This is a genomic window from Labrys methylaminiphilus subsp. lupini, from assembly GCF_051161885.1.
Classification (GTDB): domain Bacteria; phylum Pseudomonadota; class Alphaproteobacteria; order Rhizobiales; family Labraceae; genus Labrys.
On the sequence record NZ_JBMDIH010000001.1, the window covers coordinates 5027226 to 5082466 of the forward strand.

The following is a 55241-nucleotide window of genomic DNA, read 5'->3' on the forward strand; positions in this document are numbered from 1 at the left end:
ATAGCGTTGCGGGATCGATGCAAATCGGCTTGGACGCGGGTGGGTAGCTTCGTGCCGTCGGTGTCATCCAGCGCCGTAAATTCACGGGACAAGCACTGTCTTTCGTGCTGAATTGCCATAGGGGAAGGCCTCCGTGGCAAGAGTTCGGTCCCCTTGGGGGCCGGGAGGGGTTAACAAAGACAAGACGAACTGGGTTAACCCAGATTCGGCCTTCGGTGTTTTCCGGGAGAAATGAAATGACGGGACTTGGTAGAATCATTGCGGGCGCCGCGCTGGCCATCGGCCTGGGCACTGGTGCTGCCTTCGCGGGCGATGCGGAAGCCTGCAAGACGGTGAAGTTCGCGGATGTGGGCTGGACCGACATCACCTCGACGACGGCTATCGCCTCCCGCATCCTCGAAGGCCTCGGCTATACCCCGACGACCACGGTCCTCAGCGTCCCCGTCACCTATGCTTCGATGAAGAGCAAGGATATCGACGTTTTCCTCGGCAATTGGCAGCCGAGCATGGAGAATGACCGCAAGGCCTATATCGCCGACAAATCGGTGGTCGAAACCGGTGCCAATCTGCCGGAAGGTGCCAAATACACGCTGGCGGTGCCGCAGGCGACCTATGACAAGGGCCTGAAGGATTTCGGCGACATCGCCAAGTTCAAGGAGCAGTTGCAGGGCAAGATCTACGGCATCGAGCCCGGCAATGATGGCAACCGGTTGGTGCAGAGCCTGATCGACGGCAACAAGAGTGGCCTGAAGGAGTTCCAACTCGTCGAGTCCTCCGAACAGGGCATGCTCGCCCAAGTCCAGGGCTCCATCGCTCGCGGCGAGGACATCGTCTTCCTCGGCTGGGCGCCGCATCCGATGAACGTCAATTTCAAGATCCAGTATCTGACCGGCGGCGACGAGACCTTCGGCCCGAATTTCGGGGCAGCCAAGGTCTATACCAATGAGCGGGCGGGTTGGGCCGAGGAATGTCCCAACGCCGGCAAGTTCGTCTCCAACCTCAAATTCAACGTCGATCTCGAGAACAAGGTGATGCAGATGATCACCGGTGACGGCATGGAAGGTAAGGCTGCTGCCGAGAAATACCTCAAGGCCAATCCGGGTGTGCTCGATGCCTGGCTTGCCGGCGTGACCACCCTCGACGGCCAGCCCGGCATCGATGCCGTAAAGAAGAGCCTCGGCCTCTGAGGCCGGCCATCCCTTCCGAGTTAAATCTGAGTGAAAGCCCGGCGGGGAATGCCCCGCCGGATCGCCGAGCCGAGCCGACGCAAGATCGGCCTTCGACAAAACCATGCTTTCTATGGGGCAATGGCGTTTTGCGATTTGGCGGCCTGGCCGGGAACCGCAAAGACGCGCCCGAACAGGGGGGTGGAGCAAAAGTGCGGTTCTGTTTGAACGCGCTTTGGCCTGGAGCGTTTTGCGTTTTGGCGGTTATGCCAAGAATCGCAAAGACGCGTCGAACCAAAGAGTTAGAGCAGACAAGCGTTTCCGTCTAAACGCGCTTTGCTCTAGCAATGATGACGCAGGGGGCGGCCGGAACCTGTCGTGGTCGGGCCACGGCGGAGCCCGATGTCCCAGGGCATAGCGCGGGGGAAAGAATGTTCGATTGGGTGACTGATACGAAGCTGCCATTCGGGAAGTTCATGCAGCTCGTCATCGAGTTTCTGCAGAAATACTGCACGACCTGGCTGTTCGATCCGCTTCGTATCGGGATTGAAAAGACGGTCAGCGGCACGTCCGTGCTCCTGACATATCCGCCGCCAATCGTCATTATCCTCCTCGTCCTCGCCTTCGCTTGGTGGCGGCACCGTTCCTGGGGCCTGTGCCTGTTCGTCTTCCTGGGCTGCCTGTTCATCTGGAACCAGGGCTATTGGGCCAACACGATGAAGACGGTCTCGCTGGTGCTGTGGTCGGCCGCCATCGCCATGGCCATCGGCATTCCCCTCGGCGTAATGGCGGCGCACCGGCCCAGGCTCTACGCCGTGCTGCATCCCATCCTCGACATGATGCAGACCCTGCCTACCCTGGTCTACCTCATCCCGATGGTCGCCCTGTTCCGCCTCGGCTTTGCTCCGGGCCTTATCGCGACGCTGATCTTCGCCCTGCCGGCGCCGGTGCGCCTGACCTATCTCGGCATCACCTCCACGCCGACAGCGCTCAAGGAGGCCGGCGAATCCTTCGGTTCCACCAAGAGCCAGCTCTTGTGGAAGGTGGAGCTACCGCATGCCATGCCCACCATCATGGCCGGCGTCACCCAATGCATCATGCTCAGCCTGTCGATGGTCGTCATTGCCGGCCTGGTCGGCGCCGAAGGCCTCGGGGTGGACGTCGTGCGCGCCATGGGCCAGTTCAACATTCCGCGCGGCTTCGAAGCGGGGGCCTGCATCGTTATCCTGGCGATCGTGCTGGATCGCCTGTGCCGTACGAAGGGAGCGCACTGATGAGCGTCGCCGTCGATTTCAAGAATGTCGATATCATCTTCGGATCGCGCCAGGCCGAAGCGATCAAGCTGCTCGATGCCGGCTCGACCCGGGCGGAGATCCTGGAGAAGACTGGTTCGGTGCTGGGCTGTGCCGATGGCAACCTCACCGTACAGGAAGGCGAGATCAGCGTGCTGATGGGCCTGTCGGGCTCCGGCAAATCGACCCTGATGCGTGCGGTCAACGGCCTCAACAAGGTCACGCGCGGCAAGGTCCTGGTAAAATCCGACGACAAGATGGTCGACGTGGTCAGCTGCAACGAGCAGACCCTGCGCCATGTCCGCCAGCATTCCGTCGCCATGGTGTTCCAGCAGTTCGGCCTCCTGCCCTGGCGCACCGTGGCGGAGAATGTCGGCTTCGGCCTGGAGCTTGCCGGCGTGCCCGAGGCCGAGCGCAAGGCCAAGGTCGACAAGCAGTTGGAACTGGTCCATCTCAAGCAATGGGAGAAGAAGTTCGCCCATGAGCTGTCCGGCGGCATGCAGCAGCGCGTGGGCCTTGCCCGCGCCTTCGCCACCGAGGCGCCGATCCTTTTGATGGACGAGCCCTTCTCCGCGCTCGACCCCCTGATCCGCACCAAGCTGCAGGATGAATTGCTGCAGCTGCAGAAGGAGCTGAAGAAGACCATCATCTTCGTCAGTCACGATCTCGAGGAGGCGCTCAAGATCGGCAACACCATCACCATTCTGGAAAGCGGGCGCATCGTGCAGTCGGGCCCGCCCGAGGATATCGTGCTGCGTCCGGCCAACGAGTATGTCCAGGAATTCATCGCCAATGTGAATCCGCTCAGCGTGCTCACCGCCTGGCACGTGATGCAGGACGCCCGCGATCTTCATCGCGGTGAAGATGGCTGGATCTGGCTCGACACCCGTCAGACCACGCGTTTCCGTCTCGATGACGGCGGCCACGTCGTGGAAGCCGAGCGTGACGGTGTGCATGGCGCCTGGGTGCATTGCTCCGAATGCGAAAAGCCGGTGCCCGAAGAAGAGCGTCCCTGCTATTGGGCCAGCCCCGGCACCTCGCTCAAGACAGTGATGCTGGCGATGCACAAGGCGAACACGGCCCCTGTCGCTCTGTTCGACGACGAGAACCGCTTCGTCGGTGCCATCGGCGTCAAGGACGTGCTGCAGGCCGTGCTCCGGCGCCAGGACGCCTGAAACAAGAAGGTACCCCCGGAGCGCGGGTGTCACGGCGGCATGCTTGCATGTGAAGGCGCCTAGCGTACTCATTTGTCTGATTTATAAAGATAAAGGCACTGGCTTTTGTCATGCCCGGGCCTGACCCGGGCATCCAGTTCTCGACCGGGTCCGGATTGCAGGGTCAAGCCCGGCAATCATAAAGCTCGCGCTTAATCGAGTGGAACGACACCAAATACGTCCTCGCATGCTGCGATGTCCGCGCCTGCGTATTACCGGTTCGAATTGGGTGTTTTGCAATCCTCTCCCGCCCACATTGATCCATTAAGGCTTTGCCGCGATACTGGGCGCTCTGCCAATGCAGGCGCGCGAATGCTCCAGGTGGTCATTAAAATGCCCCCTTGAGGTGGATGTGTCGCCGCCGCTGAAGCCGAAAGAGGAACTGATGGGTATTACGAATCGCGCAATCGCCACCACGCTCGTGGTCGGCCTGGCCCTCGGACTCGCGGCAGGCGTTGCGCGTGCCAATCCCATGGCGAACCCCACCATCGTCGTCGATGCCGCCAGCGGCAGGGTGCTGCAGCAGCAGGATGCGACCAGGCCCTGGTATCCGGCCTCCCTCACCAAGCTGATGACGGCCTACACCGTATTCAGGGCCATCAAGGCAGGACGCGTCGACTTGGGCACGCCGATCGCGATCTCGCCACTCGCCGCCAGGCAGGCGCCCTCCAAGATGGGCTATCCGGTCGGCACGATGGTTACCATCGACGATGCCCTCAAGATGCTGGTTGTGCATTCGGCCAATGACATCGCCGTGGCCCTGGCCGAGGGCGTGTCCGGTTCGGTGGATGCCTTCGCCGCCGAGATGAACGCCAATTCGCGGGCGCTGGGTATGGCCCAGAGCCAGTGGGTCAATCCCAACGGCCTGCCCGATCCGCGCCAGATTACCTCGGCACGCGACATGGCGGTGATGGCGGATGCCATCATCACGCAATTCCCGCAATATGCCTCGCTGTTCCAGATCCAGACCATCCAGTCCGGCAACCGGGTCATGCGCACCCACAATGCCTTGGTCTACCGCTATCCCGGTACCGATGGCATGAAGACGGGCTTCATCTGCGCGGCCGGCTTCAATGTGGTGGCGACGGCCACCCGCAACGGTCGCAAGCTGATCACGGTCGTCATGGGGGCGCCTACACCGAAGGTACGTACCAACCAGGCCGTGGCGCTGTTCGAGGCCAATTACACCAATTCGGGTGGCGGCTTCTTCAGCAAGGCGCCGCTCGCCACCCAGCTTCCGGCCTCGGCCTATCCAGGTCCGGCCGATATTCGTGAGATCGCCTGCTCGCCCAGGAAGGGCGGTCCGGGTGCGGCGGAGAGCGCCGATACGGCCGAGGTACTGCCCGGCAGCCCCGGAGCGCCTGCACCCGCGCCTGAGCCCAGTCCGTTGCTGGCGAGCTGGGTGACGGCGCCGCCGATTGCGGTCGGTCCCTATCTCGGGCCCCGGCGCCCGGTCTACAGCCTGCCCAACACGCCCATTCTCGCCGATCTGCCGCCCAAGCCTGCGAAAGAACTGCCGGCGAAAGGCAAGCCGGCAACCAAGCTCGCCGGCAAGAAGGGCGTGACGGCTGCCGGTTACGCCGATCCCGGCAAGCCCTTGGCGGTGCCCGATCAGCTCACCGACCCCAAGCTCAACAAGGGGCGCAAGAACCTGAAGAAGGCGGCCGAGAGCAAGCCGAAGACGCCGCCCAAACCGCCCAAGCGCAAGGTGCATCACGAGGGGTAGGGGCAGCTTCTGGATAGCCGGTCAAGATCGGCTATGACAAACCGGAGCGTTTTCTGCCTGGGCAGGCCGCATTGGGGTGAGACCGCTCTTGCTTTCGGTCCGGTCCACCCTAGAGGTTGACCGCGACCCGCATTGACGGGAGCCTCCGCTGGATCGCCTCGCAATGTCGAACAATACCATCCTGACCGGATTGAGCCTCGGGCTGCTGGCGGCCCTGTGCTATGGCGCCAACGTGCCCTATGCCAAGCTCGCTGCGGAAGCCGGCGCCAGTGGGCCGACGGTGGTGTTCTACCGGGCTTTTCTGCTTGTGGCGCTGCTCGGCGGTCTGGGCCTTGCCCAGGGTGGCACGCTGGCCGTTGCCCGGCCGTGGCGCCTGCCGGTCTTCGGCTTAGGCATCGCCACCAGTTTCGTCGGCCTTTGTTACATTTCCTCGGTCGCCTTCATCCCGGTGGGGATTGCCACCATCCTCTATTACACCTACCCGCTGCTCATCCTGGTCATCAGCCCGCTGGTGGACGGCGAGCGATTGACGCTGGCGCGCCTCGCCATCTTCGCCTTTGCCTTCGTTGGTCTCGTGATCGCGCTCGGCGCCGATTTCGGCGCGCTGGATTGGCGGGGCGTGGCGCTGGCCCTGATTGCGGCGGCAGCCGCCGCCCTGCAGTTCTTCTGCGCCGCGCGGGCAACGCGCGGCGTCAATCCCGCAGTTGCCGGATTCTGGACGCAGCTGATCCTGATTCCGGTCGCGTTGGCGGCCTGTCTCGCCAGCGGCAGGCTCGCCTCGCCGGCCGTGCTATTGGAAGCGGGAGTACCGGTCGGCCTGCATATCGGCCTGTTCGTCCTGGCCTTCCTGTGCCATTTGACGGCGGCCCGGTTGACGCCGCCGGCCGCGCTGGGCCTGGTGTTCTGCGCGGAGCCCGTCGCCTCGATCCTGCTGGCGACACAGGTGCTCGACGAGCATCTGACGGCCCGGCAGGTCAGCGGCGGCACGCTGGTGCTCATCGCCGTGGTGGCGTCGGTACTGATGGAAAGCCGCAGAAAGGTCGTATCGGCATGACGCCGCCCCGCATCCCCGCCTTCGTGCTCACGGGTTTTCTCGGCGCCGGCAAGACGACGCTGCTCAATCGCCTTTTGAAGGATCCTGCCTTGGCCGACACGGCCGTGGTGATCAACGAATATGGCGAGGCCGGCCTCGACCACCTGCTGGTCGAGAAATCGGGCGATGGCGTGGTGCTGCTATCCTCGGGCTGCCTGTGCTGCAGCCTGCGCGGCGATCTCCTCGACACGCTGGCAGATCTCGCGGCGCGGCGCGCATCGGGCGAGTTGCCGCCTTTCGCCCGCGTGGTGATCGAGACGACCGGCCTCGCCCACCCCACTCCCGTGCTGCAGACCTTGATGGCGCCGCAACTGGCGGCGGCGGGCTATGTCCTCGCCGGCGTCATCGCGGTCGCCGATGCCTTGAGGGGAGAAGCGCTGCTCGACGAGCATGCCGAGGCCGTCGCCCAACTCGCCGTGGCGGACCGCATCCTGGTCAGCAAGACCGACCTTGCCGGCGACGTCGCGACCTTCACGGGAAGGCTGCAGGCTCTCAATCCGCGTGCTGCCATCAGCCTCATGCCGGATGCCGAAGCTGCTGCTGCACTGCTCGAGGTGCCCTTTCCAAGCGTGGGATCTGCCGTCGTCACGCGCCCCTTCTTTTCAGCCCACGACGCTTCAATCGCTTCCTTCACGCTGGAGACCGACAAGACCCTGACGCCTGGCCGCTTCATTGCCTTCATCGATGAATTGCGTGAACGTTTCGGCGAAGGCCTGTTGCGCTTCAAGGCACTGGTGAGGCTTGCCGACGATCCCGAGCGGCCGGTGGTCCTGCATGGCGTCCAGCATTGGTTCGCGCCGCCGGAACGTCTCGATGCCTGGCCGAGCCCTGACTGGCGCACCCGTATCGTGGTGATCGGCCGTGATCTCGACCGGCGCGGCATCGAGGATCTGTTCGCGGCCTTTTGCGACGAGCCACGCCTGGATGCTCCCGACCGCGCAGCCCTGACCGATAATCCCCTGGCTTTCTGAACGCGGGAAAAGAGGCGGGGACCCTAGAGCAAAGCGCGTTTAGCCGGAAACGCTTGTTGCTCTCACTCTTTGGTTCCAAGCCAATCCTACGGATTGGCTGGAGCGTCTTTGCGATTCTTGGCGATTCCGCCAAATCGTAAAACGCTTCAGCCTTCTTGCCGCGACAGGTCGGGCATGCGTACCGTGCCGCGCCAGATCAAGGGCACGTCGAGGCAGGTTCGCGTGCCCCGGCCGATCGTGCCGTCGGAGCGGCTGATCATGCCGCCGTCGCGCACCAGTTCGGCGACCTTGTCGGCGATATGGTCGATGGGTTGGGCGAAGGTGGTGAGGTCATAGGCCCGCCAGCCGGCCTGCTCGATGTCGTCGAAGCCGATGACGCACAGATCCTCCGGCACGCGCAGGCCGAACTCCTTGCGGGCGGCATCGACGAAGCCGCAGGCCATGAGATCGTTGATGCAGAAGGCCGCGTCGGGCGTGACCTGCCGGGTGAACAAGGCGCGCGCAGCCTCGGCGCCGGCCTCATAGCTGGTGCGGCCCTGGTGCCAATGGATCGGTTCGAAACCGGCTTCGCGGGCTGCATCGAGAAAGGCCTTCTCGCGTTCGGTAAGGCTGGGCGTGCCGGCTTGCGAGGTGACGCAGGCCAGCCGCCGGCAGCCTGCGCGCTGGAAGGCCAGCACGGCTTGATGGGCTGCATCCTTGTTGGCGACCGTGATGGTGTGCGCCTCGTCGAAATCCTGGTCCCGGTTGATCAGGATCAGCTCCTGGCCGTGGTCGAGGCAGGTGCGGGCGATGGCCCTGTCCGGCGTACCCGAAAGCACCACCGTGGCGTCGGCCCGGTAGTTCAGGGTCTGGCGCACCGCGCCGGCCACGGCCTCGGGCGAGCCGGAGGAATTGATCACCATGGCGACCTTGCCCGTCTGTTGCAGCCGGCCGATCAGGTTCCGGGCGAGGCGCGACTGGAAGGGCGTGTCGACGTCGGAGACGATCAGGCAGACGATGCCGCTCTGCTGGCGCATCAGGCCGCGGGCGAGATGATTGACGTGGTAGCCCAGATTCTGGGCCGCCTCCATCACGCGTTTACGCGTCTCCTCGGAAACGCTGGCCCCCGGCGTGAAGGCGCGGGACACGGCGGAACGGGAGACGCCGGCCAGCCTGGCGACTTCCTCGGCGCTGACGAAGGAGCGGGCTGGTTTCATGACGGGAGCCAGTCGAACATTGACAGGGAGGTTGCACGCCCTTGCAGTCATGTGCAAGCGCTGCTGTTGGTTTTACCCAGTTCGGGTGGATCACTCAGTGAATTCTCGCATGGAATTCTTGATTGACAGCATGATCTCGCTGATGCAGCTTTTGCACACGTGTGCAATACAAGCAAAACAGCATGCCGCCCGGAGGAAACCCATGAAGAAAACACTCGCTGCCGCCGTGGTCATGGCGGCCATGCTGCCCGCCGCCGCCCAGGCCGAAGGATCGCTCAACCTGATCTGTGCGGCGGATGTCGCCGTCTGCGAACTGTTGAAGAACAAGTTCGAGAAGGATAGCGGCGTCGGCGTCAACATGGTGCGCCTGTCCTCGGGCGAGACCTATGCCAAGATCCGGGCCGAGGCCGCCAATCCCAAGACGGATATCTGGTGGGCCGGCACCGGCGACCCGCATCTTCAGGCCGCCCAGGAAGGCCTGACTCTCGAATACAAGTCGCCGGCGCTCGATCAGTTGCAGGACTGGGCCAAGCGCCAGGCCGAGCAGTCGGGCTACCGCACCGTGGGCGTCTATGCCGGGGCGCTCGGCTGGGGCTATAACACCGATCTCCTCGTCCAGAAGAAGCTGAAGGCGCCGGGCTGCTGGGCCGATCTCGCCGATGCCTCCTACAAGGGCGAGATCCAGATGGCCAACCCCAACTCCTCGGGCACGGCCTATACGGCGCTGGCCTCGCTGGTGCAGATCATGGGCGAGGACAAGGCCTTCGACTATCTCGCCAAGCTCAATGCCAATGTCTCGCAATATACCAAGTCGGGCTCGGCCCCAGTGAAGGCGGCGGCGCGCGGCGAGACCACAGTCGGCATCGTCTTCATGCATGACGCGGTGACGATGACGGCCGAAGGCTTCCCGGTCAAGGCGGTGGCGCCTTGCGAGGGCACCGGCTACGAGATCGGCTCGATGAGCATCATCAAGGGCGCGCGTAATCTCGACAATGCCAAGAAATTCTATGACTGGGCCCTGAAGCCGGAGATCCAGTCGCTGATGAAGGATGCCAAGTCCTTCCAGATTCCCTCCAACAAGAACGCCGAGCTGCCACCCCAGGCCCCGCGTTTCGAGGACATCAAGCTGATCGACTACGATTTCAAGAAATTCGGCGATCCCGCGACTCGAAAGGCCTTGCTGGAGCGCTGGGACCACGAGATCGGCGCCAACGCCAACTGAATTCGGCTCGCTCCTTAAGCGGAGCAATCGCTCCGTCGTCCCGGCGCCAGCGGCGGTGGCGCTGCCGCCGCGACCTGCATCGCAAGTCGTGGCCGGGGGATGACGACCACCTTCCACCATTTCCAAGAGGCCTGCCATGAACAGGCGCAATCGCCGCCTCGACTGGGTGCTCGCCTTGGCCGTTCTCGGCCTGGCGATCCTGCCCTGGTACAGGCTCGAATCAGGCCTGCTTTCGACCGGCTGGCTCAGTGATTATCCGCTGGGCGCCAAGGCGGGTCCAGGTCTGGTCCAGCTCGCCCTGCAGGGGCGCTGGTGGCTGTGCCTGCCCCTGCTGGCGCTGCTGCCGGCGGTGTGGGCACGCTTTGCCGCGAACCCGGTGCCCCGCGCTCGGCTGCTGGTCGCCTCGGGTCTCGCCGGCGCGGCCATCATGGTCCTCCAGGGCTTCGCTATCGTCTATTCGGGCTGGCGCTGGCCGGTGTTCGAGGTCTGGTTCGGTGCGCTCGGAACGGGGCAGGAGGCTTTCGGCGCTGGTGCGGCCGCGCTGCTGACCGCGTTCCTCCTGCTGTTCAGCTTCGGCCTCGCCGAGCGCGGCGTGCTGCGCGGCGACGCCTTCGTGGTATCGGCGATTACCATCCTGATCGCCATGGTCGCCACCTTCGTGTTCTATCCGGTCGGCATGGTGCTGGTCGGTGCCTTTCAAGGCATCGACGGCGGCTTCGATCCCGCCGGCTTCCTCAAGACGCTGACCGATACCTCGATCTGGACCCTGCGCTGCCTGTCCGGCAGCGGGCGCTGCGGCGTCGCCTGGTCCACCTTGACGCTGGCCATCGCCACCGGCATCGGCTCGACCTTGCTGGGCCTCGCTTTCGCCCTGGTGGCGACCCGCACCCGCTTTCCCTTCAAGCGGGCCCTGCGGCTGCTCACCATTCTCCCGATCATCACACCGCCCTTCGTGGTAGGCCTCGCCTTGATCCTGCTGTTCGGGCGCTCCGGCGTGGTCACCCAGGGCCTCGCTTTTCTCTTCGACATTCCGCCCGGCCGCTGGCTCTACGGCCTCACCGGCATCTGGATCGCGCAGGTGCTCTCCTTCACGCCGATCGCCTTCCTGGTGCTGATCGGCGTGGTGCAGGGCGTCAGCCCCGCCATGGAGGAGGCCGCCCAGACGCTCAAGGCCGATCGCTGGCGCACTTTCGTCACGGTGTCACTGCCGCTGATGCGGCCGGGTCTCGCCAATGCCTTCCTGGTCGGCTTCATCGAGAGCCTGGCCGATTTCGGCAATCCGATGGTGCTGGGCGGCAGCCATGGCGTGCTCTCCACCGAGATCTTCTTCGCCGTGGTTGGCGCGCAGACCGATCCGGCGCGCGCGGCCGTGCTGGCCCTGATTCTGCTTTCCTTCACCCTCACCGCCTTCGTCGCCCAGCGGCTCTGGCTCGGCGGCAAGAATTTCACCACTGTTACCGGCAAGGGCGATTCCGGCCAGCATGTCGGGCTCAGCCGGGGTGTCGCCGCGCTTTCCATCGGCGTGGTCTCCGTGTGGTCGGCCTTCACGCTGGTGGTCTATGCCATGATCCTGTTCGGTGGCTTCGTGAAGACCTGGGGGCTCGACCACAGCCTCACGCTGGAGCACTACACCCGCGCCTTTGCCGTGACCTTTGATCACGGCACACTCTTGTGGAACGGTGTCGCCTGGGGCTCGTTCTGGACGACGATAGAGATCGCCCTGATCTCGGCGCCGCTGACGGCGGTGGTCGGCCTCATCACCGCCTATCTGATCGTGCGCCAGAATTTTGCCGGGCGCTCGGTGTTCGAATTCGCCCTGATGATGAGCTTCGCCATCCCCGGCACCATCATAGGCGTTTCCTATGTCTTCGCCTTCAACCTGCCGCCGGTGGAGATGACGGGAACGGCACTGATCCTGATCGTCTGCTTCGTCTTCCGCAACATGCCGGTGGGCGTGCGCGGCGGCGTCGCGGCGATGAGCCAGATCGACCGCAGCCTGGACGAGGCCTCACTGACGCTGGGGGCGAACTCCTTCACCACGGCACGGCGCGTGATCCTGCCGCTGCTCCGGCCGGCGATCGTCGCCGCTCTGGTCTACAGCCTCGTGCGCTCGATCACCTCGATCAGCGCGGTGATCTTCCTGGTGAGTGCCCAGTACAACATGGCGACCGCCTATATCGTCGGCCTGGTCGAGAATGGCTCCTATGGCGTGGCCATCGCCTATTCCAGCGTGCTGATCGTGGTGATGATTGCCGTGATCGGCGGCTTCCAGGCCTTGGTCGGCGAGCGAAGGCTCCGCCGCGAGGACCGCGTCGCTGGCCTGTCGGCCAAATCCGCAACCAGACCCCAAGACAATATCCAGCCTCAGGAGAAGGCGGCATGAGTATCGATATCAGGCCGGGCTCGGTCACCTTCCAGAATGTCCGCAAGGATTTCGGCGCGGTGACCGCCATCGCCGATCTGTCGCTCACGATCGAACCGGGAACGCTGGTGACCCTGCTCGGCCCTTCGGGTTGCGGCAAGACCACGACCCTGCGCATGATCGCCGGGCTGGAGCATCCCAGCGCCGGCCGCATCAGCATTGGCGGCAAGGATGTTACAGCCCTGCCGGCCAATGAGCGCGACGTCTCGATGGTGTTCCAGTCCTACGCCTTGTTCCCGCATATGAGCGTAGCCGATAATGTCGCGTACGGCCTGATATCATCAGGCCTGCGCAAGGCGCAGGCGCGCGAGAAGGCGGCCGATGGCCTCGCTCTGGTGGGACTGGCCGGCTATGGCGAGCGCCTGCCGAGCGAATTGTCGGGCGGCCAGCAGCAGCGCGTCGCCGTGGCGCGCGCCCTGGTGGTCGAGCCGCAGGTGTTGCTGCTCGACGAGCCACTCTCCAATCTCGATGCACGGCTGCGTCGGCGAGTCCGCACCGAGATCCGCGAATTGCAGCAGCGCCTGGGCTTCACGGCTGTCTATGTCACCCATGACCAGGAGGAGGCGCTGGCCGTCTCCGATACGGTGATCGTCATGCATCAGGGCCGGATCGCCCAAGCCGGTACGCCGCGCGAGCTTTATGAAGCGCCTGCCTCCGCCTTCATCGCCGATTTCATCGGCGAGGCCAATGTGGTGCCCTGCGAGGTGACACGCGTGGCCGACGGCCGGGCCGAGATCCGGGTCGGCGAGGGCGGGCATGCGCTGGCGGCGCGGGGCTTGGCCGTAGGCCCCGCGAAACTCGCCATCCGCCCCAACGCCATGACTCTGCGCGAGGCCGCGGGGGCAATGCTGTCGGGCAAGGTATTGCACGCCGCCTATCTCGGCGACCATGTCGAATATGAGATCGAGACCAAGGCCGGCCCCATCTTCCTGATCGATTCCGGCACCGACCGCATGCTGGAGCCGGGCAGCCCGATCGGTGTCGACCTGCATGACCGGGGCCTCGCCTTGGTGCCGGAATGAGCCGCCGTTCCGCTCCCCTCCCTATTTTCGAATGTTGATACCGGATTGCCCATGACATCGCCTGCCACCGCCGACATCGCCGCCCGCCTCGACCTTGCCCGGGACGTCATCCGGGAGGCAGGTCTCCTGGCGCTGTCCTTCTTCAACGATCGCGATACGCTGGCGGTCGAGACCAAGGCCAATGCGCAGGATGTCGTCTCCGCTGCGGACAAGGCCAGCGAAAGGCTGCTGCGCGAGCGCATCCATGCGGTTTTCCCGGACGACAGCCTGCTTGGGGAGGAATATGGCTTGAGCGAAGGCACCTCAGGTTATTGCTGGGTGATGGACCCGGTCGACGGCACCAGCCCCTTCGTCTTCGGCCTGCCGTCCTGGTGCGTCTCGGTCGCGGTCATCCACGGCAGCGAAACGGTTGTCGGGGTGATCTATGCGCCCGTACGCGACGAGCTCTATGCCGCCGCCCTCGGCCAGGGTGCCAGCCTGAACGGCACCACCCTGCGGCTTTCCGACAAGAGAAGCCTGGTCGACGGCGTGCTCGGGGTGGGTGCCAATCACCGCGTGGCGCCCGAGATCATCACCGGCTTCCTCAATGCCCTCCTGCACGAGGGCGGCATGTTCATCCGCAACGGTTCGGGCGCGCTGATGCTGGCCTATGTCGCCGCGGGTCGTCTGGTGGGCTATTACGAGCCGCATATGAACGCCTGGGACTGCCTGGCGGGCCTGTGCCTGATCAGCGAGGCGGGCGGCAAGGTCGAGAATTTCCTTGCCCATAGTGACCTCGCCCGCGGCGGCCGGGTGATCGGCGCGGCTCCGGGGGCCTGGGAAGGCCTGATGCGACTGGTGGGGCAGGCCGAGGCTGTGGCGGCGTGACGGGAAGAGGCGGACGTCCCGTCCGCTTTTTCTATGCTCCTGACAAAAACTGGCAGGGCGAGGCGCTAGTCTTTCCTCATCGCAACCGAGGAACATGACGATGCCCGATCCCGCCTTCAAAGCCAGTTTTGCCCTGCTGATGGTCGACAGCCCGCGGCGCAGCGCTGCCTTCTATCGTGAATTGCTGGGCCTCGAGCCCGTCGAGGAGCAGGTCACCTTCGCCATGTTCGCGCTGCCGACCGGCCTGATGCTGGGTCTGTGGTCCAAGCATACGGCCGAACCCGCGCCCAGCGCCCCGGCCGGCGGTGTCGAGATCGGTTTCGAGGCCGTGGATGCTGCCGCCGTCGATGCGACCTATGACAAATGGATCGAAACGCGCGATGTGCGCGTATTGCAAAAGCCCGTCGATCTCGATTTCGGCCGTACCTTCGTGGTGCTCGATCCAGACGGCCACCGGCTGCGGGTGTTCGCGGCGGCGGGGTAACAGCGTCTCCCGGGTGCACGGGCATCCTGCCCGTTCTTCCTTTCTGCAAGCGCTGAGCTTCCAGGAACGGGCATCGTGACATGCCAGCATGTCACGGGATGCCCGTACAATCTGAAATGGTGCTACTGCGCCCCCACCATCTCCTCATGCGGCATCGGGCTCGGGGCCATGTCGCGGCGCCAGGGCGTGCGGCCGGCCAGCACGCCGGATTCATGCACGATCTCGGCGACATATTCTTCCTGCCGATAGGCCATCACATGCACGCCGGCGACGCCCTTGATCTCGCGGACCTGCTGGATGATGTCGATGCACAGCCGCTTGCCTTCCTCCTTCTGATCCTGCGCGCCTTCCAGGCGCTTGATCACCTCGTCGGGCACATGCACGCCGGGCACGTTGGAGCGCATCCATTTGGCGGTGCGGGCGGAGGCGAGCGGGCCGACGCCGACCATGATGAAGCATTTTTCGTGCAGGCCCATGTCGCGGATGCGGGCCATGAAACGCTCGAGCAGCGGCACGTCGAAGCAATATTGGGTCTGGATGAATTGCGCCCCGGCCTGGATCTTTTTGGCCAGGTTGATCGGGCGGAAATCATAGGGTGGCACGAAGGGATTGGCGGCGGCGCCCAGGAACATGGCGGGTGGCGTGGTGATCTTGCGCCCCGACAGGAAGCGCTGCTCGTCGCGCATGGTGCGGATGGTGGAAAGCAGGGCTGTCGAATCGAGGTCGAAGACCGGCTTGGCCTCGGGATGGTCGCCGCTCTGCACGCCGTCGCCGGACAGGCACAGCACATTGCATACGCCGAGCGCGGCGGCGCCCAGTACATTGCCCTGGATGGCGATGCGGTTGTAGTCGCGGCAGGAGATCTGGAACACCGGCGAATAGCCGACACGGGTGAGCAGGGCGCAGATCGCCACCGAGGACATGTGGCAATTGGCGCCGGAGCCGTCGGTGGCGTTGACGGCGTCGACCCAGCCCTCGAACGGCTTCACCCGTTCGAGCACGTCGTCGGGATTGGCCGAATCGGGCGGGTTGAGCTCGGCCGTGACGGCAAACTCTCCGCGGCGCAGCACGCGTTCGAGACGCCCGCGCGAGGTGTGGCCCGGCAATTCGGGCAGGGGGGCTGCCGGGTGAGGCCCGAAATCGTCGGGATGCGGCAGCCTGTTATCGATGCTCATGGCTTGCCTCCGCTGGCCGCGGTTGCATTGGATTTGGCTGCTGCTGCCTTGGCCTTGGCGGCGGCCGCCGCTGCTGCCTTCTCGGCCGCGATCCTGGCATTGTAGCCCGACTTCTCGCGAGCGACGGAAAGCCAAGAGGACTGCCCTTTCAGGCGGTGATCGACCGGCCCCTGCGGCGCCTCGATCGCACTGCCAGCAGCCATGTTGCGCGAGCCCTCATAGGCCTTGACCCAGACGCAGGGCATGTCGGCATAAACCTCGCAATTGCCATTGGCCCGCACGCCGCCGCAGGGGCCATTGCGCAGGCCCTTGGGGCAATTCATCGGGCAGGACATGCCGGTGGAGGACAGCGCGCATTGGCCGCACATCTTGCAGTCGAACAGGGTCGACTTGACCAGCTTCTCGACCTTGGCCACCGGCTTTTCCAGCCTCTCCCAGCCGATCGCCGTGAACAGAGGCGAGAGCTTGACCAGCGTCCACTCGACACCGTCATAGACCCGCTCCATCGCGGCGGAATGGCGGATGGCCCAGAAGCGCAGGGCGAATTTCTTCGCGTCGCGCGGTGGCTTTCCGGTGGCTTCGAAGGCAGCGGGCGTGCGCATGGCTCGTGAGCTCGCATTGAACGGATCAGGAAATTTCCCTGCCGCCATTCTTGGCAAGAGCCGCCAACCGTTCCTTGTCGTATTCCGCCTCGATCTTGGCCGCCGCCGCCGAAACTTCCGCTTCGAGGTCGTCGCCGCACTCGATCGGGGGGCTGCGATGGAATTCGGAGAGATAATCGTCGGTGCCGGCGGCGCCGCCACGCATCGCCGCCATGTCGACGGCCTCGCCGAAGCGAGAGCCCAGTTCGCGCTTGGCGCTGGTGCGGCCCTGCTTGGCCACCACCATGGTGGGAATGTCGCGCCAATAGGTGATGATGAGCTGGGGCATGGTGGCTCCTTGGAGCGCGGACATTCTGTCCGCTCTTGGAAACATTGCATTTCTGGTAAGAAAAGAGCGGACACCGCGGCATGCAAGCATGTCGCTGAGATGTCCGCGCTCCTACCTCAAAACGGCGTCCGGCTGCGGATCGCGGCGGCCAAGGTGCCCTCGTCGAGATAGTCAAGCTCGCCTCCAACCGGCACGCCATGCGCCAGTTTCGTCACCTTGACGCCCGTGGGTGCCAGAAGATCGGTGACGTAATGGGCGGTGGTCTGGCCGTCGACCGTGGCGTTGAGGGCGAGAATTACCTCGGAAACCCCATCCTCAGTGACGCGCGCGACCAGCCTGTCGATAGTGAGGTCCTCAGGACCTATGCCGTCGAGCGGCGAAAGCGTGCCGCCGAGCACATGGTATCGGGCATTGACGACACCGGCCCGCTCCAGGGCCCAGAGATCGGCGACATCCTCGACCACCACCAGCAGCGTGTTCTCCCGCCGGGGATCGCTGCACAAAGTACAGGGGTCGGAGGTGTCGATATTGCCACAGTTCGAGCAGACCACCACGCGCTCGCAGGCGATTTGCAGAGCCGATGCCAGCGGTACCATCAACTGCTCGCGCTTCTTGATCAGCGTCAGCGCGGCCCGGCGTGCCGAACGCGGCCCGAGCCCGGGCAGGCGGGCGAGCAACTGGATCAGGCGTTCGATTTCAGGGCCGGTAACGGATGCCATGAAGCTCAGATAGGTGATTTGCGGCTGAGGCGCGAGGGGAGAGTGCGGGAGTGGTCGTTTTGTACATGGCTTCCTGGGAGCGCGGACATCCTGCCCGCCTCTTATCATCCTGCAAGCACCATGTTTCCAAGATGCGGGCAGGATGTCCGCGCTCCCAGGGGCACTGCGTCCTTTCGTACCTTGAATGCCGACTGCCTAAGCTTTAAGCACCTATCGCTTCGCGATATATCGCGGTGGGCGGAATCGCCCTCTTTGTCTGCCGGGTGGGCCCATGGCGCTTCTTCCCTTCAAACTGTTCTCGCCGGTCCTGGCCGGGGCTACCTTGCGCGACCGGCTGTTCGCCAGCCTGGGCGCCATCGTGGGCATCGGCTTGACCGGCCTGGTCTGCACACTCGTCTTTGGCCGCGATCCACATCTTCCTTTCATCGTGGCACCTGTCGGCGCTTCGGCCGTGCTGCTTTTTGCCGTGCCGGCCAGTCCGCTGGCCCAGCCCTGGTCGATCATCGGCGGCAATACGCTCTCGGCACTGTGCGGAATCACAGTCACCCAGTTCGTACATGAGCCGATGCTGGCCATCGGTCTGGCGGTTGGTCTTGCCATCGCGGTGATGTCGCTGACGCGCTGCCTGCATCCGCCCGGCGGGGCCGCTGCCCTGACGGCAGTGATCGGGGGCCCCGCAGTGGCCGCCGCCGGCTTCGGCTTTGCCCTGGTGCCTGTTTGCCTCAACTCGGCGTTGCTGGTGGCGCTGGGCTGGCTGTTCCACCGCTTCTCCCGCCACCCTTATCCGCACGTGCCGGCTTCCGTCCCGGTCAGCACGCATGGTACCAGCGACCCCGTACCCTCTCTGCGCGTCGGCTTTCGCGACGAGGATATCGAGGGGGCGCTGACCGATCTCGGCGAGACTTTCGACATCGACCGGCAGGATATCGACCGCCTGCTGCGGCGGGTCGAACAGCGGGCGCTGTCGCGCTCCCATGCCGATCTCACCTGCGCCGACATCATGTCGCGCGACATCGTCACCATCGAGCCCGAAGCCAGCGCCGTGACGGCGATCAAGCTCCTGCTGGAGCATAATGTCCGCACCCTGCCGGTGATCGACTTCCACGACCGCGTGGTCGGAACGGTGGGCCTGCGCGACCTTGCCGGCCCGGTGAAGCAGGTAGGGGACGTCATGACCCTGCCCACTCTCTCCACGCCGGGAGCCCCCGCGCTCGGACTCGTTCCCGCCCTCACCGACGGCACTGCCCATGCCGTGGTCATCGTCGACGACGACAAGCACATTGCCGGGCTCGTCACCCAGACCGATCTGCTGGCCGCTCTGTCGAGCCTGTCGGCCCGCGAGGGATGGGGACAGTAGAGGCCCTATGAAAAAAGGGGGCGGCTTGTGGCCGCCCCTGATGTTCCATCACTTATCGTGACAGTACGATACCGTCTCAGGACAGATGATGCCGTTCCTGGATCTTGTAGACCGGTGTCGGGATCGCCTCCTTGCGAGCCTTGAGCTGCAGGGACAGGTAGAGCGAGTAATGGCGGGACTGGTGCAAATTGCCGCCGTGGAACCATAGAGCTTCCTGCTGCGTGGGCTTCCACATATTGCGCTGCTCACCTTCCCAGGGTCCGGGGTCCTTGGTGGTGGCAGAGCCCAGTCCCCAGCACTTGCCGACCTTGTCGGCCACTTCCTTCGAAATCAGATCGGCAGCCCAGCCATTCATCGAGCCATAGCCGGTGGCATAGACGATGAGATCGGCCGGCAGTTCGCGGCCATCCTCCAACACCACGCCGCCTTCGCTCAATTCGCGGATGCCGACGCCGCTGACCAATTTGATCCGGCCGTCCGCCACCAGGTCGCAGGCGCCGACATCGATGTAGTAGCCTGAGCCCCGGCGCAGATATTTCATGAACAGGCCGGAATCGTCGTCGCCGAAATCGAGCATGAAGCCGGCCTTATCGAGCCGCTGGTAGAACTCGGCATCCTTCTGGCGGATCTTGTCGTACACCGGCACCTGGAACTCGTGCAGGATGCGATAGGGCAGCGAGGCGAAGATCAGATCGGCCTTGCGGGTGGTCATGCCGGCGGCCACTGCGCGCTCCGAATAGAGGTCGCCGAGCCCGATCTCCATCAGCGAGTCCGATTTCACGATATGGGTGGAGGAGCGCTGCAGCATGGTGACGTCGGCGCCGCCCTCCCACAGGGCCGCGCAGATGTCGTGGGCCGAGTTGTTGGAGCCGACCACCACCACTTTCTTGCCGCGATAGGCGTCCGGGCCGGGGTGGCGGGAGGAATGCTGCTGCTCGCCCTTGAAGACGTCCTGGCCCTTGATCTTCGGTATGTTGGCCTTGCCCGACATGCCGGTGGCCAGCACCAGTTGCTTGGGCTTCAGCGTGATCTCGCGGCCGTCCCGCTCGACGATCACGGTCCATTCCTTGGCCGTCTCGTCGAAGCTTGCGGATTTGCAGGTGGTGGAGCTCCAATAGTTCAGCTCCATCACCTTGGTGTACATCTCCAGCCAGTCGCCGATCTTGTCCTTGGGCGCGAAAACCGGCCAATTGTCGGGGAAGGGGATGTAGGGCAAGTGGTCGTACCAAACCGGGTCGTGCAGGCAGAGCGACTTGTAGCGCTTGCGCCAGCTGTCGCCGGGACGCTCGTTCTTCTCGATGATGATGGTCGGCACGCCTAGCTGCCGCAGCCGGGCACCGAGTGCGATGCCGCCCTGGCCGCCGCCGATGATGACGACATAGGGCTGTTCGCTGAAACCGAGTTCCGTGGCCTCGGATTCACGCTTCTCCTTCCAGGTCTTGCGCGTGGGATCGCTCCCGTGTTCGGCTCCCATCGGCCGGCGGAAACCTTTGGGTTCCTCATGGCCCTTCAACTCGCTCATGGTGGTGAGCAGGGTCCAGATCAGGCCATTTTTCAGGCGGATATGGCCATAGCCGCGCGCTGCCTCCGTTTCGAACTCGAACCAGCCCTCGGTCACGCCATTGCCGTCACTGGCGGCTTCTTTGGCGTCCTGGCGGAAATGGCCCGGCTTGATGGCGGCCAACTGCGCCTCCAGCATCTCGCCGATGGCCTCGCGCCCTTCCAGGGTGCGCAGGTTCCAGGTGAAGGTCACCAGGTCGCGCCAATAGCAATCTTCCTGGAACAGGTTGACTGCAGCCTCGATGTCGCCGCTGGCGAGCGCCTGTTCGAGCTTGGCCAGGACCATATCCACCCTGGCCTGCGGACTTTGATCGAGCATGGAATTTCCTCCGTTTTATCTTGTTGTTCGAGACTATTGCTTCGGACAGAGAACGAACGCTTGCTTGCTCCAACTCCTTATTTTCGAATCGGGCTTGGTTTTCGAACCGGACTTGTCGCGATCCGGCGTTATCGAGCCAGGTCGATCAGGATCTTGAGCTGTTCGCCGGCCGGATCGAGCAGGGCGTCGAAGCCATCGGCGACGGCCTTGTCGAGCGTAATCTTGCGGGTCACGACCTTGTTCGCCGGCAGCAGGCCGGAACTGATCAGGCGGATGACGCGCGGCCAGTAATGGGTGGGATAGGCCCAGGAACCGCGAATATCGACATCCTTGAAGGTGACCTGGAACCAGTCGAGCGGATTCTCGTGCGGATGCAGGCCGGTCTGGACCACCACGCCCTGTTTGCGCACGGCGTCGAGGCAGGCCTTGAGGGCGTGCTCGTTGCCCACGCATTCGATCGCCACGTCGCAGCCGACCTGTCCCTCGCTGAGCTCGCGCACGACCTCGCCGGGATTGTCGTGCTTGGGGTTGATGGTGATGAGATCGGGCAGGGCCGCCTTGGCGAAGGCGAGGCGCTTGTCGTTGATGTCGGAGACGAAGAGCTGGGCTGCACCGGCAGCGCGGGCCGCCAGCAGCGTGAGCAGGCCGATCGGGCCGGCGCCCGTCACCAGCACGCTCGAACCGGCGGTGACGCCACCGCGGTCGCAGGCATAGACGGCCACCGCGCTCGGCTCGACCAGGGCCGCTTCCTCGTCGCTGAGCGTATCGGGGATCTTCTGCACATTGTAGTCGTTGAGCAGGGCATAATCGGCCATGCCGCCCGAAACCCAGCTCAATCCGGCCAGCGCGAGCTGGGGGCTGAGGTGGAAGAGGCCGCGATCGGCGAAATAATCGCCCGAACGCGGCATGATCAACGGCTGCACCGAGACCCGATCGCCCGGCTTCACCGCTTCGACCCCCTCGCCGACCGCCTCGACCACCCCGCCGAATTCATGGCCGAGGATCTGCGGGCCGCTGGTTCCGCTGAAGGGATGCGGTTCGACCGGGATGAAGATGGGGCCATAGGCGTATTCGTGCAGATCCGTGCCGCAGATGCCGACGAAGCGATTGCGGATCAGAACCTGTCCCGGTGCCGGTTGGTCCGGCTTGGGCAGTTCTTCGAGCCGCAGATCCTTGGCGGCGTGAAATCGCAGGGCCTTCATCCTTGTCTTCCTCCCGTGTTGCATGTTGTTGGGCAGGAAGAGCAATCGCCGTGCCAATCGGCGGGACGCCGTGGCCTGGGGCGGTTTCAGCCCTCTTGGGCGTAGGCAACCGTTGCATGGCGCGCAACAGATGCCACACCTGTGGCGGGGGTGCTGCAACAGGTCAGTTGCGTTGACTCAGGCCGTGGCGTTTCATCTGGCGATGCACTGTGGAACGATCGACGCCCAGGTTGCGTGCTGCCTGCGACACGTTCCAGTTGCAGCTGGCGAGCACGGCTTCGAGAGCCGACCTTTGCGTGTGCGGCTCCTCGGTTCTCGGCGGCAGCGCCCGCCTCAGCAGGGCTTCGGGCAGGTCGCACAATTCGATGACGCCGTTCTGGCACAAGACGGCAGCGACCGAGACGATATTGTCGAGCTCGCGGATGTTGCCGGGCCAATGATGGGCCTTGAGCGCGAGCAGAGCTGCCGGCGCGACCGCCAGCGCCTCGCCGTTCACGCGATGCTTGGCAAGGATCTTGTCGAGCAGCCAGACGAAGTCGGATCGCTCGCGCAAGGCCGGCACCACGAGCGTCGCGGCATTGAGCCGGTAGAGCAGATCCTCGCGAAAGCCGCCATCCCTGGCGAGCGCCTCGAGTGGCCGGTTGGAGGCGGAGACCACCCGGATGTCCAGCGGCTTGGACCGCGAAGCGCCCACTGGCGTCAGCTCCCGCTCCGACAAGACCCGCAGGAACCGGCTCTGGAGCGCCAGCGGCATGTCGCCGATCTCGTCGAGGAAGAGCGTGCCGCCATTGGCCTCCTCGATCAGCCCGATCCGCCCCCTTGGCGCCGCGCCGGTGAAGGCCCCCGGCAGATGGCCGAACAATTCGCTTTCGATCAGCGGTTCGGGGATAGCCGCGCAGTTTACGGCTACGAACTTGCCGGTCCGGCCGCTTGCCTCATGGATGGCGCGGGCCAGGTATTCCTTGCCGGTGCCGGTTTCGCCCTGGATGAGGATCGAGACCGGCCTGGGGGCGAGCTTGGCGACCTTGGCCTGCAAGGCGGCGAGCTGGCCGTCGCCGCCGCTGAGATTGCGCAGCGAGGCGGGAATGTCGTGGCGCGTCCCTGCCGGCGAACGCACGGCGATATCGGGTTCGATGGCATGGGCAAACAGGGCGTTGCCGTCCCGTGCGAAGACCAGACGATCCTGCGGGCGATGCTGGCGCGTCAGGTCGGGCAGGTCGTCGATGTCCATGTCGAAGAAGCGCGACAGGGGCTGGCCGATCAGGGCCTGCGGATCGCGCCAATCGAGATTGCCTGAACGCGCCAGGACCTTGGCGCCACCATTGGTCATGCCGATGATGTGGCCGGAGCCGTCGATGGCAATGCCGGCTTCGGGGTCGACATCGAGAAATTCCGGGGAACGCGAGAAGCGCAGCACCCATTCACGGCTCGATTGCGCCATCAGGTTGGCGAGCTCGATCCGCCGCACCGTGGCCGAGACGAGATGCAGCGCCAGGTTCTGGCTGGCCTTCTTGATCGGCGAGCTGAGCAGGGAAATGTCGAGCACCGCCGAGAGGCCGCCCTGGATATCGTAGATCGGGGCAGCGGTGCAGGAGAGGGGCGTGTGGGTGTTGTCGAAATGGTCGGTCTGATGGATGGTCAGGGCCTCGCCGGCCTCGATACAGGCGCCGACGGCGCAGGTGCCGGCCCGCGATTCCGACCATTCCGAGCCCAGATAGAGGCCGGCCTTGCGCAGATTGTTGTTGAACAGCGGGTCACCGTAGAAATCCACGGTCACGCCGGCCCTGTCCGAGAGCAGCAGCACGTAGTTCTGCCCCGCCACCTGGCGGAACAGGTTTTCAAGGCCCGAGCGGGCGATCGCGATCAGTTCTTCCGATTGCTGGCGATGCTCGCGCAATTGGGTATCCGGCACGATATAGGCCTCGCAGGCCTGGGCCGGATCCAATCGGTGCTTGTTGATGCAGCGCAGCCAGCTCTGCACCACCGTGACGTCGCGGATGGTTGCCGCGCCCAGGCCGACGCTTTCGATCTCGCGGATATGATCGACATGCGAAGCCATGAGAAGGTGCAGCCAGCCTCCCTAGAGCATTTTGCGATTTCACCGGATCACTTCAAATCGCAAAGATGCGGCGAAACAAAGAGTTGGAGCAATGTGCGGTTCGGAGGATCGCACTTTGCTCCAGGAAATGTATTTCTTGATCCGTCCGGATCAGAAACCACGTCGTCTTGCTTGGATCTCGCGTGGAAAGCGCCAGCTCGATCAAATTCTACCCCGCAGCCTCCAAGGCGCGGATGCTCCAGTGTGCACTAGTGCCCGCGAATGTAAACCGTCTTGGCGCATCGGCTGCTCAGCCATGGGCTGCGACCAGGGCCAGCAGGCGGTCGCAGTCACTGGCGATACGCCTGGGGTCGACATTGGTGACGCCCAGCAGCAGTCCGGCTCGCCGCGCACCGCTGTACCAGGGTGAGAGCGGCACGGGCGCGATCCCGAAGGGCAGGGCCTGACGGGAGACGGCAACATCGTCGATCGTATCGGGCAGGTCGAGCAGGACGGCGAGACCTCCATTGGCATGTATCTTCATACCCGAGCCGATGCGCGTGGTAAGGCAGGAGGCAAGAGCGTCGCGCCGGGCGGCGTAGAGGCGTTTCATCCGGCGCAGATGCCGTAGATAATGCCCCTCCGCCAGGAAGCTCGCCACGGCTCGCTGGATCGAGACCGCTGACGCCGGCGCGAGGGCGGCGGCCACGTCACCGAAACGGGCCGCCAGTTGTGGCGGGACGACCAGGAAGCCCAGGCGCAGTGCCGGGGTGATGGTCTTGCTAAAGGTGCCGGCATGCAGAACCCGCCCCCGCCGGTCGAGCGAGGCAAGGGCAGGTGCGGCCCGCCCCCTGAGCTGCAATTCGCTGAGATAGTCATCCTCGATGATCCAGGCCTGGCGGGCCTGGGCCCAATCGAGCAAGGCAAGGCGCCGTTCGAGCGACAAAGTGAGGCCGAGAGGCGCCTGCTGGCCCGGGGTGACCACCGCAAAGGCGGCATCCGGCGCGAGCCTGAGACCGGCAGCGACATCGATGCCGTCCGGGTCGACCGGAACCGGCGTGATCGTCACCCGGGCCTGCTCGAGGGCGACGCGGGTCAGGACGAAGGCGGGATCCTCGAGCCAGGCCTTGCGGCCGTCGAGCCCGAGGGCGCGCAGGATGAGGCCGAGGGCGCCGGAATAGCCCGACGTCACCAGGACCTGGTCCGGCTCGCATTGGATGCCGCGGGCCAAGGCGAGATAGGCGGCGATCTCGCGCCGGAGCTCGATATGGCCGCGCGGATCGGGATAGCTCACCGGCGCCGCGGCAGCAGCGCGGGCGCTGCGCGCCATGATGCGCGACCACAGCGAAAAGGGAAAGGCGTCCTGCGCCGGTACGCCCATCTGGAAGGTGGCGGGCGGGCGCTCGAAATCGGGAAACAGGGTAGGCAGGGGCGTGGCTACCGGCAGGCGTGCCGTTGTTTTCGGCAGAGCTCCCTCGTGGATCACCCGCGTACCGGCGGCTCCCATGCCGGCGATCAACTGTTCGTCGGCAAGCTTTTCATAGGCTACGCGCACGGTGCCACGGGCGACGCCGAGCTGCGCCGCCAGATCGCGCCAGGATGGCAACCTTGCGCCGTTGGCCAGCCGCCCGTCGCGGATGGCGGCAGCGATGCCCCGATGGATCTGAACGGCCAGCGGAGCCTGGGCGGTGCGATCGATACTGATCCGGAAGGGGGCGCTCATGCCAGGATGGTACAATATTTGATGCAATTCTTGGTGCTTTTTTGTGAGCCGAAGGTGGACCATGTTGCGGTCATCGCAAGACAGGAACCAAGATGATGATTTCCAGAGCCCTTTTGCTCGGTATGGCCATTGCCCTTGCAGCCACCCCAGCCGTGGCCCATTCGCCGCAATCGAAGGCTGGTGGGGCCAGCGCGGCGCCGGTGTTCGAGCAGGCGCTGCCCAATGTGCCCGGCAAGACCATGACCAGCGTTCTCGTGCGCTACGCCCCCGGCGGCAAGTCGCCCTCGCATACCCATTCCAAATCGGCTTTCGTCTGGGCCTATGTGTTGTCGGGCTCGATCCGCAGCCAGGTGAATGGTGGCCCGGTCAAGGTCTATCGCGCCGGCGAGGGCTGGTTCGAAGAGCCGGGCGCCCACCACCAGATCAGCGAGAACGCCAGCAAGACGAGGCCCGCTTCATTGCTTGCCGTCTTCGTCGCCGATTCCGGCGACCGCAACCTTACCGTCTATGACCAGGAGAAATGAAATGGCCCCGCGCCTCGACTACAACGCCGCCGCTCCCGCCGGCATGAAAGCCCTCGGCGGTGTCTATGGCTATGTCAGCCAGAGCCTGCCCAGGATGCTGGTCAACCTGGTCTATCTCAGGATCTCGCTGATCAATGGCTGCGCCTATTGCATCGACATGCATTCGCGCGACCTCACCAAGGACGGCTTGCCCCAGGAGAAGTTGGTGCTGGTGCCGGTCTGGCACGAGGCCGGCGACTTGTTCAGCCAACAGGAGAAGGCAGCGCTGCGCTGGGCGGAGACAGTGACCAGGGTCGCCGAGACCGCCGTGCCCGAAGCCGAATTCGAGGCTGTGCGGGCGGTGTTTTCAGAGAAGGAGGTGGCTGACCTCACCATCGCGATCGGCCTGATGAATACCTATAACCGCCTGGCGATCAGCTTCCGCAACACGCCGGCCGCACTGAAGGCGATAGCATAAATTGCGCCAAATATGTTATCATGGCGGCAAAGGAGAACCGCCATGAACGTATCACTCGGCTCGCGGTGGGAAGAGTTCGTCAGTGCGATCGTTCGGGAAGGCCGCTATGGCTCAGCCAGCGAAGTGGTCCGAGAAGGACTCCGTCTCGTCGAGGAGCGTGAAGCCAAGCTGCAAGCGCTCCGCGACATGGTGAATGCCTCCGTCGATGAGGGAGGCGATCTTTCCGATGATGAGATCGGTAAGGCTCTCGACACCGCGGCCACTCAACTGGCAGCCGAAGGGCATTGAGTGAGGCGGCTGGTCTATACACACGCTGCCGCCAGGGATTTGATTGCAATCCAAGCCTATATTAGCCGTGAGAGCGGAAGTCTGGCGCTAGGGCGCCGGTTCAGCGAGCACTTGCGGCAGCAGTGCCGCAAGCTTGCGAGCTTGCCTGGTATCCTTGGCCGGGCTCGACCCGAATTACGCCCCGATCTGCGAAGCTTCGTTTTCCGGGGCTACGTGATCTTTCTACGCTACCACGGCGATCGCCTGGAGATCGTCAACATCATCGAAGGCCACCGTGATATCGAGGCGCTTTTCGACAAGGGAGGCGGCGCGCCGTAATGCGACGGCACGATAGCGGCGACCGTACTCGCCTCAGAACGGCAGCTTCATGCCGGGCGGCAGGGGCAGGCCGGCGGTGATCGAGCCCATCTTTTCCTGCGTCAGGCGATCTGCCTTGCCGCGCGCGTCGTTATGGGCGGCGAGGACGAGGTCCTCGACGATCTCTTTTTCGTCAGCCTTCAAGAGCGATGCGTCGATGTCGACACCCTTCATCTCGCCCTTGGCGGTGAGGCGCACCTTGACGAGGCCACCGCCGGCCACGCCTTCGACCTCGGCCTGTTCCAACTCGGCCTGCAGGGTCTGCATCTTGGCCTGCATGGCCTGCACCTGCTTCATCATGCCCATCACGTCTTTCATGGGAATTTCTCCAAATCCAATCAAATATCGTCGGCCGAATAGGATGCGGCCTCGTCGGCATCATCGGGATCGCCGCCGTCATCGGGCGCCGGCGCCAGGGATTGCGTCTCGACCGGGGCGTTGTCCCGGATGTCGACGATCTCGGCGCCGGGAAAGCGTTCCATCACGGCGCGCACGAAGGGATCGGCCCTGATCCCCGAGAGCACGGCGGCCTGCCGGGCCTCGGCCAGCTCGCGCAGGGTCGCCTCGCCCTTTTCCGAGGACAGCACCACCAGCCAGCGCTTGCTGGTCCAGTCCGACAATTTGCGCGAGAGGTCATTGACCAGGCCTTGGGGCGAACCTGGTTCGAGGGCGATGTCGAGGCGGCCATCGGCAAAGGCGACCAGGCGCACGAAGCGCTCCAGAGCGAGCTTCAGCGGCAGGTCGCGCTTTTCCATGGCGAGGCTGACGATCTCGGCAAAGCTGGCGAGCGCGCGGCTCGGCTGTGCGGCCGAGGCCGGTCCCGGCATCGGGGTATGCTGGGGCTGCGGCTGGAACTGCGCCTGGGTAGCGGCGGTGATCAACTGGGCCCGCGGGGTGGCAGGTGGGGGCCCAGGCGGCGGTGCGGCAGGTCCGCGTGCCGGTAGGGAGCCGCCATTCTCGCTGAGCTGGCGGATGAGGTCGTCGGGCGAGGGAAGATCCGCCGCATAGCACAGGCGCGCCAGCACCATATCGGCGGCAGCGAGCGGCTTGGCGGCGGTCTGGGTCTCGGGAATACCCTTGAGCAGCATCTGCCACTGGCGCGTCAGCGCCTTGATCGAAAGCGTCTGGGCAAGCTCGGAGCCGCGCACCTTCTCGATCTCGGTGGCCGAAGGATCGTTGGCCGCGGCAGGCGAGATCTTCACGCGCGTGACGAAATGGGTGAATTCGGCCAGTTCCGACAGCACCACCGCCGGATCGGCACCCTGGTCGTATTGGGCACGCAGTTCATCGAGGGCGGAGGCGGCGTCGCCACGCATCACGGCCTCGAACAGGTCGATCACGCGCGAACGGTCGGCGAGGCCGAGCATGGCGCGCACGCTCTCGCCGTCGATCGTGCCGCCACCAAGACTTCCTGACCCGGAATGGGCGATGGCCTGATCGAGGAGGGAAAGGGAATCGCGGACCGAGCCCTCCGCGGCTCGCGCGATCATCGCCAGCGCTGCCGCGTCGATCGAGACGTTTTCCTTCTCGCAGATCATGCCGAGATGGCGTGCGAGCAGGCCACTGTCGACACGGCGCAGGTCGAAGCGCTGGCAGCGTGACAGGATGGTGATCGGGACCTTGCGGATCTCGGTGGTGGCGAAGATGAATTTCACATGCGGCGGCGGCTCTTCCAGCGTCTTCAGCAAGGCGTTGAAGGCCTGGGTGGTCACCATATGGACTTCGTCCATGATGAGGACCTTGAAGCGCGCCGAGACCGGGGCATAGCGCACGCCGTCGGTAATCTCGCGAATATTCTCGATGCCGTTATGCGACGCGGCGTCGAGTTCCATGACGTCGATGTGGCGGCTGTCGATGATGGCTTGGCAGTGCCGGCCGAGGCCTGGCATGTTGATGGTCGACTTGCCGCCGCCTTCCGGCGGCTCGTAGTTGAGCCCGCGTGCCAGGATGCGCGCCGTCGTGGTCTTGCCGACACCGCGCACGCCGGTGAGCATATAGGCCTGGTGGATGCGGCCCGTCTCGAAGGCGTTGGAAAGGGTACGCACCATCGCGTCCTGGCCGATCAGGTCGTCGAAGGTCTGCGGGCGGTATTTGCGGGCGAGAACGCGGTAGGGCTGGTTATCGGGCGGCGTCGTGTTCGCGTCTTCCATCAATTCCCCCGAATCCCTCGAAGCAGAACTGACCTGCTCCATCCCTGAATGAAGCAGGTCAATTCTGCAAGCATCTGGACTCCAGCAGATTGCGATGGATCGGATCCACGGTCCGATCCATCGCAATCTGCCTGGGGCATCTGCGATCCGCCGTTCCATGAGGTAGGAGGTTGGACGAAGACCCGCATCGGTCTCGTTGGGGCTGCTTCCTTCCGGATCTGACCCGGTTGGCGAGTGTTGCGTCCACCGCCAACCTCCCGCCGCGTATATGGGCCATCGGCGCGCGAATGACAAGCCGAGGTGCCAAAAAACCTCATATGCCGCAAAATCTCGATTGAGCTGCATATTTCCTGCACAAAGCGCCGGGGCCTTTTAAAAAAGGGCTTGGACTTTGCTGCGCGAGCGACTATCTAGAGATACACAAATCGTTCGGGGCTGGCGTCGATAGTACGAGCCGGCTCTAGTGCAGATGCACTTTTAGTCGAACATCGAGCGAAGCGCTCGTTCGCCCCAACGGTGAAAATGCCTATTCCGGTACCAAGAGCCGAGGTGGCGATCTGCCGGAGTGTGCTGCTGCGCCCGACGCAGGCGGAACCATGGTTTTCCTGACCCGTGCATTGACCAATGTGATGCAATGGCCATGACGAAGGTTCGCCGTCGCCTCGCGGGGTTGCGCAAGTTTATAGCGGAGAATGAGATCAATCTATGAGGCAGGGACAGCAAAAGCGTATGCGTGGTCGTTCACGCGGCGGCAAGGGTCCGAACCCGCTGAGCCGGAGCTATGAGTCGAACGGCCCGGACGTGAAGGTTCGTGGAACCGCCGCCCACATCGCTGAAAAATATGTTCAGCTGGCGCGCGATGCCCAATCCTCCGGCGACCCGATCCTGGCCGAATCCTATCTGCAGCACGCCGAGCACTATTTCCGCATCATCGCGGCGGCGCAGCCCCAGTTCACCAGCGACCAGAATTTCGGCCATGGTGCCGAGGATGAGGAAGAGGGTGACGATTCCGATTTCGAGGGGCCGATCCCCTCGATGCCGCAAGGCTTCGGCTCGCCGGCGAATCAGTTTGGCGCACCGCAGGGATTCGACGAGCAGCCGCGGCTGGTGCAGCCGGGACGCGACCGCAATTACGGTGAGCGTGGCGAAGGCGGCCAGCCTTATCGCGAGCGTGAAAACCGTTTCCGTGACCGCAATGACCGCTTCAATGGCGAACGCAGCCCGCGCGAGGAACGCCAGCCTCGCGAGGACAGGCAGCCGCGCGAAGACAGGCAGCCTCGCGAAGATCGGCCTTATCGGGAGGACCGTCAGCGTGATCGTCCGTTCGACGGACAGGCCAATGGCCCGGTTGCCGAAGGCGAAAGCGGCGGCGAACCGCGCTTCAATCAGCGTCATGGCCGGCGTGACCGCCGTTTCGGCGATCGTGGCGATCGTCCCTTCCGGGATCGCGCCAATACCAGTGATGGGCCGCTGTTCAACGAGCGTGGGCAGGGCGAGCGCGGCACGTTCCAGCCGGCGCCTGTGGTGCCGGTCGATCAGCCCCAACCGGATCTGCATGACGATCACGCCCTTTCCACCTTGCCCTCCTTCATCACCGGCACGCCGGCGGTGGCTCCAGTTGCTCCGGCACCAGCCCCCGCTCCCGCGGCACCGGTAGAAGCAGCGCCGACTGCCGCTCCGGTGGAAGCAGAGGCCGCGGCTACTCCACGTCCGCGCAAGCGCCGGGTCTCGAAGAAGGCTGCCGCCGCAGGTGAAGCAGCCGAGGCGAGCGCGGAAACGGCCAGCGAATAGGCGCTAAGCAAATCGGCTTTACATGAACAGCCGGCGGTCCTGCGGGACCGCCGGCTTTTTTAATTGCCGATGGGTTGAACTTGCGGAGGGGCTCCGCATATTGAATTCAAGTTCTATTTGTCGCCTGCTACGGCGTTTTGCGATTTGACGGAATCACCCAGAATCGCAAAGAAGCGTCGGAACATAGAGTTAGAGCAAAGTGCGCTTCGGAGAAACCGCGCCTTGCTTTAGGTAATGCCGGCCGGGTGTGGTTGGAGCCCGCGCAGGAAACGGTCTTTGCCGTTTGACGGAATCGCCAAGAACCGCAAAGACGCCTTAGCCAATCACCTGGATTGGCTGGAACACGGAGAGTTGGAGCAAGGCGCATTCACGCGTGAACACGCCTTCTCCGGGGTTTTGGTTCTGAGTCGGGATGTTGCAATGTTGGCTCGCTTGCAAAAGCTGATACGCGGTTTCGCGCTGGGCGAGCCGGCCAGGCCGCGCTATGTCTTCGACGAGACGGATCATCGCGTCGCGGCCGCGGGGCTGCTCGTGCATGCCATGAATGTGGACGGGGTCGAGAGCCCGGCCGAGAAGGCGCGCGTGACCGCGCTGCTGCAGGAGCGCTTTTCGCTCGACGAGGATGAGACCCGCGCTCTGCTGGCGGCAGCAGGAGAGCGCAATCGCGATGCCCTCGATTTCAATGATTTCACCGGCGTGGTGAAGCGCGCCTACAATGTCGAGGGCCGTCAGCGCATCATCGAGATGATGTGGGAGATCGTGTTCGCCGACGGCCTCCTGCACGAATTCGAGGATAATCTCGTCTGGCGTGTTGCCGAAGCCCTCGACGTGCCGGGGCCGGCGCGCACCACGATCCGCAGCAAGGTGGCCGCCCAGAACAACGTGCTCCTGCCGGAAGCCAGCGAGTGAGCCGTCCGGTCGCGCTGGTCACGGGAGCCTCGAGCGGCATAGGCGAAGCATTGGCTCATGCCCTGGCCGAGCAGGGCGAGGATCTCCTGCTGATCGCCCGGACACACGGCCAATTGCTGCGCGTCCAGAGCGAGATTGCTGCCGCCACGGGGCGCTTCGTGGCGGTCGCGGCGCTGGATCTCGAACGTGCCGATGCGGCCGAGGCCGTCAGAACCGTGCTGCGGGAACAGGACCTCAGCGTACGGCATCTCGTCAACAATGCCGGCTTCGGCCTGGCGGGCGATATGGCGGATCTGCCGGTATCAGGCCAGGTCGGCATGGTCGACCTCAATTGCCGGGCGCTCCTGGCGCTGACGCTCGCCTTCCTGCCCGAGATCCGAGAAAACGAGGGCGGCGTGCTCAATGTCGCCTCGGTCGCAGGTTTCACGCCGGGGCCGGGCCTTGCCGTCTACTATGCCAGCAAGGCCTTCGTGCTGTCGTTGACGCGGGCGCTGGCCTTCGAGGAGCGTGAGAGCGGCATCAGGGTCTGCGCCCTCTGCCCCGGCCCGGTGCCGACCGGGTTCGGCGCCCGGGCGGGCTTCGGCAAGTCCGGCGTCATCGCCGTCACGCGCCCGCTTTCGGCAAAGGATGTTGCCCATATCGGCCTTGCGGGCTATTTCGGACGTCGTACCGTGGTGGTGCCGGGTATGATCCCCAGGCTGATGGTTGCCATCCTGTCGGTCCTGCCGACGCGGATGGTGCTTCCGGTTCTCGCCCGCGCCCAACGCCAGAGACGACAGAAATAGCACCATTCGCCGGACCGCCCCTTTCGTCATGAAGTGGTGAACGGTCTGTGCGAAGGGGAGATATACGAAACGCTTCCTTGACTTCCCTGGCGTGAGACGCCAGTTTCCGGCTCCTTTCGTCGTCATTTGGACACCCATGCGCAGCTATCTCGATTTTGAAAAACCCGTGGCCGAACTCGAGGCCAAAGTCGAGGAACTGCGCGCGATGGCGGAGTCGGGTGACGCGGTGGCGATCGGGGACGAGATCCAGCGGCTCGAGGCCAAGGCGAACCAGGCGCTGCGGGATCTCTACGCCCAGCTCACGCCCTGGCAGAAGACCCTGGTGGCTCGCCACCCCGAGCGTCCGCATGCCAATGACTATATCGCCGCCCTGATCGAGGATTTCACGCCGCTTTCCGGCGACCGCAAGTTCGGCGACGACGAAGCCATCATCGGCGGCTTCGGGCGCTTCCGTGGCGAGGCCGTCTGCATCCTCGGTCATGAGAAGGGCTCCGATACCGAAAGCCGTATCCGGCATAATTTCGGCATGGCGCGGCCGGAAGGCTATCGCAAGGCCGTGCGCCTGATGGAACTGGCCGATCGCTTCGAGTTGCCGGTGATTTCCTTTGTGGATACGGCCGGCGCCTATCCGGGCATCGATGCCGAGGAGCGCGGCCAGGCCGAGGCGATCGCCCGCTCGACTGATGCCTGCCTGGGGCTGGGTTCGCCCAGCGTCGCCGTGGTGATCGGCGAAGGCGGCTCGGGTGGCGCCATTGCGGTGGCGGCGGCGAGCCGGGTCCTGATGCTGGAGCATTCCATCTATTCGGTGATCTCGCCGGAAGGCGCGGCCTCCATCCTCTGGCGCGAGGCCAGCAAGGCGCAGGATGCCGCCAACAACATGAAGATCACGGCGCAGGACCTGCTCAAATTCGGCGTGATCGACGCCATCATTCCCGAGCCGACCGGCGGCGCGCATCGCCTGCCCGAGAAGGCAATCGAGACCACCGGCGATTTCATCCAGAATTCGATGCGTGATTTGTTCAACCAGTCCCGCGAAGCCCTGATCCGGGCGCGCCAGGACAAATATCTGATGATCGGCCGCAGCCTGTAAGGCTGGTGCTTGGGGCGGACGCGAACCTTGCCAAGTTCGCATGGGAAACGCCGCGGCTGGGACCGCGGACGTCTCGTCCGCTTTCGCTATCCGTAAGGCTCCAGTGTTTCCAGAAGGCGGATGAGACGTCCGAGGTCCCAGCCGGCGTGCTCTGCAAACCTGACCTCACCCTCGCAAGGCCGCTGCAGGCGATTGCCGATAAGCGAGCAAAGCGGGTGCGAGGCCGAGGATGGCGGCGAAGCCTGCCAGCAGGGCGGCAAGGCCGAGATCACCCCGCGTGAACGCCACCGGCAGGATCATGCCGCTCCAGCTCGTCACCCAGCCCGATATCGCGAGGGCTCCGAGATAGCCGAGCGCGAAGCCAGCCCCGATGCCAAGCGCCAGCAGGACGAAAAGCTCGGACCACACGATGGCGAGAACGATATGGCGCGGCGTGCCGAGGGCTCGGAGCGCTCCGATCTGGCGCCGGCGCTGGCCGACATGGATCACCGTCACGAAGATCAGGGCAGCCGCGACCAGGAGCTGGGCGCCGGCCGCCACCGCCACCAGCACGGTGCGGGCATCGCCGAGCGTGGCATAGAGCCGCGTCAGCACTTCGGCCGGAAAGACGGCGAGTGTGCCCTCGCCGCGATAGGCCTGGCGCAGCTTGTAAGCGTCGGCGATGGTCTTGGGCTTGACCAGCAGGGCTGGAACGCCTGCGACGGTATTGGCGAAGCTCTCGTCGAGCGGCGCGGTCGCATCGATCGCGCCTTTATGCTCATGCTCCTCATGCCCGGCTTCTTCAGGGTTGGTTTCCTCGTGCTGGGGGTGGGCATCGTGATCAGCCGCTTCCTCGGCATGACCGAGCCCATGCAGATGCCAGACGGCCTGAACAGGCACCAAGACCGCCTTGTCCCAGGCTGTATGGCCCGGCTTGAGACGCCCCACCACGGTATAGGCGAGCTCGGTATGGGCATGGCCCCCTTCCTCGGCCATGCCATGCGAGGGCTTGATGCGGGTGCCGAGCGGAATCCCGGCTGCGGCGCCGACCACTGCCTCGCCCTCGGCAGTGAAGGCGCGGCCTTCGGCCAGGCCATCCGATAGAGCGTTCACCAGGGCCGTCGTGGTGCCGACGATCGGCCGGCCCTGGTAGGAATCGCCGAAGCCGATCGGCGCGGCCCAGGCAACGCGGGGATCGGCGCTGAGTTTGCGCACGGTTTCCGCCGGCATTAGCGGCAGGGGCGAGGGTTGTAGGAACACGGACGAGAGGACGAGCTGGGTCTCGCTGCCGGCGGCGCCGACGACCAGATCGAACCTGTCGGCGGCCCGGGCGCTGCCGAGGCGCATCGCCCGTTCCTGCAGCACCACGCCGACGCCGAGCGCGGTCGCCAGAGCCACCAGCAGCACCACGGCCAGCGCTCCCGGCCAGACCCGGCGCAGATCAGCGAGGATGAAGCGGATCATGCGGCCTGTGCCCTTACCTTCTCGTCGGACACGATATGGCCGGCAGCGAACGTGAGCCGCCTTGCCAGCCGGCCCGTCAGTGCGGTGTCGTGCGAGACGATGATGAGCGTGCTGCCTTCCGCGCCGGCGAGCTCGATGAGGAGGTCGCCCACGGCGGCACCGCTCTCGGCATCGAGGCTCGCGGTCGGCTCGTCGGCCACCAGCACGGCCGGCCGGCGCAGCAGGGCCCTGGCAAGGGCGACACGTTGCATCTCGCCGCGGGACATGCCGTCGATCGCCTGATCCGGCCTCAGCAGGCCGACCCGTCCGAGCAGGGTTCGGCCACGCTCGATAACGGTCTTGCCGGCCCGCCCGGACAGGCGCAGCGGCAACAGCACGTTCTCCAGGGCCGACAGGCCGGGAAAGAGATGAAAATCCTGCATGACCAGGCCGATTGTGCTGCCGCGCCAGCGGTCCCTGGCACCTTCCGGCAGCTTGGCGATGTCGGTATCGCCCCAGCGTATCCGGCCCTGCCCGACGCGTTCGAGGCCGGTGACGACGTTGACGAAGGTGCTCTTGCCGGAGCCCGATGGGCCGGTCACGGCAAGCTGGCTGCCTGCCGCGAGGACGAGCCTGCTGATGCGCAGCACCGGTGCGGCGAGGCCGGGAAAGGAGACGGCGATGTCTTCGAGATCGAGCGCCAGCACCGGATCAGACCGCCCAATAGCGCGCGTCGCGCAGGCGCAGACGGCTGAGAAAGCCGGTTTCCGGATCGGTCCAGGACCCCATTTCCAGGCGTCCCGACACTTCGATCCTGGTGCCGGGCTGCACGAAGGTCTGCTTCTCGTCGAGATAAACAACAACGATGTTGTCGGGCCAGTCCGAGTCGGAGGAGCAGAAGGGGCAGATCGACATCGGGATTTCGGTGAGCACGAAGAAGGTGGCTTCCGCCTTGAGGGGCGGGGCCATGAAGCCGCTCATCACCACGTCCTTGCCGTCGAGCTCCCTGACCTTGGCCGAGAACTCCAGGCCCAGCACGCTGATCTTGCCATAGAGTTCGGGAAAGCCGAGCGTTGCCGCCGAGGTAGCCAGGGCCGGCCGCGCCAGAAGGAGCGGCGACAGCCCGAGCAAAGTGAGGACGTGGCGGCGGGGCAGGAAAGGGATTGACGTCATGGTGAGCTCTTACGCCGGCCGAGGTCGGCGCTCCCAGGAAACATCGCCTCGGGCGGCCAACCGCCCGAGGCCGTCGTCCGATCATTAGGCGTTGTCGGCAACAACTGAAACGCTGCCTTTGTCATGCCCGGGCTTGACCCGGGCATCCAGCCGCCTCGTCTTCAATGCCGGGAGGGGGGGCTGGATTGCCGGGTCAAGCCCGGCAATGACAAAGGTTGAGCCAATTCGACCTGTTTATTTCCGGGCAAAGCCTTATTGCATCTGGGCCTTCTGGGCGCTGGAAGCGCCGAGTGCGAAGGCGTCGGCCAGGACGCGATAGACATCGCTCTCTTCCAGATAGCCCTTGAAGCCCTCGGCGCCCGGGCCTGTGGCCTGCAGCACGATGTCGTCGACCGCATGGGCGGTGCTGTCATTGTTGCGCGGGATGTTGCCCTGGACGAAGACCGCGCCGGGCACGTCCTTATAGGCCGGATTGGCGACATATTCCTTCTTCTCGTTCTGGATGGCGGGCTCGTAGGGGCCACCAAGCTTCGGGCTGAAGGTCTCGTAGTGATCGGGATAGTTTCCGTAGACGACGGCCAGGCGCTTGCTGGGATCGATCTTGTCGGGATAGCCGTCGCCGTCCTTGTCTTCGTAATTGGTGAAGCCGGCGTCGGCATAGATGCCGACCTTTTCGCGCATGTCGGTGCCGGGCTTGCTGTCGTCGACGGTGCCGATCACCGACATGGAATGCGTATGGTCGCCGGTGGCGACGATCAACGTGTCGGGATGGGTCTTGGCGAATTCGCGGGCGATGCCGACGGCCTTGTCGAACTCGATGGTCTCATAGAGCGAGCGCTCGGCATCCTGCGCATGCGACATCTTGTCGATGGAGGCGCCTTCCACCATCAGGAAGAAACCTTCCGGATTCTTGGAAAGCTGGTCGAGCGCCGCCTTGGTCATGTCGACCAGGCCGGGCTGGTTCGGGAACTTCTCGACCGTGCCCTTCTTGAGGAGGAAACGGTCGAGCGCGACGTCCATGTTGCCGGTGTGGAACAGGCCGAGGATCTTGCCGGTATTGGTGCCGGAGGCCGCGGCGAGACTGTCCTTGTCGGTGGCCAGCGCATAGCCGGCGTCCTTGAAGAGCTGGATGTAGTCCTTGTCGTCCTTGCGCTTGGAGCCGGTGGTCGACTTGGGCAGGAAGTAGGCCGAGCCGCCGCCCAGGATGACGTCCGGCTTCACATCGTAGAACATGCCCACGATCTCGGCCTTGTCGGCGCGCTTGCGGGTATGGGAAACCACGGCAGCCGGGGTGGCGTCCTCGATCTCGGCGGTGGAGACCACACCGATCGACTTCTTCGAGGTGCGGCGCACCGCTTCGGCGATGGTTTCGACGCGCGGATCGTCCAGGCTGGCGGGCGTGCGGTCGGCATAGACGCCGAGAGCGTTCACAGCCGTCTTGTGCCCGGTCATGTAAGCCGACATCGTGTTGGCACTGTCGGTGGCGATGGCGTCCGTCGACGAGGTGCCGATGAAGGCCATGTGGTCGAGGTCGTCCATGGCGAGGCGGCCATTGGCCTTGCCCTCGGTCATGCCCTTGGACATGATGCGCGCGCCGGTGCGGTTGGCGACCGTCAGGCCGTCGCCGAGCAGGAAGATGATGTTCTTGGCCTTGGGCGTGGCGGCGGTGCCGAAGACGTCCCAGGTCACGCTGCGGCTCTGCCCGCCGGCCGAGACCTCGATCTTGTAGCTGCCCGGCACCGCGAGGGTCAGGCCGCGCAGCAGTACCGCCGAGCCGAGATCCTTGTCGTCCTTGCCCTTCTCGGAGGCGACGAACTCGACGTCCTTGCCGAACACACCCTTGTAATCCTGCCCGTTGACGGTGACGCGTACATCCTCCGGCTTCACCGTGCCGGCGAACTCGGCCTTGAAGTCGAAAGGCGAGCCGGCCAGGATGGTGGCGCGGTCGAGCGGATAGATGCCCGCGGCCTGGCTGGGACCGATCAGCATGGTGGTGACCGCAAGGGCGGCGAGGAGCGTGCGCATGGCAATCCTTTCGCGGATGCGAACAGACTTTGTCACTGAAGCGTCTTGCGGTTTGGCGAGCGTGCCGAGAGTTGCAAAGACGCGTGGAAACAAAGAACTGGAAGAGGGCGCGTTCCCCCTGAACGCGCTTCGCGCTAGGGATAGCCAGCGCGTGCGACAGGTCCATGACAGCGGGCGGGACCAGGATCAGGCCGTATCACAAGCAGTATAGAGGGGGCATCCGTCAGATCCGGGGCGGCAAAGACTCCATGTCGTATCCTCGCATCCTGTTCGAAATGAAGTTTTGTTGTGGCCGATGCTTGTCTGGTCGTGAGGAAGTCTATAGGGTCCCGGCCGAGTTTCCGGTGGAAGGCCCCTATCGGCGGGGCGTGGAATCAGGCATTGTGCCGTTAAGGTTCCGTTCACGCTGTTGCGTAACCACGACCGGCCCATGGCTTGCGGCGAGCGGTCGTTGATTGTAAATGTCCCTTAGTCCGTATTACTGACTTTGCACGGGTTCACTGGTTCATGACCGCTCACTTCAAGTTGATGCGCAAGATTGCAATGGCCGTGCCGGTCCTTTTGCTGGCGGCGGCCTGTTCCAATCAGAATGGCGCAAGTGTTCGTTCGACTAGCCCGGTGCCGCAGGCCTTGATTGCCGAAATGCAGGCCAAGGGCATGGCGCGTTCCGCGCCCATCCTGGTGCGCATCTACAAGAAAGAGTCCGAACTCGAGCTCTGGAAGCAGACCTCGAGCGGGCGTTATGCTCTGCTCAAGAGCTATCCGGTCTGCCGCTGGTCGGGACAGCTCGGTCCGAAGAAGAGCGAGGGCGACCGCCAAGTGCCCGAAGGCTTCTATGCGGTGGGCATGAGCAGTCTCAATCCGAATTCGCAATATTATCTGTCCTTCGACATCGGCTACCCCAACAACTTCGATCGCCAGCTCGGCCGGGCCGGCGGCAACATCATGGTGCATGGCTCCTGCTCCTCGCGCGGCTGCTTTGCCATGACCGACAAGCAGGTGGCCGAGATCTATGCCGTGGCGCGTGAGGCGTTGCAGGGCGGGCAGGCTTCGTTCCAGGTGCAGTCGCTGCCCTTCCGCATGACGCCCGAGAACATGGCCAGGAATCGCCGCAACCCGAATATCGGCTTCTGGCAGAACCTGAAGGAAGGCACCGACAATTTCGAGGTCACCAAGCAGACGGTCAAGGTCGATGTCTGCAAGGGCCGCTATGTCTTCAACGGCAATGGCGGGACTGACTGTGCTATCGCGCCCGCCAGCCAGAATGTGGCTGCCGCCGTTTACGAGAAGCGGCGCGGCGACGATGCCAAGATCACCTCGCTGGTTGCCTCCGGCACCAAGGCCGTCAACTATATCTACCAGGATGGTGGCTCCAATCCGGTGTTCGCCGCGCGCGCCGTCGACCAGTCGGCTGTCCCCGGCAAGGATCGTCCCTTCACCTATTCGCGTGTCGACGTGACCGAAGTCGCCCTCAACGATGCGGGCGCGCCGGCCACGGAAGCAGACGCGAATGCCGCCCATCGCGTGACCTATGCCGCAGCCGAAAGCCTGCTCTATTCGGAAGCGGCAGTGGCCCGCAAGCCGATCAAGGGCGTGGCGGATCCGAAGGCCGTCGCCAAGCGTCAGGAGGCCGTCTATGCCCGCCTGATGGGCAACAAGCTTCCGGCTCCCATGCCGCAGAAGCCGGTTGCCGTGGCTATGGCTGCTCCCGCTGCCAACGCTCCGCCAAGCCAATTGGTGGCGGCCGCCGCGCCGGAGGGACAGCCCTTCTATGCGCGCTGGCTCGGCTATGCGCCGGCCGAACAACCGGCCTCGCCGGCGGCGATCAATGTCGACCCGATCCAGACCGGCACTGTGCCCGATACCAAGCCGAAGCATGGCAAGGCAAAGACGCTGACGCCCGGCAAGCCGATGATGGCTGGAGCCGCGCTTCCGGCCGCCCAGATGGCCGAGCTGCCGCCGGCGATCACCAATCCGCCGACGGAGCAGCCTTTCTACAAGCGCTGGCTCGGCCTGGGCGGCGACCAGGGCGCCACGGCGACCAACTGAGCTTCGGCCGTTTTCTTGATCGATTGATCCGTGAGCCCTTTCCCGGCATGGGAGAGGGCTCATGCATTCTATCGCGGTTGCGCTTGCCGGTTGAGCGATTTCAGCGCGCATTGCAGCCCTGATCGGTGCCGGGGATCGATGGACACGGAATTGCTTCGTTTGGGCTGCTCTCTTCGGATTGGCCAATTCTCTTGTTCTCGCCAGTTTTTGCGGATTAGCTTGGCGCGCAATGGCGTCGTCCCGGCCTGCAAGATCGAATTGTCGCTGTCGTAACTAGGTGTTGGTTCCAATGTCGCTCGATGTCGTCGATCTCCGCGACTTCTACAGCACCAATCTGGGCATCGTGGCCGGCCGCCTGATTGCCACCAAGATCCGGGCGCGCTGGAGCGATCTCAGCAGCCAGCGTGTCGCCGGCATCGGTTTTGCCGCGCCCTATCTCACTATGTTCCGCGACGAGGCCGAACGCGTGGTCTCGTTCAATCCATCGACGCAGGGCGTGCTGGAATGGCCGGAGAACGGCCCGCTCGCCGCCGCGCTGGTCGAGGAGACCGAACTGCCCCTGGCGGATGGCTGCCTCGACCGGGTGCTGGCCATACATCTGCTCGAGGAGGCCGATTCTGCCCTCGACACGCTGCGTGAGATCTGGCGCGTGCTGGCGCCCGGCGGCACGGTGATGCTGGTGGCGCCGAACCGGCGAGGGGTCTGGGCGCGCTCCGATGCCACGCCCTTTGGTAATGGCCGGCCCTTTTCCCGCCCGCAATTGACCCGCCTGCTGCGCGATGCGCTGTTCTCGCCGGTGAACTGGACGGAAGCGCTCTATCTGCCGCCGATGTTTCATGGCTGGGCGCTGCGCTCCGCTCCCGCCTATGAGCGCTTTGCCGCCCGCTTCGCCTCCCCCTTTGCCGGCGTGCACATCGTGGAGGCCTCCAAGCAGGTGTTCCGGCCGATCACGGTGCGTGCCAAGCGGGCGGTGTCGCCGAAATTCACGCCGGTGCTGCTGCCCAGCCCTGCGGGCCGTCTCGCCGATGGGGCGTGACTCCCGGCGTCATTGAAAGGGCTGTCGTCCCCGGCGAGCGAAGCGAGGAAAGGGGATCCAGAGGCAAGAAGCCTGCGTCTCATTGGCCCCTGGATCCCAGTCACAAGCAAAGCTTGTGACGATACCCTCGTCCTCTCTCGCTGTGCTCGCGAGGAACTTGGCCGGGGATGACAGGACGCTTGTCGGTGGGGCGGCAGCCTACCGCCTTCTGAGCAGGAACACCGCCTGCTCGCCGAACAGGTTCCAGAACCACCATGGCGCCTGGACCTGGACCGGCTGGCCCGATAGCGTCAGCGCTTCGGCCCGTTCGATCACCGCATCGAGGCTGCGCGCCATCTCGACGAAGTCGCGGATCGAGCAGAAATGGATGTTGGGGGTATCGTACCAGGCATAGGGCAGGTTGTCGGTCACCGGCATGCGGCCGCGGAACATGATCTGGCCACGGATGCGCCAATGGCCGAAATTCGGGAAGGAGACGATGGCACGCCGGCCGATGCGCAGCATGTCCTCCACCACTTGGCGCGGCTTGCGGGTGGCCTGCAGGGTCTGCGACAGGATCACATAATCGAAGCTGTCGTCGGGATAGTCGCTCAGGTCGGAATCGGCGTCGCCTTGGATCACCGCGAGGCCGCGGCCGACGGCGGCGTTGACGCCGAGCTGGCTGATCTCGATGCCGCGGCCATCGACATTGCGTGTCGCCTCCAGCAGGGACAGCAATTCGCCGTCGCCGCAACCGACGTCGAGCACGCGGGCGCCGGGGATCACCATGTCGCGGATCTGCAGGAAATCGAGGCGGGTGCCCGGCGTTGATGCCGGGCTACGCTGGGCCGTCATCGTCCTGGTGTCGCGCGGGCGGAACCTGTTCATGCCACCCCTCGCTCGCGGGCCGCGGCGCCGACGAAGCCGCGCACCATGTCGAACAGCTCGGGGATGTCGAGCAGGAAGGCGTCGTGGCCTTTGTCGGTCTCGATCTCGACGAAGGAGACGCGGGCGCCGGCCGCGTTGAGCGCATGCATGATCTGGCGCGAAGCGCTGGTGGGAAACAGCCAGTCGGAGGTGAAGGACGCCACGCAAAAGCGGGTATGCGTGCCCCTGAAGGCGGCGGCGAGGGAACCGTCATACTCGGCGGCGAGGTCGAAATAATCCATCGCGCGGGTGACATAGAGATAGGAGTTGGCGTCGAAGCGCTCGACGAAGCTCAGGCCCTGGTAGCGCAGATAGCTTTCGATCTGGAAGTCGGCATCGAAGGTGAAGGTGCGCGCCGCGCGGTCCTGCAGGTTGCGGCCGAATTTGCGTTGCAGGGCGTCCTCGGAGAGATAGGTGATGTGGGCAGCCATGCGGGCAACGCCCAGACCCTTGGCGGGCCGGATGCCGGCCTCGATATAGTGGCCGCCGCGCCAGTCGGGATCTGCCATGATCGCCTGGCGGCCGACCTCGTTGAAGGCAATGTTCTGGGCGGTATGGCGGGCGGCGCTGGCGATACACAGCGCCGAGAACACCCGTTCGGGATAGGAAGCGGCCCATTGCAGCACGAGCATGCCGCCCATCGAGCCGCCGAGCACCGCGAACAGGCTCTCGATGCCGAGATGGTCGAGCAGCATGGCCTGCGCCCGCACCATGTCGGCGATGGTCACCACCGGAAAGTCGAGGCCATAGGGCCGGCCTGTCGCCGGATTGGTCGAGGCTGGGCCGGAGGAGCCCATGCAACTGCCGATCACATTGGGGCAGATCACGAAGAAGCGCTCGGTGTCGATCGGCTTGCCCGGGCCGACCAAGGTATCCCACCAGCCCGCGCGCCCGGTGACGGGATGGACGCTGGCGACATGCTGGTCGCCGGTGAGCGCATGGCAGACCAGCACGGCGTTGGACTTTGCCGCATTCAGCTTGCCTGCCGTGGTGTAGGCGATGCGCAGCGGTGCGAAGTCGACGCCGCTGTCGAGACGGAGCGGCCGTTCCAGGCCGAAATCGACGACCAGGCTGTCATCGGGCTGGTCCGCCTGCTTGCGGGCCAGTTCCGGGAAGCTCGCCCGTAGCTGCTCACCTTCCGACATGCGCCTGTATTTCCCCGCCGCCCAAATCGTACGTCGCCTAAGCCGTTCGGTTTGCCGAACGTTTCGTTCGATACATCCTAATATCACGCGGTATTGCAAGTGCAATGGCGTTGCTGGCGGCATCACTCGTGCGTTTTCGCATCTTCCGGTTGCAGGAGCTTGCGAGAGCGCTTTCCAGCGCTCGCGGCCACAGCTAGACAGGATGAAATCTCGCTCGATCTGGAGACCGCAATGCCCAATATTCCACTCACCGCGACGACAGCCGTCATTGTCCTGGCCATTGCGCTGCTGTTCTTCCTGATGAAGATGGTGAAGACCGTGCCACAAGGCTATAATTACACGGTCGAGCGTTTTCGTCGCTACGCCTATACCATTCAGCCTGGCCTCAACATCGTGCCGCCGATCTTTCATCGTATCGGTGCACGCATGAACATGATGGAGCAGGTGCTGGATGTGCCGACGCAGGAGATCATCACCAAGGACAACGCCACCGTTGCCGTCGATGGTGTCGCCTTCTTCCAGGTGATCGATGCCGCCAAGGCCGCCTACGAGGTCGCCAATCTCAACAGCGCCATCCTCAACCTGCTGATGACCAATATCCGCACGGTCATGGGGTCGATGGATCTGGACCAGCTTCTCTCCCATCGCGACGAGATCAACAACCGCTTGCTCATCGTGGTTGACGCCGCCGCGACGAGCTGGGGCATCAAGATCACCCGCGTCGAGATCAAGGACATCGTACCGCCGGCCGATCTGATCGCCTCGATGGGGCGCCAGATGAAGGCCGAGCGCGAGAAGCGTGCCGTCATTCTCGAGGCCGAGGGCCAGCGCCAGTCGGAGATCCTCAAAGCCGAGGGCCAGAAGCAGGCCCAGGTCCTGGAGGCCGAGGGCCGCAAGGAAGCCGCCTTCCGCGACGCCGAGGCGCGTGAGCGTTCGGCCCAGGCCGAGGCCGCCGCCACCATGGTGGTGTCCGAGGCGCTGGCGCAAGGCAATGTCGCTGCGCTCAACTATTTCATCGCCGACAAATATGTGAAGGCGATGCAGGCTATGGCGACGGCGCCGAACCAGAAGGTGCTCGTTCTGCCGATGGAGGCGACCGCCCTGATCGGTTCGCTCGCGGGCATTGGCGAAATCGCCAAGGCAACCTTCGGGGAGGCCGCGGTGCAGGGCAGGCGCCCTGGTTCCGGCGTGCCGCGTACCGGCCAGGATTGAGACCATAGCGTTTTGCGGTTTGACGGAGTCACCAAGAATCGCAAAGACGCGTCGAAACAAGGAGCGAGAGCAAAGTGCGATTCGGAGAAATCGCACTTTGCTCTAGGAGCCGCCCATGAACGAATTTGCGTCCATCAATGTCTGGGGATGGTTCGTGTTGGCCGCCGTGCTGATCGGCCTGGAAGTGCTGCTGCCCGGCGCCTTCCTGATCTGGCTCGGCCTTGCTGCCGCCGCGACCGGGGCCATCAGCTTCTTCTGGCCGTTGAGCTGGCCGCTGGCGCTCCTGCTGTTCGCGGCTCTCGGTGTGGTCTTCGCCTGGATCGGCCGGCATTTCGCCCACAAGGTCGACGCGTCCGACAAGGAGCAGCCCTTTCTCAATCGCCGGGCCGATGCGCTCGTCGGCCAGAGTTTCACCCTGGCCGAGCCGATCGTGAACGGCGTGGGGCGAATAAGGGTCGGCGACACGGTGTGGCAGGTCAAGGGGGCTGACGCAGGCGCTGGCGCGCGCATCAAGGTGGTGCGTATCGAGGGAGGATGGCTGGCTGTCGAGGACGTATCGAAACAGGCGTGATGTCCGTTTTCAAAGAGCGGGTATTTTTGAAACTTGCTATGGCTTTGCGGGATAAGGCGCTCGAAACTCGGTGTGCCGATCTCCAGATCGGCATCTTCTTTCCTCGCAAGCGTTACGTTTCCAAGATGGTCGATCTCGCTCCATTAATTGATGGAGCTGTGGAGATCGACCCTCCTTTCTCGTGCTCATGCCTACAAAATAAGCGCATTTGGGTAGGGAAGCCTGCGATTGGAAGAGCCAGGGCCGATGCGTGCTGTCCTCACACGATCCCCGCCATTCCCCGTATCTGCGCCGGCGTGACGCCATCCGCTCGCAGGGCGCGCAGGCTGGTGGAACGAGCGGATTTCGACAGTTTCTCACCATCGAGGCCGAGGATCAGGCCGTGATGATGGTAGATCGGTTCCGGCAGGCCGAGCAGGGTTTGCAGCAGGCGATGCAGACCGGTGGCATGGTAGAGATCCCGGCCGCGCACGACATGCGTGATGCCCTGCAGTGCATCGTCGACCACCACGGCCAGATGATAGCTGGCTGGGAATTCCTTGCGCGCTAGCACCACGTCGCCCCAGCGTTCCGGTGCGGCTGGAATTGCTTCGAAGCCCCCGTCTTCGGCGGCCGCCTGCTCCCGCCAGAACAGGGTGGGTACCAAGGCCGCGGCCTTGGCTAAGGCCGCCGTCATGTCGAGCCTGAGCGCAAAGGGCTCTGTCGGGCCCCGTTCGGCTGGGTCGTCCGCCGCGGCGAGTGCGGCGCGGGGATAAAGCGGGGTACCATCGGGATCACGGGTGATCCCGGGATCACGCGGATGATCCGGCCGGTCGATGGCGGCAGCAATCTCCGTACGCGATGCATAGGAGCGGTAGAGCAATCCCATTCCGGCAAGACGGTCGAGGGCCTCGCGATACAGGTCAAAGTGCTCGGATTGGCGCCTCGGCCATGGTTCAAAGGGCAGGTCCAGCCAGGCAAGATCCTCCAGCAGTGCGGCGACGAATTCCGGGCGGCAGCGCGTGGTGTCGATGTCCTCGATGCGCAGCAGCAGGCGCCCGCCGGTTGCCGCAGCCCAGCGCTCGTTCTCGAAGGCCGAGAGCGCATGGCCAAGATGGAGATGACCGGTCGGGCTGGGCGCGAAGCGCAGGACGGGGCGGTTGTTCGATTGATTTGCCACGGGCAGGATGTAACACAGAGGCATGACCGTGATCATCCATTCGCGTGCCGAAATCCTTGCCGGCGTCGAGGCCCTGCGCGCGCTCGATCCCAGGCTGGCAGCGATTCACGATCTGTGCGGCGAGCCGCCCTTGCGCCGCAACGAAGGCGGGCTGGAGGCGCTCGCCTGGATCATCGTGTCCCAACAGGTCTCCGTCGCCAGCGCCCGGGCGATCTGGGCACGCACCAAGGCAGTGTTCGATCCCTTTACGGCTGAGAGGCTGGTCAGCGCCCCCGAGGCGGATTTCCGCACCGGCGGCCTGTCGATGCCGAAGATCCGTACCCTCAGGGCGCTCGGCCAGGCGGTGCTGGACGGGCTCGATCTCCATGCCCTGGCCGTATTGAGCGCCGATGCTGCCCGCGCGGAGTTGACCAAGGTCAAGGGCATCGGTCCCTGGACCGCCGATATCTATCTGATGTTCTGTCTCGGCCATGGCGATGCCTTTGCCTCGGGCGACCTCGCCTTGCAGGAAGCCGCGCGCATGCTGCTCGAACTCGAAGAGCGCCCGAATGCCGTCGCCCTTTCAGAGATCGCCGAAGCCTGGCGCCCCTGGCGCGGTGTTGCCGCCCGGCTGCTCTTTGCCTATTACGCCAAGATGAAGAATCGGTCGGGTGTACCGATCGACTGATCGCGGGACGCATTTTCGTCACGCGAATCGGTGCTCTGTGCATGCGAGACAAAATGAGGAGACGCGGATGACGAAGCTCGACGGACCCCGCCTGCCCGCCCGATCGGGCAAAGCCCGCCAGCTCGTCGTCTTCCTGCATGGCTATGGCGCCGACGGCAACGATCTGATCGACATCGGCCGAGCCTGGCAGGAACTCCTGCCCGACACTGCCTTCGTATCGCCCCATGCGCCCGAGCCCTGTGCGGGAGGTCCCTTCGGCCGTCAATGGTTCCCGCTGACCTTTCAGATTCCCAATGAGCGCTGGCATGGCGTCGAGAAGGCTCGGCCCGTGCTCGATGCCTTCCTGGACGAGGAACTCGAGCGCGAAGGGCTGGACGAGACCGCGCTCGCTTTGGTCGGTTTCAGCCAGGGCACCATGATGGCGCTGCATGTCGGGCTTCGTCGCCCCAAGGCGATGGGGGCCATCGTCGGCTATTCCGGCGTTCTGGTTTGTCCGGAAGGGCAGTTGCCCACGGTGATGGCGCCGGAGATCACCGCGAGGCCACCGGTTCTGCTGATGCATGGCGACCAGGACCAGGTCATTCCGCCCTTCGCGCTGCAGTTCTCGCAGGAAGGGCTCAAAGCCCTTTCAGTGCCGGTCGAAGCCCATATGAGCCGTGGGCTCGGCCATGGCATCGACAATCAGGGACTGCAACTCGGCGGCACCTTCCTTGCGCAGGCACTGGCTCGGGCCGAATAGGGGGAAAGACCGGTTTGAGGAAAGTGCCACGACCGGAGCATTTTTCCCTCTCCCCCAACGGGAGAAGGGAACTTATAAAGCCCGAACGACGCGCCTTCCTGCGCGGGGTGGCAGCGCTTGGCCTGGGCGCGCTGGCTTCACCCGCCATCGTCAGCCAGGCGCTCTCCTCCTCCGGGGAGCTGAACTATCTCGGCTGGTCGGGTTATGATTTCGGCGCCCTGTTCCGCACATTCACCGAAAAGACCGGCATTACCGTCAATTTCAGCGAGCAGCCCGACCAGGAGGCGATGCTGGCGCAGGCGCGCATCGCCGCCCAGGGTGTGGGCGCCGACATCGTCGAACCCTCCATCGACCGCCTGCCGGAATGGCTGCAGGCGGACCTGCTGCAGCCCTGGAACGATGGCAATGTCAGCCTCGATCTCTATGACAAGGCGTTCCTGACCGGTTCTGCCATGCATAAGGGCCGGCGCTACTTCTTGCCGGTGGTCTGGGGCGCGGAGGCCCTGGCCTATGCGCGCCCAGCCGCACCGCAGACCTATGGCACTGCATCCCTCACCGCGCTTTTCGATGAAAAATATCGCGGCAAGGTCGCGATCAGGCCGTCGACCGGGCTGGCTGCGATGGGCCGGGTGCTGGAGGCCGAGGGAAAGCTGCCGAGGCCTTGGCTTGACGGCTACAAGGACGAGGCTGCCATGCGCCAGCTCTGGGACCTCGCACTGGCCGAGGCGACCAGGCGCAAGGCCGTGATCGGCCAGTTCTGGAGCAGCGAAAACGAAGCGCTGGCGGCCTTCCGCAGCAAGGGCTGCACGCTGGGGCTGACCTGGGACACCACGGCGCAGGTGCTCACCGCTGACGATGTCGGCTTCGTGGCACCCAGGGAAGGGGCCTTTGGCTGGCTGCAGGGCTATGGCCTGCTCAAGAATGCGCGGAATGCCGAGCAGGCCCATGAATGGGCCCGCTTCATCGTCACGCCCGAAGCCTCGGCCGCCTACGCCACGGCTTTTTCCGCCAATCCGGTGTCGCGGGGCGCCATCGACCGGCTCGATGGCAAGCTGCGGGATTTCCTCCGGGCTGCCTATCCCGACGATGCTCTCTCGAAGGTCTGGTGGTCGCCGGCGCAGCCGCCCTGGTTCGTCACGCTGCGCAGCGAATACGCGCAGAAATGGCAGGCGGCCTGAGAGGCGACCGGGCACTGGCTTGGAACCGGACAAGCATCGTCATAATGTGAGGACATGCCAGTCGATCATGATATCCGTCGTGCCAGCCCGGATGATGCGCCGGCGATCAGTGAGATCATCCTCGCGGCTTTACGAGAAACCAATGCCCGCGACTATGCACCTCAGATCATTGCCAGGGTGGAGGAGAGCTTCACGCCCTCGCGGGTGGAAGAGCTGATACGGACACGTAAAGTCCTTGTCGCTCTTGCCGGCGAGCGGATCATCGGGACTGCGAGCCTGGAGGGAGAGTGGATTCGAACGGTGTTCGTCGCTCCCGATGCTCAGGGCAAGGGCGTGGGGCGACGCCTTATGGCCAGGATCGAAGATTTGGCGCGGCATGCGGGTCTTGCAACATTGCAGGTTCCCGCCACCGTGACGGCTGAACGATTCTACAGCAAGCTGGGATTTAAGGTCGTGCGCGATAGTTATCACGGCGATGAACGCACGATCATCATGGAGCGCCGTCTGGTCTCGTTGTGAACCAGGCTTGGCCGCGAGGATCACACCCCCATCGTCGCGGCGATCTTGTCCATGTTCCTGGCGAGCTTGAGGTCGAGTTCGGTCAGCCCGTCGGCGTCATGCGTGGAGAGTGTGACGTCGACGGTCTTGTAGACATTGGACCATTCGGGATGATGGTTGAGCTTTTCGGCGGTGAGGGCGGCCCGCGCCATGAAGCCGAAGGCCTCGTTGAAATTGCGGAAAACGAAGACACGGCGAATCGCGTCGCGGCCCGGTGTCGCGGCCCAGTTGGCAAGCTCGGCCAGCGCGGAGCGGCGTTCGTCATCGTTCAGTTTCGCTTGGGGCATGTCGGCCTCCCTTGATGCGTTATAGCCATGACGGCCATGTCAAGGCTTGGCGGGCAGCAATGACGATGTCAGCGCAGCGCAACCTCTTCGCGCCGCTGCAACTCATAGGCCTCTTCGACGATATAGGGGCCACCGCCCACCGAATCGCGCGAGGAGTAGAGCACGAAGCGCTCGGCCGTGAAGCTTAGACGGCCGCCGCCGCGCAAGGCCAGCCAGTCGGCGGTGAGACGCGCCGTGGCTTCGCTGCGCAGCCGAGCCAGCGTGATGTGCGGGGTATATTGCCGGTTCTCGATCGGCACGCCGAGGCGGCGAAGCAGGCGCTCCTGCACGGCCTGCAGCTCCATCAAGGGCGGCGTGGGCAATACCCTGGCATAGACCGATTTCGGCCTGCTGCCGCCGAAGGCATCCAGCCCGTCGACGGCGATGTCGACAATGGGCCGGCGAATGCCATCGAGGGCTTCGGCGACATCGCGCGCCAGCCTGTCATCGATATCGCCGATGAAGGACAGGGTGATGTGATAGTTCTCGACGTCGATCCAGCGGGCACCGGGCAGGCCACCGCGGAGCGTCGACAACTTCATGCCGATGATGGGAGGGACTTCCAGAGCGGTAAACAGACGCGGCATGGCACTAACGCCGTATGGTTATCGTCGGACACCCAATCCTAATGAGATTTGCCGGCAGGGGGAAAGCGCAAAGCGTCGCGGCCCCCTCCCTTTGGTGGTTTTTTCTGCGGAAAACGAGATGAGGCCCTTTGGAGCAAAGCGAATCTAGGCGGAAACACTTGTTTGCTCCCCCTCTTTGGTTCCATGCCAATCCAACGGATTGGCAAGAGCGTCTTTGCGGTTCCTGGCGTGACCGCCAAGTCGCAAGACGCTCTTGGGGCTCCGGCGGCTTTTACGGCGCTGGGTTCATGTGCAGCTGGTGGATGGCATCGATGCGCGCCTCCAGGTCGGCCGGGATGGCGACGTCGATCGAGCCGATGGCCGTCCTGAGCTGCACCATGGTGGTCGCGCCGATGATGGTCGCGGTGGTGAAGGGCCTGGTGTTGGCGAAGGCGAGCGCCATCTGCGCCGGATCGAGGCCATGCTCGCGGGCGAGGTCGAGATAGGCGTCGACGGCGATGTCGGCCCCGGGCTTCTCATAGCGCTGCAGCCGGTTGAAAAGGGCCTTGCGCGAACCGGTAGGCAGGGCTCCGTCTCGGTATTTGCCGGTGAGATAGCCCTGGGCCAGGGCGGAATAGGCGAGCAGGCCGAGCTGCTCGCGCATGGCAATCTCGGCCAGGGCGGTTTCAAAGGTGCGATTGACCAGCGAATAGGCGTTCTGGATTGACTGCATGCGCGCCAGGCCATGCGTCTCGCTTTCCGCGAGGAAGCGCATCGCCCCCCAGGCGCTCTCGTTGGAGAGGCCGATCCAGCGAACCTTGCCTGCCTTCACGAAGCCGTCGAGCACGTCAAGCTGTTCGGCGATCGTGGTTGTTTCGTCGGGATCGCTGGCACGGAAGGCGGTGGGATTGGAACCCCAGGGCATCGAGCGTTCGGGCCAATGGAGCTGGTAGAGATCGATATAGTCGGTCTGGAGCCGGTTGAGGCTCTTGTCGAGCGCCTCCGTCATCTGGGCGCGATTGAGGTGGGTCGGCTCCTGGGCGTCGCGCAGCCAGATCGAGGTGCCCGAGCCGGCAACCTTGGTGGCGAGGATCACCTTGTCGCGCATGCCGCGCGCCTTGAACCAGTTGCCGATGATGCGCTCCGTCGAGCCGGCGGTCTCGGCCCGCGGCGGAACCGCATACATTTCGGCAGTATCGAAGAAATTGACCCCCTGTTCGAGGGCATAATCCATCTGGGCGAAGCCATCTGCCTCGCTGTTCTGCTCGCCCCAGGTCATGGTGCCCAGGCAGATCACGGAAACGTCCTGGCCGGTACGGCCGAGCTTATGGAATTTCATGAAAAAGGATCCGGGAAACGGGAAGACCCTGTTTGAAGCAAGCGCGACGGGCTTGGCAAGCCCTGGCGGACATTTGCGGCGGTGGCGTCAGCGGTAGAAATCGCTGGGTGGCAGGCCGAAATGCCGGCGAAACATCGCGGTGAAGGCGCTCTGGCTGGCATAGCCGCTGTCATAGGCGACATCGATGATACGGGCGCCGCTGGCCAGGCGTTCCAGGGCAAAGAGCAGCCTTGCCTGCTGGCGCCATTGGCCGAAAGTGAGCCCGGTCTGGCTGGCGAACAGGCGATGCACGGTCTTGGGCGTGATGCCGAGCCGCCGCGCCCAGCCCTGCGCCGTCTCCTCGCTTTCGGGGTGTGCGATCAGGTGCCGGCAGATGCTGCGCAGGCGGACGTCCGTCGGCATCGGTAGATGCAGCGGCAGGACGTCGAGAAGCTTGAGCTCGTCGAGCAGCAATTGCATCAGCCTTTCGTCGCGCCCGCCCGGAAGATAGTCGAGCGGGATGGCAACGGCGGCGACGATCAACTCGCGCAGGAGAGGGGAGACGGCGATCACGCAATTGTCGGCGGGCAGGGTGGCGGAGACGGTGGGATCGATGAAGACGGTGCGGATCTTCACGTCGCCGCACATGCGCACTTCATGCTCGATACCGCCGACCAGCCAGACGGCCCGGTTGGGTGGCACCACCCAGCTGCCGGCCTGCGAGCGGATGATCATCACGCCCTGGATGGCATGGAGCAACTGCGCGCGCGGATGGGCGTGCCATCCAGTCGAGGACCCATCGGGATAGTCGATCTCCATCGCCACGACTGCGCGTTCGGTGTCGTGGAAGGCGAGGTGGCGGGTGGTACGATCGTCACTCATGTCTCAATCGCAATAATCAATGTTAGATTAGCGTGAGACGGACTTGGTGAAAAGCGGCAATGTCCGCCCGTTCACGTCACGGGTATGCCATGTCCTCCAAACCCTCCTCCGCCACTCCCCTGTCCTTGCTCTATCCCTTCTTCGCCATCGTCCTGTGGGCCGGCAACGTCATCGTCTCCAGGCTGTCGGCCCACGCCATCGGGCCCCAGGCCATCACGTTCTACCGCCTCGTGCTGGCGGTCGGCCTGATGACCCTCTTCGTCGGCGTGCCGGCCTGGCGCAACCGGGCGATACTCTGGCGCCATCTCGGTCAATTCGCCGTGCTCGGCTTCCTGGCCATGTGCCTGTTCCAGAGCCTGTCCTACCTCGCCGCCGGCTCGACCACGGCGACCAACATGGCGGTGTTCACGGCGCTGTCGCCCTTGCTGACCGTGGCGCTGAGCGCAGTGATGTTGGGTGAGCGGCCGACCATCGGCATGGTCGGCGGCGGCGTCCTCTCGATCGTCGGCATCGTCTATCTGGTCAGCGCCGGCGAACTCGGCGGCCTCGTGCGGGACGGCGTGCATCCCGGCGATGCGCTGATGCTGCTGGCGGGTCTGGTCTACGCGCTCTATTCGGTGCTGCTCAAGCGCTGGAACCTGCCGGTCTCGGGCTGGCAATCGACCTATATGCAGGCGCTGTGCTCGCTGGCCGTGATGTTCCCGGCCCTTTTGGCAACGCCGGCGCCGCTCAGGGCCCTCAACATGGAGACGCTGCCGCTGATCGCCTATGCCGGCTGTGCTGCCTCGGTGGTGCTGCCGGTATTATGGATCCGCGGGGTCGAGCATCTCGGCCCCAGCCGCTGTGCCATCTTCCTCAATCTGTTGCCGGTGTTCACTGCCTTCGCAGCCATCGTCATGTTGGGCGAGCCGATCCGCTCCTACCACGTCGTCGGCGGCGGCCTGGTGCTCGCCGGTGTGATTGCGGCGCAGCTGCTGAAGCGGCCGCTGGGTCGGCGGGCGGTGGCGACAGAACTGCCGAAATGAAGGCTGCGTCAGCAGGCGGCGCTAGACGCTTACCGCCTGCACCCCGCGCCCTTCCTCGCCGAAGACCTTGAGATAGCGGTCGATCGCCGGCTGGCCGCCCGTGGCCTTGGCGAGGTTGTCGGAGAGCTTCACCGCCGGCTTGCCGTTGACCGAGGTGATCTTGCACACCAGCGAGATCGGATCGAGCAGCGGGATGGGATGCGAGCCGCAGCCGCGGAAATCGTTGGTGAGATTGGTGCCCCAGCCATAGGAGGGGCGCATGCGGCCGTTGAAGCTCTTATGAGCGGTCTCGATGGAATCGATGTCGAGGCCGTCGGAGAAGATGATCAGTTTCTTGGCAGGGTCGCGGCCCCGCGCCCTGTACCAGGCGATGATCTCCTCGCCGGCCTCCTGGATCGGCTTGGAATCGGGGCGCATGCCCGTCCAGTCGGCCACCCAGTCGGGCGCGCGCTCCAGGAAGGCGGCGGTGCCGAAGGTGTCGGGCAGCACGATCAGCAAATTGCCGTCATAGAAATCGCGCCACATCTCCAGCACCTTGTAGGGCGACTCGCGCAGGCAGCCGTCCTCCTCGCACAGCGCCGCATAGACCATGGGCAGCTCATGGGCGTTGGTGCCGATCGATTCCAGGTCGTTGTTCATGGCGAGCAGCACGTTGGAGGTGCCGACGAAGGCGCTGCCCAGCCCCTCCTTCATCGCCTCCACGCACCAGCTCTGCCACAGGAAGGAATGGCGCCGCCTGGTGCCGAAATCGGAGATACGCAAGCCTTCCAGCTTCTTCAGCCGCTCGATCTTGTCCCACAGCTTGGCCTTGGCGCGAGCATAGAGGATGTCGAGCTCGAAGCGGCCCATGGAGCGGGTGGCGGCCCTGGATTTCAGCTCGTTGATGATGGCGAGCGCCGGCACTTCCCACATGGTGGCCTGGCTCCAGGGCGCGTCGAATTCGAGCACATAATCGCCGTTCTCGATGCGCAGATCGTAGTCCGGCAGGCTGAAATCGGCGAGCCAGTCGAGGAATTCGGGCCGGAAGATCTGCTGCTTGCCATAGAAGGTGTTGCCGCGCAGCCAGATCAGCTCGCGCTTGCCGAAGCGCAAAGTGCGGGCGTGGTCGAGTTGGTCACGCAGTTCCTTCTCGTCGATCACCGCGGCGAGGTTGATCGATTTGGTGCGGTTGATCACGGTGAAGGTGGTGCGCACATTCTCATGCCGGGCATGGATGGGCTGCAGCATCAGGAGCT

General features: G+C 64.5%; 52 protein-coding genes and 1 other RNA gene (1 of these 53 only partly in view). 29 read left to right on the forward strand and 24 right to left on the reverse strand.

Features of this window, described 5'->3' with window-relative positions:
- Positions 1-236: 236 nt before the first annotated feature.
- From ACN6KF_RS23620 to ACN6KF_RS23645, 6 genes are all read left to right on the forward strand, one after another.
- On the forward strand, positions 237-1187 hold the full coding sequence (locus ACN6KF_RS23620; RefSeq protein WP_434959195.1) for a choline ABC transporter substrate-binding protein: 951 nt from the start codon (positions 237-239) through the stop codon (positions 1185-1187).
- Between the two features lie 410 nt (positions 1188-1597).
- Positions 1598-2440 carry a choline ABC transporter permease subunit gene (gene choW, locus ACN6KF_RS23625; RefSeq protein ID WP_434959196.1) on the forward strand — a complete coding sequence of 281 codons (843 nt, stop codon included), beginning with the start codon at positions 1598-1600 and terminating at the stop codon, positions 2438-2440.
- The gene (gene choV / locus ACN6KF_RS23630) at positions 2440-3633 is read left to right on the forward strand and encodes a choline ABC transporter ATP-binding protein (protein ID WP_434959197.1); all 1194 of its coding nucleotides are present in this window, start codon (positions 2440-2442) and stop codon (positions 3631-3633) included. Before choW ends, choV begins: the two co-directional genes overlap by 1 nt.
- Positions 3634-4057: 424 nt before the next feature.
- Complete coding sequence (locus tag ACN6KF_RS23635) at positions 4058-5398, forward strand: D-alanyl-D-alanine carboxypeptidase family protein (protein WP_434959198.1); 1341 nt, start codon at positions 4058-4060, stop codon at positions 5396-5398.
- Between the two features lie 163 nt (positions 5399-5561).
- Positions 5562-6452, forward strand: coding sequence for a DMT family transporter (locus ACN6KF_RS23640; protein ID WP_434959199.1), 891 nt, complete (start codon positions 5562-5564; stop codon positions 6450-6452).
- On the forward strand, positions 6449-7462 hold the full coding sequence (locus ACN6KF_RS23645) for a CobW family GTP-binding protein (RefSeq protein WP_434959200.1): 1014 nt from the start codon (positions 6449-6451) through the stop codon (positions 7460-7462). The genes ACN6KF_RS23640 and ACN6KF_RS23645 overlap by 4 nt, the downstream gene beginning before the upstream one ends.
- A gap of 146 nt (positions 7463-7608) precedes the next feature.
- Here the strand turns inward: ACN6KF_RS23645 and ACN6KF_RS23650 are convergent, their stop codons facing one another.
- Complete coding sequence (locus tag ACN6KF_RS23650) at positions 7609-8658, reverse strand: LacI family DNA-binding transcriptional regulator (RefSeq protein ID WP_434959201.1); 1050 nt, start codon at positions 8656-8658, stop codon at positions 7609-7611.
- A 202-nt stretch (positions 8659-8860) separates the two neighbouring features.
- Between ACN6KF_RS23650 and ACN6KF_RS23655 the strand changes: the two genes are divergently transcribed.
- The 5 genes from ACN6KF_RS23655 to ACN6KF_RS23675 all read left to right on the forward strand — a co-directional run bounded on the left by ACN6KF_RS23655 (position 8861) and on the right by ACN6KF_RS23675 (position 14675).
- Complete coding sequence (locus ACN6KF_RS23655; protein ID WP_434959202.1) at positions 8861-9880, forward strand: ABC transporter substrate-binding protein; 1020 nt, start codon at positions 8861-8863, stop codon at positions 9878-9880.
- A gap of 136 nt (positions 9881-10016) precedes the next feature.
- A complete protein-coding gene (locus ACN6KF_RS23660; RefSeq protein ID WP_434959203.1) occupies positions 10017-12263 on the forward strand; it encodes an ABC transporter permease in 2247 nt (748 codons plus the stop codon).
- Positions 12260-13324 carry an ABC transporter ATP-binding protein gene (locus tag ACN6KF_RS23665; RefSeq protein ID WP_434959204.1) on the forward strand — a complete coding sequence of 355 codons (1065 nt, stop codon included), beginning with the start codon at positions 12260-12262 and terminating at the stop codon, positions 13322-13324. The genes ACN6KF_RS23660 and ACN6KF_RS23665 overlap by 4 nt, the downstream gene beginning before the upstream one ends.
- Positions 13325-13375: 51 nt before the next feature.
- Positions 13376-14191 carry an inositol monophosphatase family protein gene (locus tag ACN6KF_RS23670; protein ID WP_434959205.1) on the forward strand — a complete coding sequence of 272 codons (816 nt, stop codon included), beginning with the start codon at positions 13376-13378 and terminating at the stop codon, positions 14189-14191.
- A 100-nt stretch (positions 14192-14291) separates the two neighbouring features.
- The gene (locus ACN6KF_RS23675) at positions 14292-14675 is read left to right on the forward strand and encodes a VOC family protein (RefSeq protein WP_434959206.1); all 384 of its coding nucleotides are present in this window, start codon (positions 14292-14294) and stop codon (positions 14673-14675) included.
- A gap of 122 nt (positions 14676-14797) precedes the next feature.
- Here the strand turns inward: ACN6KF_RS23675 and ACN6KF_RS23680 are convergent, their stop codons facing one another.
- From ACN6KF_RS23680 to recR, 4 genes are all read right to left on the reverse strand, one after another.
- A complete protein-coding gene (locus ACN6KF_RS23680; protein ID WP_434959207.1) occupies positions 14798-15850 on the reverse strand; it encodes a methylenetetrahydrofolate reductase in 1053 nt (350 codons plus the stop codon).
- Entirely contained in the window at positions 15847-16452 is a 606-nt protein-coding gene (locus ACN6KF_RS23685; RefSeq protein ID WP_434959208.1) for a methylenetetrahydrofolate reductase C-terminal domain-containing protein, read from the reverse strand. The genes ACN6KF_RS23680 and ACN6KF_RS23685 overlap by 4 nt, the downstream gene beginning before the upstream one ends.
- Before the next feature lie 25 nt (positions 16453-16477).
- Entirely contained in the window at positions 16478-16780 is a 303-nt protein-coding gene (locus ACN6KF_RS23690) for a virulence factor (RefSeq protein ID WP_434959209.1), read from the reverse strand.
- Between the two features lie 116 nt (positions 16781-16896).
- Positions 16897-17499: a recombination mediator RecR gene (gene recR / locus ACN6KF_RS23695; protein WP_434959210.1), complete on the reverse strand. Its 603-nt coding sequence runs from the start codon at positions 17497-17499 to the stop codon at positions 16897-16899.
- A gap of 271 nt (positions 17500-17770) precedes the next feature.
- Between recR and ACN6KF_RS23700 the strand changes: the two genes are divergently transcribed.
- On the forward strand, positions 17771-18856 hold the full coding sequence (locus ACN6KF_RS23700) for an HPP family protein (RefSeq protein ID WP_434959211.1): 1086 nt from the start codon (positions 17771-17773) through the stop codon (positions 18854-18856).
- 76 nt (positions 18857-18932) lie between these two features.
- Here the strand turns inward: ACN6KF_RS23700 and ACN6KF_RS23705 are convergent, their stop codons facing one another.
- From ACN6KF_RS23705 to pdxR, 4 genes are all read right to left on the reverse strand, one after another.
- A complete protein-coding gene (locus ACN6KF_RS23705; RefSeq protein WP_434959212.1) occupies positions 18933-20735 on the reverse strand; it encodes an NAD(P)-binding domain-containing protein in 1803 nt (600 codons plus the stop codon).
- A gap of 128 nt (positions 20736-20863) precedes the next feature.
- Positions 20864-21937, reverse strand: coding sequence for a 2,3-butanediol dehydrogenase (locus ACN6KF_RS23710; protein ID WP_434959213.1), 1074 nt, complete (start codon positions 21935-21937; stop codon positions 20864-20866).
- Positions 21938-22100: 163 nt separating this feature from the next.
- Entirely contained in the window at positions 22101-23996 is a 1896-nt protein-coding gene (locus tag ACN6KF_RS23715) for a sigma-54-dependent Fis family transcriptional regulator (RefSeq protein WP_434959214.1), read from the reverse strand.
- Positions 23997-24285: 289 nt separating this feature from the next.
- Positions 24286-25698 (reverse strand): MocR-like pyridoxine biosynthesis transcription factor PdxR, encoded by a 1413-nt coding sequence (pdxR, locus tag ACN6KF_RS23720; protein ID WP_434959215.1) that lies wholly within the window; start codon positions 25696-25698, stop codon positions 24286-24288.
- Between the two features lie 95 nt (positions 25699-25793).
- Between pdxR and ACN6KF_RS23725 the strand changes: the two genes are divergently transcribed.
- From ACN6KF_RS23725 to ACN6KF_RS23740, 4 genes are read left to right on the forward strand one after another with little or no spacing between them, the layout of a single operon-like run.
- Positions 25794-26222 carry a cupin domain-containing protein gene (locus tag ACN6KF_RS23725; protein ID WP_434959752.1) on the forward strand — a complete coding sequence of 143 codons (429 nt, stop codon included), beginning with the start codon at positions 25794-25796 and terminating at the stop codon, positions 26220-26222.
- Position 26223: 1 nt separating this feature from the next.
- Positions 26224-26679, forward strand: coding sequence for a carboxymuconolactone decarboxylase family protein (locus tag ACN6KF_RS23730; protein ID WP_434959216.1), 456 nt, complete (start codon positions 26224-26226; stop codon positions 26677-26679).
- A 42-nt stretch (positions 26680-26721) separates the two neighbouring features.
- Positions 26722-26967, forward strand: coding sequence for a type II toxin-antitoxin system ParD family antitoxin (locus ACN6KF_RS23735; protein WP_434959217.1), 246 nt, complete (start codon positions 26722-26724; stop codon positions 26965-26967).
- The gene (locus tag ACN6KF_RS23740) at positions 26968-27285 is read left to right on the forward strand and encodes a type II toxin-antitoxin system RelE/ParE family toxin (RefSeq protein ID WP_434959218.1); all 318 of its coding nucleotides are present in this window, start codon (positions 26968-26970) and stop codon (positions 27283-27285) included.
- A gap of 33 nt (positions 27286-27318) precedes the next feature.
- Here the strand turns inward: ACN6KF_RS23740 and ACN6KF_RS23745 are convergent, their stop codons facing one another.
- From ACN6KF_RS23745 to ffs, 3 genes are all read right to left on the reverse strand, one after another.
- Positions 27319-27642 carry a YbaB/EbfC family nucleoid-associated protein gene (locus tag ACN6KF_RS23745; protein WP_149252613.1) on the reverse strand — a complete coding sequence of 108 codons (324 nt, stop codon included), beginning with the start codon at positions 27640-27642 and terminating at the stop codon, positions 27319-27321.
- 20 nt (positions 27643-27662) lie between these two features.
- Positions 27663-29474 carry a DNA polymerase III subunit gamma/tau gene (locus tag ACN6KF_RS23750; RefSeq protein ID WP_434959219.1) on the reverse strand — a complete coding sequence of 604 codons (1812 nt, stop codon included), beginning with the start codon at positions 29472-29474 and terminating at the stop codon, positions 27663-27665.
- A 161-nt stretch (positions 29475-29635) separates the two neighbouring features.
- An RNA gene (gene ffs, locus ACN6KF_RS23755) (signal recognition particle sRNA small type) lies at positions 29636-29733 on the reverse strand.
- 470 nt (positions 29734-30203) lie between these two features.
- Between ffs and ACN6KF_RS23760 the strand changes: the two genes are divergently transcribed.
- From ACN6KF_RS23760 to ACN6KF_RS23775, 4 genes are all read left to right on the forward strand, one after another.
- The gene (locus tag ACN6KF_RS23760) at positions 30204-31265 is read left to right on the forward strand and encodes a DUF4167 domain-containing protein (RefSeq protein ID WP_434959220.1); all 1062 of its coding nucleotides are present in this window, start codon (positions 30204-30206) and stop codon (positions 31263-31265) included.
- A gap of 420 nt (positions 31266-31685) precedes the next feature.
- Entirely contained in the window at positions 31686-32174 is a 489-nt protein-coding gene (locus ACN6KF_RS23765; protein ID WP_434959221.1) for a tellurite resistance TerB family protein, read from the forward strand.
- The gene (locus tag ACN6KF_RS23770; RefSeq protein ID WP_434959222.1) at positions 32171-32959 is read left to right on the forward strand and encodes an SDR family NAD(P)-dependent oxidoreductase; all 789 of its coding nucleotides are present in this window, start codon (positions 32171-32173) and stop codon (positions 32957-32959) included. Before ACN6KF_RS23765 ends, ACN6KF_RS23770 begins: the two co-directional genes overlap by 4 nt.
- A gap of 136 nt (positions 32960-33095) precedes the next feature.
- A complete protein-coding gene (locus ACN6KF_RS23775) occupies positions 33096-34049 on the forward strand; it encodes an acetyl-CoA carboxylase carboxyltransferase subunit alpha (RefSeq protein WP_434959223.1) in 954 nt (317 codons plus the stop codon).
- Between the two features lie 165 nt (positions 34050-34214).
- Here the strand turns inward: ACN6KF_RS23775 and ACN6KF_RS23780 are convergent, their stop codons facing one another.
- The 4 genes from ACN6KF_RS23780 to ACN6KF_RS23795 form a co-directional block, all read right to left on the reverse strand.
- Complete coding sequence (locus ACN6KF_RS23780; RefSeq protein WP_434959224.1) at positions 34215-35492, reverse strand: ABC transporter permease; 1278 nt, start codon at positions 35490-35492, stop codon at positions 34215-34217.
- Positions 35489-36178, reverse strand: a complete 690-nt coding sequence (locus ACN6KF_RS23785; protein ID WP_434959225.1) for an ABC transporter ATP-binding protein — start codon at positions 36176-36178, stop codon at positions 35489-35491. The genes ACN6KF_RS23780 and ACN6KF_RS23785 overlap by 4 nt, the downstream gene beginning before the upstream one ends.
- Before the next feature lie 4 nt (positions 36179-36182).
- A complete protein-coding gene (locus ACN6KF_RS23790) occupies positions 36183-36644 on the reverse strand; it encodes a hypothetical protein (protein ID WP_434959226.1) in 462 nt (153 codons plus the stop codon).
- Between the two features lie 252 nt (positions 36645-36896).
- A complete protein-coding gene (locus tag ACN6KF_RS23795) occupies positions 36897-38669 on the reverse strand; it encodes an alkaline phosphatase (RefSeq protein WP_434959227.1) in 1773 nt (590 codons plus the stop codon).
- Positions 38670-39176: 507 nt separating this feature from the next.
- Here ACN6KF_RS23795 and ACN6KF_RS23800 point away from each other — a divergent pair.
- A complete protein-coding gene (locus ACN6KF_RS23800) occupies positions 39177-40718 on the forward strand; it encodes a L,D-transpeptidase family protein (RefSeq protein ID WP_434959228.1) in 1542 nt (513 codons plus the stop codon).
- Between the two features lie 289 nt (positions 40719-41007).
- On the forward strand, positions 41008-41754 hold the full coding sequence (locus ACN6KF_RS23805) for a methyltransferase domain-containing protein (RefSeq protein ID WP_434959229.1): 747 nt from the start codon (positions 41008-41010) through the stop codon (positions 41752-41754).
- Between the two features lie 198 nt (positions 41755-41952).
- On the opposite strand, the gene metW is transcribed toward ACN6KF_RS23805, so the two are convergent.
- Entirely contained in the window at positions 41953-42621 is a 669-nt protein-coding gene (gene metW / locus ACN6KF_RS23810; RefSeq protein ID WP_434959230.1) for a methionine biosynthesis protein MetW, read from the reverse strand.
- Positions 42618-43805, reverse strand: a complete 1188-nt coding sequence (gene metX / locus ACN6KF_RS23815) for a homoserine O-acetyltransferase MetX (protein WP_434959231.1) — start codon at positions 43803-43805, stop codon at positions 42618-42620. The genes metW and metX overlap by 4 nt, the downstream gene beginning before the upstream one ends.
- A 300-nt stretch (positions 43806-44105) precedes the next feature.
- Between metX and ACN6KF_RS23820 the strand changes: the two genes are divergently transcribed.
- Together ACN6KF_RS23820 and ACN6KF_RS23825 are read left to right on the forward strand one after the other, a co-directional pair.
- Positions 44106-45017, forward strand: coding sequence for an SPFH domain-containing protein (locus tag ACN6KF_RS23820; protein ID WP_434959753.1), 912 nt, complete (start codon positions 44106-44108; stop codon positions 45015-45017).
- A gap of 115 nt (positions 45018-45132) precedes the next feature.
- Positions 45133-45588 carry an NfeD family protein gene (locus ACN6KF_RS23825; protein WP_434959232.1) on the forward strand — a complete coding sequence of 152 codons (456 nt, stop codon included), beginning with the start codon at positions 45133-45135 and terminating at the stop codon, positions 45586-45588.
- A gap of 259 nt (positions 45589-45847) precedes the next feature.
- Here the strand turns inward: ACN6KF_RS23825 and gluQRS are convergent, their stop codons facing one another.
- Positions 45848-46771: a tRNA glutamyl-Q(34) synthetase GluQRS gene (gluQRS, locus tag ACN6KF_RS23830; RefSeq protein WP_434959233.1), complete on the reverse strand. Its 924-nt coding sequence runs from the start codon at positions 46769-46771 to the stop codon at positions 45848-45850.
- Between gluQRS and ACN6KF_RS23835 the strand changes: the two genes are divergently transcribed.
- From ACN6KF_RS23835 to ACN6KF_RS23850, 4 genes are all read left to right on the forward strand, one after another.
- On the forward strand, positions 46770-47414 hold the full coding sequence (locus ACN6KF_RS23835) for a DNA-3-methyladenine glycosylase family protein (protein WP_434959234.1): 645 nt from the start codon (positions 46770-46772) through the stop codon (positions 47412-47414). The genes gluQRS and ACN6KF_RS23835 overlap by 2 nt on opposite strands.
- A 67-nt stretch (positions 47415-47481) precedes the next feature.
- The gene (locus ACN6KF_RS23840; RefSeq protein ID WP_434959235.1) at positions 47482-48153 is read left to right on the forward strand and encodes an alpha/beta hydrolase; all 672 of its coding nucleotides are present in this window, start codon (positions 47482-47484) and stop codon (positions 48151-48153) included.
- A 107-nt stretch (positions 48154-48260) separates the two neighbouring features.
- Positions 48261-49331: an extracellular solute-binding protein gene (locus ACN6KF_RS23845; protein WP_434959236.1), complete on the forward strand. Its 1071-nt coding sequence runs from the start codon at positions 48261-48263 to the stop codon at positions 49329-49331.
- A 54-nt stretch (positions 49332-49385) separates the two neighbouring features.
- Positions 49386-49850: a GNAT family N-acetyltransferase gene (locus tag ACN6KF_RS23850; RefSeq protein WP_434959237.1), complete on the forward strand. Its 465-nt coding sequence runs from the start codon at positions 49386-49388 to the stop codon at positions 49848-49850.
- Between the two features lie 20 nt (positions 49851-49870).
- On the opposite strand, the gene ACN6KF_RS23855 is transcribed toward ACN6KF_RS23850, so the two are convergent.
- The 4 genes from ACN6KF_RS23855 to ACN6KF_RS23870 all read right to left on the reverse strand — a co-directional run bounded on the left by ACN6KF_RS23855 (position 49871) and on the right by ACN6KF_RS23870 (position 52981).
- Positions 49871-50176, reverse strand: a complete 306-nt coding sequence (locus ACN6KF_RS23855; RefSeq protein WP_434959238.1) for a 4a-hydroxytetrahydrobiopterin dehydratase — start codon at positions 50174-50176, stop codon at positions 49871-49873.
- A 68-nt stretch (positions 50177-50244) separates the two neighbouring features.
- On the reverse strand, positions 50245-50802 hold the full coding sequence (gene thpR, locus ACN6KF_RS23860; RefSeq protein WP_434959239.1) for an RNA 2',3'-cyclic phosphodiesterase: 558 nt from the start codon (positions 50800-50802) through the stop codon (positions 50245-50247).
- 271 nt (positions 50803-51073) lie between these two features.
- Positions 51074-52120 carry an aldo/keto reductase gene (locus tag ACN6KF_RS23865; RefSeq protein ID WP_434959240.1) on the reverse strand — a complete coding sequence of 349 codons (1047 nt, stop codon included), beginning with the start codon at positions 52118-52120 and terminating at the stop codon, positions 51074-51076.
- An 87-nt stretch (positions 52121-52207) separates the two neighbouring features.
- Complete coding sequence (locus ACN6KF_RS23870) at positions 52208-52981, reverse strand: AraC family transcriptional regulator (RefSeq protein ID WP_434959241.1); 774 nt, start codon at positions 52979-52981, stop codon at positions 52208-52210.
- An 89-nt stretch (positions 52982-53070) separates the two neighbouring features.
- Here ACN6KF_RS23870 and ACN6KF_RS23875 point away from each other — a divergent pair, with 89 nt between their 5' ends.
- The gene (locus ACN6KF_RS23875; protein WP_434959242.1) at positions 53071-54006 is read left to right on the forward strand and encodes a DMT family transporter; all 936 of its coding nucleotides are present in this window, start codon (positions 53071-53073) and stop codon (positions 54004-54006) included.
- 21 nt (positions 54007-54027) lie between these two features.
- On the opposite strand, the gene ACN6KF_RS23880 is transcribed toward ACN6KF_RS23875, so the two are convergent.
- A protein-coding gene (locus tag ACN6KF_RS23880; RefSeq protein ID WP_434959243.1) for a nicotinate phosphoribosyltransferase crosses the window boundary here: on the reverse strand, positions 54028-55241 show its 3' portion. 88 nt of this gene lie beyond the right edge of the window; 1214 of the gene's 1302 nt are visible here — the last part of the coding sequence; its start codon lies beyond the right edge, outside the window; its stop codon occupies positions 54028-54030.

Bases quoted from the DNA above. Each gene is read 5' to 3' on its own strand.
- ACN6KF_RS23635 (WP_434959198.1), top strand. From the start codon at position 4,058: ATGGGTATTACGAATCGCGCAATCGCCACCACGCTCGTGGTCGGCCTG.
- thpR (WP_434959239.1), bottom strand. From the start codon at position 50,802: ATGCCGCGTCTGTTTACCGCTCTGGAAGTCCCTCCCATCATCGGCATG.
- ACN6KF_RS23745 (WP_149252613.1), bottom strand. From the start codon at position 27,642: ATGAAAGACGTGATGGGCATGATGAAGCAGGTGCAGGCCATGCAGGCC.
- ACN6KF_RS23730 (WP_434959216.1), top strand. From the start codon at position 26,224: ATGGCCCCGCGCCTCGACTACAACGCCGCCGCTCCCGCCGGCATGAAA.
- ACN6KF_RS23670 (WP_434959205.1), top strand. From the start codon at position 13,376: ATGACATCGCCTGCCACCGCCGACATCGCCGCCCGCCTCGACCTTGCC.
- ACN6KF_RS23865 (WP_434959240.1), bottom strand. From the start codon at position 52,120: ATGAAATTCCATAAGCTCGGCCGTACCGGCCAGGACGTTTCCGTGATC.
- ACN6KF_RS23840 (WP_434959235.1), top strand. From the start codon at position 47,482: ATGACGAAGCTCGACGGACCCCGCCTGCCCGCCCGATCGGGCAAAGCC.
- metX (WP_434959231.1), bottom strand. From the start codon at position 43,805: ATGTCGGAAGGTGAGCAGCTACGGGCGAGCTTCCCGGAACTGGCCCGC.
- ACN6KF_RS23735 (WP_434959217.1), top strand. From the start codon at position 26,722: ATGAACGTATCACTCGGCTCGCGGTGGGAAGAGTTCGTCAGTGCGATC.
- ACN6KF_RS23715 (WP_434959214.1), bottom strand. From the start codon at position 23,996: ATGGCTTCGCATGTCGATCATATCCGCGAGATCGAAAGCGTCGGCCTG.
- metW (WP_434959230.1), bottom strand. From the start codon at position 42,621: ATGAACAGGTTCCGCCCGCGCGACACCAGGACGATGACGGCCCAGCGT.
- ACN6KF_RS23655 (WP_434959202.1), top strand. From the start codon at position 8,861: ATGAAGAAAACACTCGCTGCCGCCGTGGTCATGGCGGCCATGCTGCCC.
- ACN6KF_RS23665 (WP_434959204.1), top strand. From the start codon at position 12,260: ATGAGTATCGATATCAGGCCGGGCTCGGTCACCTTCCAGAATGTCCGC.
- ACN6KF_RS23780 (WP_434959224.1), bottom strand. From the start codon at position 35,492: ATGATCCGCTTCATCCTCGCTGATCTGCGCCGGGTCTGGCCGGGAGCG.
- ACN6KF_RS23680 (WP_434959207.1), bottom strand. From the start codon at position 15,850: ATGAGCATCGATAACAGGCTGCCGCATCCCGACGATTTCGGGCCTCAC.
- ACN6KF_RS23820 (WP_434959753.1), top strand. From the start codon at position 44,106: ATGAAGATGGTGAAGACCGTGCCACAAGGCTATAATTACACGGTCGAG.
- ACN6KF_RS23705 (WP_434959212.1), bottom strand. From the start codon at position 20,735: ATGCTCGATCAAAGTCCGCAGGCCAGGGTGGATATGGTCCTGGCCAAG.
- ACN6KF_RS23765 (WP_434959221.1), top strand. From the start codon at position 31,686: ATGTTGGCTCGCTTGCAAAAGCTGATACGCGGTTTCGCGCTGGGCGAG.
- ACN6KF_RS23870 (WP_434959241.1), bottom strand. From the start codon at position 52,981: ATGAGTGACGATCGTACCACCCGCCACCTCGCCTTCCACGACACCGAA.
- ACN6KF_RS23750 (WP_434959219.1), bottom strand. From the start codon at position 29,474: ATGGAAGACGCGAACACGACGCCGCCCGATAACCAGCCCTACCGCGTT.
- ACN6KF_RS23685 (WP_434959208.1), bottom strand. From the start codon at position 16,452: ATGCGCACGCCCGCTGCCTTCGAAGCCACCGGAAAGCCACCGCGCGAC.
- recR (WP_434959210.1), bottom strand. From the start codon at position 17,499: ATGGCATCCGTTACCGGCCCTGAAATCGAACGCCTGATCCAGTTGCTC.
- ACN6KF_RS23835 (WP_434959234.1), top strand. From the start codon at position 46,770: ATGACCGTGATCATCCATTCGCGTGCCGAAATCCTTGCCGGCGTCGAG.
- ACN6KF_RS23700 (WP_434959211.1), top strand. From the start codon at position 17,771: ATGGCGCTTCTTCCCTTCAAACTGTTCTCGCCGGTCCTGGCCGGGGCT.
- ACN6KF_RS23645 (WP_434959200.1), top strand. From the start codon at position 6,449: ATGACGCCGCCCCGCATCCCCGCCTTCGTGCTCACGGGTTTTCTCGGC.
- ACN6KF_RS23805 (WP_434959229.1), top strand. From the start codon at position 41,008: ATGTCGCTCGATGTCGTCGATCTCCGCGACTTCTACAGCACCAATCTG.
- ACN6KF_RS23855 (WP_434959238.1), bottom strand. From the start codon at position 50,176: ATGCCCCAAGCGAAACTGAACGATGACGAACGCCGCTCCGCGCTGGCC.
- ACN6KF_RS23660 (WP_434959203.1), top strand. From the start codon at position 10,017: ATGAACAGGCGCAATCGCCGCCTCGACTGGGTGCTCGCCTTGGCCGTT.
- ACN6KF_RS23620 (WP_434959195.1), top strand. From the start codon at position 237: ATGACGGGACTTGGTAGAATCATTGCGGGCGCCGCGCTGGCCATCGGC.
- ACN6KF_RS23795 (WP_434959227.1), bottom strand. From the start codon at position 38,669: ATGCGCACGCTCCTCGCCGCCCTTGCGGTCACCACCATGCTGATCGGT.
- ACN6KF_RS23675 (WP_434959206.1), top strand. From the start codon at position 14,292: ATGCCCGATCCCGCCTTCAAAGCCAGTTTTGCCCTGCTGATGGTCGAC.
- gluQRS (WP_434959233.1), bottom strand. From the start codon at position 46,771: ATGCCTCTGTGTTACATCCTGCCCGTGGCAAATCAATCGAACAACCGC.
- ACN6KF_RS23725 (WP_434959752.1), top strand. From the start codon at position 25,794: ATGATTTCCAGAGCCCTTTTGCTCGGTATGGCCATTGCCCTTGCAGCC.
- ACN6KF_RS23825 (WP_434959232.1), top strand. From the start codon at position 45,133: ATGAACGAATTTGCGTCCATCAATGTCTGGGGATGGTTCGTGTTGGCC.
- pdxR (WP_434959215.1), bottom strand. From the start codon at position 25,698: ATGAGCGCCCCCTTCCGGATCAGTATCGATCGCACCGCCCAGGCTCCG.
- choW (WP_434959196.1), top strand. From the start codon at position 1,598: ATGTTCGATTGGGTGACTGATACGAAGCTGCCATTCGGGAAGTTCATG.
- ACN6KF_RS23850 (WP_434959237.1), top strand. From the start codon at position 49,386: ATGCCAGTCGATCATGATATCCGTCGTGCCAGCCCGGATGATGCGCCG.
- ACN6KF_RS23790 (WP_434959226.1), bottom strand. From the start codon at position 36,644: ATGACGTCAATCCCTTTCCTGCCCCGCCGCCACGTCCTCACTTTGCTC.
- ACN6KF_RS23775 (WP_434959223.1), top strand. From the start codon at position 33,096: ATGCGCAGCTATCTCGATTTTGAAAAACCCGTGGCCGAACTCGAGGCC.
- ACN6KF_RS23760 (WP_434959220.1), top strand. From the start codon at position 30,204: ATGCGTGGTCGTTCACGCGGCGGCAAGGGTCCGAACCCGCTGAGCCGG.
- ACN6KF_RS23690 (WP_434959209.1), bottom strand. From the start codon at position 16,780: ATGCCCCAGCTCATCATCACCTATTGGCGCGACATTCCCACCATGGTG.
- ACN6KF_RS23800 (WP_434959228.1), top strand. From the start codon at position 39,177: ATGACCGCTCACTTCAAGTTGATGCGCAAGATTGCAATGGCCGTGCCG.
- ACN6KF_RS23640 (WP_434959199.1), top strand. From the start codon at position 5,562: ATGTCGAACAATACCATCCTGACCGGATTGAGCCTCGGGCTGCTGGCG.
- ACN6KF_RS23710 (WP_434959213.1), bottom strand. From the start codon at position 21,937: ATGAAGGCCCTGCGATTTCACGCCGCCAAGGATCTGCGGCTCGAAGAA.
- choV (WP_434959197.1), top strand. From the start codon at position 2,440: ATGAGCGTCGCCGTCGATTTCAAGAATGTCGATATCATCTTCGGATCG.
- ACN6KF_RS23650 (WP_434959201.1), bottom strand. From the start codon at position 8,658: ATGAAACCAGCCCGCTCCTTCGTCAGCGCCGAGGAAGTCGCCAGGCTG.
- ACN6KF_RS23875 (WP_434959242.1), top strand. From the start codon at position 53,071: ATGTCCTCCAAACCCTCCTCCGCCACTCCCCTGTCCTTGCTCTATCCC.